Source organism: Stenotrophomonas sp. GSD10, from assembly GCF_056172695.1.
Window position 1 is genome coordinate 2,113,927 of sequence record NZ_JAOCMC010000002.1, and the last position, 57,671, is coordinate 2,171,597.

Here is a 57,671-nt window from a genome sequence, read left to right on the forward strand (position 1 = left end):
GATGTCGCGGATCAGCATCAGGGTGTTGCCCTTCTGCATGAACGCCGGTCGCGACCAGTCGGTATCGCAGCCGTCGGCGCCGGCATACAGCAGGCACGGTGAGGACAGCCGGCCGCTGATGTTCTTGAAATCGTAGTAGCCGACTGCGGCGCGCAGGGCATTGTCTTCATTGAAGCGCCAGTTCACGCCCACCTGCGCGCCCGACAGCCACTTGTTCTCGTTGGGTGTCTTCACCTGGTTGCGGTTCGGCGCATTGTCGGAGGTGTACTCCAGCGGGACCACCGCAAGATTGCCGAACACATCGAGATCACCACCGTCGAAGTCGTACTTCAGGTTGGCGGCCAGGCCATCGAAGTTCAGATCGTTGGAGAACAGCGTGTCGCTGGTCCAGAACGGGTTGCCGAAGCGACCACCGCGCACCGTTACCCAGTCGGCCGGGCTGTAGGCCAGCCAGGCCTGATCCAGCCACACATCCTTCTTGCTCAGTCCGCCGCCCAGCTGTTCAGTGGTCGATACCGGGCCGTTGCTGCTGCCGCTGGCCAGGCGTACGCCGGCGGTGGTGTGCTGGCCGATGGTCGCCTCGATACCCAGGCGGGCGCGGATGCGCCACAGGTTGCGGCGATCCTGGCGGGTGTTGAGCAGCGGCGGCAGCTGCAGGTTGGTGTTGGTGTTGGTATCAAAGCCGCTGCCGGAATTGATCGCCGCCCAGTTGCTCACGATGTCGCTGTTGCGCTCGGAATAGAAGCGCGATTCGCTGCGCACGCGCATGTCACCGGTAACCTTGATCCGCTTGGTCCACTCGGCCACCTCGTTGGGTGCCGCCCAGCCTTCCGACTTCGCCTGCGCCATCACCTCCTGGCGCACTTCATCGCGGATGCCATCGCGCACGCTCTGCGGCACATAGGGCACGCGCACGTCGCCGGCCTCCAGCGCGACGCCGCCGCTGGCGGGGGCTCCGCTGGTGGCTGCTGTGCGTTGTGCCGCAGCGGCTTCAGCCTCGGCCTGCACCAGCAGCGCCTGGCCGTCTTCCGGCTTCAGCGCACCACTGGCAATCAGGCCCTTGATCAGCTTGACCATGGTGGTTTCGGCGGCCATCGCACCGGCCGGGGCAGCCAGGCTGAGCAGCACGGCGCAGCACAGCAGCGCCCGTCGGGCCGGCCGCGGGCGGCGGGAGTCGATTCGTGCGCGGTGGTGGTCGTTCATCACGGTTCTCATCGAAAGAAGGGAAATCACGGAAGTCGGGAATCAGGCGCCGGGACGGCGGCCCTGGATCAGCACGCGTGCGGGGAAATCGAGCGAGGGCGGCGGCGCCTGGTCGACCTTGCCGATGCGACGCAGGGCATCGAGCACGGCCGCGTCGGCCTCCTCGTTGCCACTGCCGCGCACCAGCTCGACCTTCTCCAGTCGGCCATCGCTGGCCAGCCACACATTCACCTGCAGCTGGAATGCCAGCCGCTTGACCTTGTCGTCGCGCGAGATCGCCTGCTGCATGAGGTAACCGAGGTAGCGACCATAGGTGGCATTGCCGGCGCCACCGCGGCCGACGCCGGATGAACCGCCGCCACTGCCGGACTGGATGCCGAAATTGTCACCGCCGGCCTGCGCGTCGGCGTTCATCGTCACCGGGTCGGCGTTGTCCGGCGTCGGCGTGGGCTCTTCAGCCGGCGTCGGCTGATCCAGCGGTTCCGGCTCGGGCATCGTTTCTTCCGGCGGCGTCTCCGGCTCCGGTGGCTTTTCCGGCGGCGGCGGTGGCGGCGGAGGGGTGGCGGCAGCGCCAGCATCGGCGGCTGCACCACTGGCCGGCGGGTGCTGGCCGTGTCCTTGAACAGCAGCCACCACACCGCGATGCCAAGCACCAGCAACGCGACCAGCACCAGCGCGACGGTCACCAGCAGCTGGCGACCGCGCATGCCGGGCTCCGGCCGAGGGGGTTGATGGGCAGTCATGCCTCAGCCCTGTGCCTTGCCGGTGACCAGGCCGACCTGGGCCAGCTCCAGCCGCCGCAGCAGGTCCAGCACCTCGACCACGCGGGCGTACTGCACCTGTGCATCGCCGCGCACGATCACCGGAAAATCCGGCGTGGTCGCGCGCTCGGTGCGCAGGCGGTCCTCCAGCTCGGCCATCGTCACCGGGTACGCATCCAGGAACACCTGGCCGCTGGGGTCGATGGTGATCGCCTTGGTCTTGGGCTTCTCCAGTGCCACGCTGTTGCTGGCCTTCGGCAGGTTCACCTCGATGCCGGGAATGGAGGCGTTGCTGGTCAGGATGAAGATCACCAGCACCACCAGCAGCACATCGACGAAGGGCGTCACGTTGATGCCCTTCTCGCGCTTCTTGATGCCGAACTTCGCCTTCTGGCCCATGGCGCGCCCCTCAGCCCTGGACCGCGGCGGGGCCGCGCCCGTCCTGCTCTTCGGCCAGGCGTGCGGCGAACTCATCGATGAACACGGCCATATCGGCGCCGATCGCCTCAGCGCGTGCGCCCAGATAGTTGTAGCCGAACAGTGCCGGGATCGCGACGCCGAGGCCGGCCGCCGTACACAGCAGCGCCGCGGCCATGCCTGGCGCCACCGAATTGATGTCCACCGCGCCGGCCATCGCCGCCACCACGAACACCAGCATGATGCCGATCACGGTGCCGAACAGGCCCACGTAGGGCGCGCCTTCGATGGTGGTCGACAGCCAGTTCATGCGGCGGGCCATCGCTTCCTGCTCGCGCACCATCACCGCATCCATCGAGGCACGGATCGCGGCGATGGTGGCGCCACTGAGGTAGCCGCTGTTGCCATCGCGCTGGTGGCGTTGCTGCATTTCGTCGATGGCCACCTGGTAGATACGCCACAGTGAGCCATCGTGCATCGCGGTTGGTGCCTTGCCCTGGCGGTCCATGTCGGACAGCGTGCGCAGCGGCACGCCGGACAGCTTGCCGAAGCTCTCGGTGAACACCGCATTGGCCTTGCTGGTGCGGCCGAAGTGGCGGCTCTTGGCGATCATGATCGCCCACGACAGCAGCATCATCAGGCCGAGGATGGCGACCACCACCCAGGCATCGAACGGCATCGCCTTGAGGATGAAGGCGAAGTGGCTCTGGCCGGCTGACTGTTCGTCGGCGCCGTAGCTGATCAGCCGCGAATCGGCGCCCTGCGCGGTGGCATCGGCCAGCAGCAGCGCCGCCGGACGTGCCACCCGCGAGATGCGCAGCTCATCCAGCGCGCCTTCGAAGTTGGCCAGCGGCTGCGCCGCGCCCGGAGCATCGGCGCCCACCACGGGGGCCGTGCCCAGCGCCGGCAGTTCGCCGCTCAGCTGTGCGACCACGCGACCATTGAGGTACAGCTGCAGTGTGCCCTTCTCTGCTGTCAGTGCAACGTGCGCCCACTGCCCTTCCGGAATCGGTTGCGCCGGCGTGCTGCGCTGGCCATTGAGCTGGACGAACGGCACGCGGTTCTCGATGCCCAGTACCAGCTCGGAAGCACCATCACGGCGAGCGTAGATTGCTTGAGCCGCATTATTGCTGCCCGGTTTGATCCAGGCCGAGATTGTCAGCGGCGCACCCGCCTCCTGCGCCAGCGACGCGCTGGCCGGCAGCGGCAGCGGACCCGCGCCGAGCTGCACGCCGCGGCCGATCACCGAGCCTTCCGACGGCGGCACCACGGCACCGGCATTATTGCCATAGGCAGTGGTGTCGCGTGCCGGTGCATTGGCCTCGGCAAAGTGATAGACCAGCGTGTAATCCGGGTCGAACACCTGTTGGCCGTTGCCGCTGGCTGGGGCCTTTTCATTCCCGTAGTACATCCAGATCGTCTGCGGCGCGGCGGCACTGACCGCCGGAACGTCCACCCAGACCAGGGCGAGGCCCAGCGTGGGATCGAACTGTTCAATCTGGTGGGCCAGCACGGTACGGCCATCAGCCGAGACGAAGCGCAGGTCGTTGCCCGCATCCTGGGTGCCGTCGAAGCCGAAGTTGCCGGTATGCAGGCGCAGCAGCAGCGGCGTGCGGCCAGGGTCACCGGCCAGGCCCGCGCCCTGCGGGCCGGCGTCGACGGTGATCGGTTTGCGGTATTTCCATTCGGCCTGCCACCAATTGGCATCGGCCGCAGCAGCAGGCAGCGCAACCAGCGCGGCCAGCAGCAGCAACACTCGGGAAAGCAAACGGTCCATGCGAAGGGTCTCCGGAGAACGCATGTTCAAGGGAAGGGTCAGTAACTGGTGCTGATGTTGAAATGCAGGCGCGGGTCGTCCTTGCGCGTGACCGGGCCATCGGCGTAGGGCCAGGCGTAGTCCAGGCGCAGTTGCAGGTGTTCGCCCAGGCGCAGCTGCGCGCCCAGGCCGACCGAGGCCAGGTTGTACTTGTCACGCTGCTCGGGCAGCGGCTGGCGCAGGCGCAGGTAGGCTGCGTCGGCAAAGCTGTAGACACGCAGGTCGGTGCCGCTCCACAGCGACCACGCCGGGGTGCGCCATTCCAGGCTGGCCAGGCCGCCGTAGTCGCCGATCGCCTCGGCCGACAGGTAGCCACGCACGGTGTACATGCCGCCGGCAGCGAACTGCTCGGCCGATACCAGCGGCGCGTCGGTCACCTGCAACGAGCCGCGCGCGTACCACTGCCAGTCGCTACCGAAGGTGTGGGTGTTGGCCACATCGGCCTTGAACGCCACGAAGCTCGGGTCGGCCCAGTAGCGCTTCTGGCCGAACGCGGTGGCGTCGCTGCCATAGCCGAACAGGCGCCGGGTGCCGGCCACCAGCTGGGTATTGATGCTCAGCTGGTCCTGCTCGCCCTGGCGCACACCGACGAAGCCCAGGGTGACCGGCGCGTACTTCAACGGCGTCTTCAGGCTGTCCTTGCCCATCTGCGTATCTTCTTCGGTGTCCTTGAAATCCACACCGAGGCTGAGCTGGCGCCACCAATGGCTGCTGCCTGCCAGGCGGTAGTTGAGCTTGACGCCGATCGAATGGCCGTTGCCGATCACATTGGTGCCAGTGCCGGTACCGACCTGGCCGCCTGCATTGAGCACGCGGCTGTCGGATTCATAGCCGGACGCTTCCAGGCTCCACGGCGTGCCCTCGAACGGCATCGTGTATGACGCCGAGAACACCTTGGCCTGCTTGGTATCTTCCGGCGCCATGTAGACGCTCACGCTGGCACTGTGCCCGCGCTTCCATAGATTGTCGTAGGCCAGCGACGCGCTCAGCCGCAGCTTCTCGGTGTCGGCGCTGTGGTCGTTGTTGAGCGCCGCACTGGCGCGCCACGGCGACTTCTCCTCCACCTGCAGATCCACGTCCATCGTGCCCGGCACCTGGCCCTCGCGCACCAGCGGCATCACCTGGCGGCGTCCGCCTTCGTTCAGCGCGGTCAGTTCCTTCTGCGCCTGGTCGAAATCCGGCACCTTGCCCTCGGCCAGCGCAGGCACGCGCTCGCGGATGCGGTCGGGGGACTCATGCTTCGTGCCCACCACGCGTAGCTGGCCGATCGGCGTCTGCTGCACTTTCAGCAGTACCACGCCGCCACTGACCTGCTGTTCCGGCAACTCGACATAGACCGACTGGTAGCCGGCCTGCTGGTACAAGGCGTTCACCGCATCGCGCGCCTTCTCGACATCGGCCAGGGTCTTGCCCGCGCCGAGGAACGGCTCCACCGCGCGTTCGATCTGGCGTGGGTCGAGTACCGTGTTGCCACGCACGATGTACTCGTTGATGTTGACGCTGGGCGCCGGCGCCGCGTTCTGCGCAAGCAGTGGCAGCGGCAACGCGGCCAGGGCCAGCACCAGCGGATGCAGGCGCAGCGTGAGGCGGTCGGCTCGGCACGGAACAGGAGTCATCGAAGGCATCGCGTCGTATCGAAGGGAATGGCCAGGGAGCGGCGCGTGGGTCTACCAACAGGACGTGTACGCCGCGTCAAAGCCGCCAACAGTTTTGTGACAGCACTGTCATCTTTTGACAGCGCCGAAACGCCTGCCGGCGGACCCTGCCTTCGCCACACGTCTTCATTGCAGAGCGTCGATTGCTGCGGGAGATTCGAGATGCGTGAATCGTTGATGGCGTGCCTGCGCGCCACCCTTACCCTTGCCCTGCTGCTGTCGCTGCCATCGGTTCGCGCCGACGAGGCGAAGAAGCAGAAAGAGGCCGCGCCCTGCATCGAAGTGCAGGTCAACGGCGAGCGCATCCCGGCGTGGGAGTGCCTGCAACGCAAGCTGGCCCCGCCTGCGAACGCGGCCAAACCGGCAACGCTGCCCGAGGCCGAACGCTTGATGCGGTTACCAGGAAACCAGCGCATGCAGTACAACCTGGAAGGCACGCGGCAGCGCATGGGCGATGCCCTTGGTCGCTCGGTGGTTCCGCAGCGACCTGCGCGCTGAACCCTCGCTCGGCAGGATTCTGTAGCGTCGAGCCATGCTCGACTGTTCTTGCAGGCGCAGCCGAGCGTGGCCCCGGCTTTACCGTGCGGCCGGCACGATGCCATCGGTCGGCAGGATTCTGTAGCGTCGAGCCATGCTCGACTGTTCTTGCAGGCGCAGCCGAGCGTGGCCCCGGCTTTACCGTGCGGCCGGCACGATGCCATCGGTCGGCATCGGGGGCAGCCCGGGGACCGGCAGGCTGCGCGACTGCCCGGCCTGTGTCAGTTCCACGGTACTGGCGCTGACGCTGGCCAGCACGGTAGACGGGCCCAGCCGTTGCCCAGGCGCATAGGCCTCGGCGGGCCGGCCATCCACCGAAAGCAACGCCAGCGGCGCGTGGTCGCCGGCCATCACGCCCAGCACGACAACGTCGGTCTGCACCGCGCCCGGTGAAAGCAGCCGCACCAGCGGCACGCTTGCAGCGGCATCGAAGGCGGGCCGTGCGGGAGGCCCGGCGTGCGCTTCGCTGGCGGCGGCCGCCGCTACCGGCGCGGCCAGGGTCACGCCCCAATAGACCACCACCGCCAGCAGCAGCGTGGCTGCCAACAGGGTCAACATCCGATTGCGATCCCAGCGCTTGCCATCCATGTTCCGCACCATCGACACCTTCGTGTACGCCCACGCTAGCAGCTGCCGCTGACGCTTTTGTTTCATCATGGACGCGTAGGCTGCCAAGCGTCGGCAAGGACAGGAGGCGATGTCGATGCAGCGCATTCCGCGCGGCTTCACGCTGCTGGAACTGATGGTGGTGCTGGTGATCATCGGCATCTGCACGGCCGGTATCGGCCTGGGGCTGGGCAGCCTGCTCGACCCCAGCCGCCAGCTGCGGCAGGAGGCTGAACGGCTGGCGCAGCGCCTGCAGGTGGCGCGCGACGAGGCGCGTATCGATGGCAGGGCCCTGCGCTGGCAGGCCGATGCCTCCGGCTATCGATTCAGCCGCCGCGACGGCGCCCACTGGGTGGACGTGCAGCGCGACGATCTGCTGCGGCCGCAACGCTGGCAGGCGGCGGGCGTCACGGTACAGCCCGCAACCGCCATCGAACTGAGCCCGGAGTGGATCGGGGTTCCCTGGGAACTGGCACTGTCGCTGGACGGCCGCAACGTGCGTCTTCGTGATGATGGCAGCGGACAGTTGCAGGTCATGCAATGAAGCGGAACGCGGGCGGATTCACCTTGATTGAAGTACTGATCGCACTGGCGATCGTGTCGATCGCGTTGGCCGCGGTGATGCGCTCGGTGGCCGTGGCCACCGACGATCAATCGCGCCTGCGTGATCGTCGCCTCGCGCTGCTGTGTGCGCAGGATCGCTGGCAGGAACTGCGCCTTTCCGGGCAGGTGCCGCAGCAGGGGCAGCAGCGCTGCGTGCAGGGCGCGGCAGCTTCCGGGTACTGCAACAGCTGGGGTCGGGCGCAGACGGGCAAGCGCAGCTGGAACTGAGCGTGGTTGCCGAGGATGCGCCGGCGCAGGCGCTGGCACGGCTGCAGCTGCCGTGGACATCGCCGCCATGAGACGCCCTGCCGGGGGTTCACCCTGATCGAGGTGATGATCGCGATCACCATCATGGGCGTACTGGCACTGATCTGCTGGCGCGCGCTGGACAGCGTGGCCAGCAGCGACCAGCGCCTGCGCCAGGCCGATGCCGAGACCACCACCGCGTTGCGGGTACTGCAGCAGTTCCAGCGCGATATCGAAATGCGCGCAGACGACGCGCTGATGAACGGTGCGGTGCGCCCTGCGGACCAGCCGCAGCGGCTGCTGCCACCTTCGCTGGCGAGCGAGCGGCACCCGGATGGCAGCTTCGCGTTGGAGATCACCCGCAGCGTGGGCAGCGACGGGCTGCGCTGGCAGCGGGTGCGCTGGTGGCGGCAGGGCAACACGTTGTGGCGGGCCAGCGGTGCAGCCACCGACCGGTACCCCTGCCGGCACCGGAGCCGTCGAAGGGCATTGCCGTGGCACGCGATGTACAACGGTTCGAACTGCGTGCCTGGCAGCCTGGTGCGGGCTGGTCGGCGTTGCCGGGCCAGGGCGAGGTGATGCCCGCCACCGGGCTGGAACTGCGGCTTGGGCTGCGCGATGGGCGTGGGCCGCTGAGCTACCGGCGGGTGTTGGCGTTGTAGGATTCTTCCCTGGCAACGCATCCACGCATGGCGTGGCTCTACCACCCTCCTGCCGCCGGGCGCACTCCTGCACCCGGCGGCGCCGTGTCGGTGGTCCTCACCGCCGATGGCCGGTCCCTGCCCTCCGTGCCGTCCTGGCTGGGGCCGCTGCCGTTCCGTGGCGGCTGGCCCGATGCTGCGTGTTCCTGCAGGGTGGTCGCATCCACGCAGGGCATGGATCTACCGGCGCTGCGTGCCCTCCTCGGGGTTCGCCTGCGGGAACTGGAAGGCGCTGTTGCTGTCGTAGCCGCTGCTGACCTGGGTGCCGCGCGCCGGCGGAGCGATGCTGCTGGTGCCTCCGCCAAAGCCCAGAATCTGCACACTGATCACCGACGGCTGGTTGCGCCGCGCATCATCCTGGCTCTTGCGCATCACGTCCTGTGCGGCCTGGCTGGCGCTGTTGGCCGCCGCACTGGCCGAGGCCAGCGCGTTGACGTTCACCGTGGCCAGCACCGGCAGGCCCTTGCTTTCGCCCTGTACCTGGATGTTGGCGGCGTTGAGCACCTGCAGCGCGGCAAGGTTGATGTTGCCCGACACACGGATGCCAGCCTCGCCCGCATCGATGGTGCCCAGCGGCGCGATCAGGTCGACGTCGCCCGGCGGCACTTCGGCAATGGGGTTCAACGTTGCGATGCCTGCACCGCTGACCGGGGCCTGCGGCGACAGGATCACGTTGCCCCAGCCGTCATAGACGCGCCGCGGTGGCGTGTACAACAACGTGGTCTGCGAACCACGACCGGCATTGATGTCACCCTGCTCCGACCAGGCCAGGATGTCTCCGCCGAAGGTTGTCATCACCCGCGACAGCCCCAGCAGCACGCTGTCCTGGCTGAACAGCCGGATGTCACCCTGCCCCTGCGTCACCAGCCCGGCACTGGCCGGTGGCACCACACCCTGCACACCGACCACGATCTGCCCGCCCGGCGCCATCAGCTCGATGTTGCCACCGGCTTCAGTACGCACGCCCGAACCGCCGTACATCACGATATCGCCGGTACGGTCGATGGCCGTTCCGGCAGCATCCTTGTCCGGCATCAGCGTGGCGATCGCCTCGCGCCCGCGCAGGTACGAACCGAAACGCGGGCCTTCGGCATCGGTGTACTCGCGCCCACCTTCACGCAGTTCGGCGTAGTAGACCTGGCGCAGGAAGATGCGCTGCTGTTCCTTCGGTAGCCGGTCGAACGCCGCCAGGGCATCGGCGCCGTCGGCAGCCAGTCCGAAGCGCTGCTGCAGCCACTGCTTCAACTCCTCGTCATAGATCTTCACCGCCTTGCCCGGCTGCGAGGCCAGCGATTGCGCCGGATCGGCCAGGTTGGCCGGATCCAGGTAGCGCGTGCGCAGTGCATCGAAATCAATGTGCTGGTTCCCTGCGGTCACCGCAATGCTCGCACCCGGCCGGGTGTCACCCTGCACGATACCGCCAAGACTGACGATGCTTCCCGCCTCTTCCTGGCGCAGCTGGCGGCCGGCGCTGACCTCGACATTGCCCGGGCCGGCCACCGTCAGGTTGCTGCGGATGATGTCCCGGCCGGCTTCGATCCCGCTGATATCGGTACCGCTGGTGTTGAGCGCGGTGACATCCGCGCTGATGACATCGCGACCGGCGCGCAGCTGTACCGCCGAACCCGCCTCAAACCAGTCAAATACGGTACGCCCGCTATTCTGGCCATTGCGCGAGAGCTGCCGCCTGCCGCCGCTGCCCAGCCCGATGATATCGCCGGCCACGGCATAGAACCGGCTGACCGCAGTCGGCGTAGCCGGCAACAGCGCGCCAAGCGCGGTGTTCGGACCGAACGCGAAGTACGGCAGCACGGTACCGGGGCTGGCCGCGTTCCCATCGACGGATACATTGCTGCGCAGGGTTCCGGCGTTTCCGGGACCCTGCGCGATGAAGCCGGGATCGAACGGGCCAGGGATGCGGGCATCACTGCTGGAGCGTGCGATCTGTGTCGCCCGGTTGGCGGCCAGGATCGATCCTCCCGCCAACACCTCCAGCCGTCCCGACGCCGAGGGCGCCAGCAGGATGACGTCCTGGGCATCGGGCACACTGCTGCTGCGCAGATTGGCGAGATTGATGTTGCCGGAGGCTGCAATGGCGGTGAACCGGGAGGGATACAACCAGTAGTTGAGATAGATGTCGCCATTGCTGGCGTTGTTTTCGACCACCTCCCTGGCCTGATTGCTGCCGCTCGCATGCTGCGTGCCCACCAGGCCCGGCGAGAGATTGCCGCCGGCGGAGAACAGGTCCAGCGCGGTGCGCGGCGTCCATAGCGAGAACCAGCTTGTGCCAGACGCGCGGCTGCCATCATCCAGCACGATGGTGTTGAAATTGGCCACGGGAACCCGGCCTGGATCGGCGGCACTACCCAGCACCACGTCACCGCGTGCCTGCAACTGCGCGGTTGCGTCGCCCAGCACCAGCACCGGTCCGGCCATCGCAACCGGGCTGTCGGCCACCAGCGGATCCTTCAGGCCCAGCTGCCCATAGCTGGCCTGGATCGCACTGAGGCCACCGATGCGCGCAGCGTCGATGCGGGTATTGCCACGAACATTGGTCACCACGCCATTCACATCCAGGTCCTGCTGATCCGATGTGCTGCCACGACTGCTGGCACGCAGGCCCGGATTCAGTGCGCCACCGCTGCGCAGGGCCATGTCACCACCGCCGGTGACATGCAACTGGCCATCGACCACGCGCCCGGTTGATCCGACCGCGACCGAAAGCGCACCCGAGTGCGGCGAGATCTCGTATCCCAGCGCGTTGCCCATGCTGTCCAGCATGCCCATATGGCGGCCTGCGTCCAGGCTCAGATTGCCGCCCCCCAACGTCCCGAACCCGGTGAAGCCCACCAGGCGGGGGTTGCATCCAGTTCGGGCCTCACCGTGCTGTACGTTCCGAAGTTGATCCACCAACTGGTCGGCGTCTGCACGACACCGCCGGTGGTGCCCGACCCCTGCCGCCACAACCAGTTGCCCACCGCTGCGCTTGAGTGGCCAGCCTGGTCGCGCTGGACCGTGCCCGATTCCGCGCGGAAGCTCCATGTATCGCCGATGATGTCGCGCCCCGCCTCGATGCGCAGATTGCCCCCTGGTCCGGATACCACGCCTGGTAGCCGGCGAGGGCCGCGTCGTAGGCCCCGGAGGCCTGGGTCGAACCGAGCAGCAAGGTGTTCTCCGGCTTCGGTGCGCGCGCCGCGTTGAAGCGCGGATCGCTGCCATCACCCAGATGGGTGGGCGCACCCGCGGTGTAGACACCGAAGCCGGACTTCATGCGCACGTCCTGCGCGGCCAGCAGTGCCAGATCACCCTTGCCGGTACGCAGCACGCTCCAGGCCGGCGCGCCCAGGCGCTTGCCGTAGGTGGTGACTTCGGTAAGCGTACCGCCGCCGTAGCAGTAGCCGGTGACTGCACATATATCTTCCTCGGACATGCCCATCTCGGCGCCAAGTTCCGATGCAGGTCGGCCGACCCAGGACTCGTCTCCCCACCACATCAGCGAACCCTCCTTGTCCACCAGGCGCGGCGCCGCGCCGCAGAACGGTCCCAGTTCGCAGATGTCACCTTCAGCGACACCCAGCATTTCAGCCGCCTCCCGCGGCGACTTGCCGACCAGACTGTCATCTCCCCACCAGAACAGCGAACCTTCCAGGTTGACGACACGATCGCCTTTCCATTCCGTCGTGGTGGTCACCGTACCGATGGTGCTGTAGTGGCTGTCGGCGAGCACGATGCTGCCGCCACTGCCCCAGCGGCGCGTGCGCGGATCGGCAGACGCCGTATCTGCACCGGCCACCGCGGTCAGGTCCCATGACGTGGTCCCTTCGGGCAGCATCGCGGCCAGCGCCCAATTGCGCCCCTGTCGACCGCTGGCGTCGGCCACCCGCAGCTTCACCGGAGCGTCGCCAGCCAGTTCCACCTTGGTCATCGAGGGGATGACGGCACCGGCATGCAGATCCAGTGCGCCGGAAAGCTTCATTGCAATGGGCAGTGCGACACCGGCCGGCCACACCTGGGCGACCACCGGCGCCGGCGTGCGCAGGCGGAAGCCGGCACCCAGACGTGCGCCTGCCTGCAGGGTGAGCGCCTGGGCCAGCACGGTGCCTGCTGCCAGCACCTGGCCGCCATCGGTGGTCACCGCCGCCCCCAGCACGCTGCCGGCGGGCAGTGTGAGCTCTGCCGACAGTGTCATAGCCGCCGGCAGCACCGTACCGGACGGCAGGGTCAGCGCCTGGAACGGGAGCGCGTAATTCAGTGTCGCACCGGCGCGGAACTCGGTGCCACTCTGGAGCTTGACCCCCTCACCGGGCACGATCAGATCGCCGCCAAATGCGGTGTTCGGCGAGCCTGCGCTGCGCCCCTCCAGCAGCACCCAGCCGTCTTCATCCGGGTTGGCAGGCGGCGGCGCGAATCCGTCGTTGATGCTGCCGTAGACGTTGATATCGCCCTCGGCACGCAGTACCAGCGCTGCCGACTCGCCGAATCCACGGCGTGCAGGATCGAGACGGTTCGACTGCGGTCCGTAGCGGTAGCCGGACAGATCGATATCGCCGGCCACCACCAGGTCGCCACGCGGATTGTCACTGCTGGTCCGCGCCACCAGCTGCACACCGGGGCGCAGTCGGTAGCTGCCCAGCGCGGCGGTGCGCTGCTGCAATCCGGTATTGGCCAGCGCGGCGTTCATCCACAGGCTGTTGTCCGGATCCACCACCGTATCCAGCCATTGCTGGTTGATCACCTGCGGACGATGGCCGTGCACGTCTGGAGCGCTGGCCAGCGGCGCCGAATCATAGCTGCGGAAGGCGTTGACCTGGAGGTCGCCGGCACCGGCAATGCGAATGCCGCTGGCCACCTCGATCGCTGCATCGTTGCTGCCCACGCGGGGCACGTTGAGCTTGACGCTGCCGCGTGCGCGGCCGTCGTTCTGGCCCGGGCCGCTACCGGTGGCCACCGAAGTGCCGGCGCGCAGGTCCATCGAGGCAGCCGCACCCAGCTGCAGGCTGCCGTTGGCCGAGGTCAGTTCGATCATGGCCCGGTTCGGGCTGTCGATGATCTTGCCGTAGCTGTCCACGCGCAGGCCGCTGCCGTGCGCATCCAATGTGCCATCGATACGCAGCACATCGCGGGCCGACAGGCGGATGCTGCCGACCTGTTCGCCACTGGCATCGATGCGGCCCGAGACCTGCAGGCTGCCGCCATCGACGCTGATATCGACATTGCGGGCTTTCACCTCATCGCCGATCAGCAGGTCGCCTTCACGCAACTGGAAGGTCCGGCCACCGGTGATGCCACCGGCGGTAAGCCGAGTGTTCAGGCCGGAGAAGTCCTGCAACTGGCGTGCACGCAGCACCAGCTCGCCACCGTCGTAGGGCACTTCGGTGCCACCCGCGTCGTAGCGGCCGCTGGCGCCGCCCAGCAGGGTCCCGGCCAGATCGACGCGGCCGCCCTGCGGGCCCAGCGCAGCGACGGTCAAGCGGCCACCGCGGTTGTTGCGGGCGGAAAGATCGATACGCGACCCGGCGTCGGCAACGATGTCACCTTCGCGGCTCGTCAGCGCCACGTCGCCGCCCCAGCTGTACTTGTCCACGTCGAACAGGCTGACCTTGCGTCCGGCCATGTCCAGCACCGCGTTGCTGCCAAGCGCCACGTCCTGGCGTGCGTTGGCTTCGAACCGGCCCGACGCCAGCGCCAGCCGGCTGTCGATGCCGATCCGTTCGGCCGTGATCGACAACTCTGCACCCAACGCATCGCTGCCCGTGGTCGCCGCAGCACCGCGCAGCTGCACCGTTCCGCCATTGCGGATGGCCAGCTGCGCACCCGCGTTGCCGGTCAGCAGCGGGGTGACGATATCCAGCGCGCCGCCGCTGAACTGCCAGCCGCCGCCTGCCACGTACTCGCCCTGGCGCTGGAAGACGTCCAGGCTGCCCTTGCCGGAGAACAGCATGCGATCCGACGCCGCCAGCGTAACGCCGGCGAAGCCGAGCACCTGGCGATCTGCGGCCACCGATGAGCTGGGCCGGGTGAAGGGCGCACGCCCCAGCTCCAGCACCCGCGTGTTGATCTCCAACTGCCCTTGGCCAAGCCGGCCCACCATCGCCTCGCCGGCTGGTTGGGTCTGCTCACCGCCGGCCAATGCGGTGCCGGCCAGCGTGCCGTCCCAGACCAGCGTATCGGCGAAGATGCGCGCGCGGTCGGTAGCGGTGCCGTAGCCGTGAATGGCCGGTGCGCCCAGCACCAGGCTGCGCAGACTGCTGCGGCCGGTTGCGCCCTCACGGGTGTCCAGGTCCACGCTACCGAAGACGTTGATGGCATCGCGCGCGGTCAGGCTGAGCGCCTCCAGCGCCGGTGCGCCGGTGGCGGTGTTTCCGCGCAGCAACCGCTGCAGCACCTCCTGGTTCATGGTCATGCCGGGCGGCAGGCCACCGGCCGCCGTTGCCGCCGCAATGGCTTCGGCACTGCCGAGATTGAGGGCCGACATGCCCAGGCCGAGCTGGCGCGTGCCATAGCTCACCGCGTCGCCAATGTTCAAGGCGCCGTCGGTGACCACATTGATGCTGCCCGCCGACAGCAAACGGGTCTGGCCATTGCAGTCCACCACGCATCCGCCGATGTCGATTGCCACCGGACCGGCGGCACTGCCGCCCTGCGCACTGAGCGCCGTCAAGCGCTGGTTGGACACGGCAAGCAGGCCGCCCGACACCAGATAGGGCGCCGTGGGCTGCGCCACGCGCGAGGGATCGGCCGCGGTCAAGGTATCGATCGAAGCGCCCTGCTCGACCCGGATTCCGTTGCCCCCGAACGCGGCCGACAGCAGCACTTCCTGCGCCGTCAGGTTGACGCCGTTGCGCACCACGATGTGCTGCGCGCTGCCCTCCAGCGAATAGGTCGTCGCGTCACGCCGCAGCACGCCGCCGATCAGCATCGTTTCCGGGCGGAACGCATTGAGCGCCGAATCGAAGAGGGTGGCGCCGCTGCCGCTGCCGGCACTAGCGCCCTGGGTGACAATCTCCAGCATCGCCTGATTGGAAGCGAGCAGATTGACCGAAAGCGTGCCGCCCCGTCCGTCATTGCTGCCGGCGTTGAAGCGTGACACGCCCTGGAAGATCGCGGCTGGCACGCTGGAACGTCCGGCGCCATCACCCAGCACCAGGTTGAGGTTGCCGGCGTCCGTTGGCCGCCAGCGCAGCGCTTCACCACGCCGCTCGGCCACGCCCTGTACGAACGCACTGTAGGGGGTCTCGTTGTAGCTGGCATGGCGGCGCACCACATCCGCCGGCGTCAGCACCAGATCGGTGAGCAGCGATGAGACTGCACCGCCCAGGCGCTGCGCCTGGTGTCCACTGACGCGCCAGGAGCCGGTGCCGGTGGCCACGGGCTGCCGGCTGCCGACGGCGCTCTCAGCGCCGACTTCGACGCGGAATGCGCCCTTCTGCAGTGCGTAGCTGGCCGGCAGCAGCGTGTAGGTTCCCGCCGGGAGGCCGGGAACCCCGGCAGGAATGACAATCTGCTGGCCAACGCGCGGATCGGCGCTGCCGTCAGCGATCGCCTGCGGCGCCTGCGTGTCCGAGCGCCCCGGCATGATCGCGTAAACCGCATTGTCACTGCCGCTGAAGCGGTAGCGCGGGTTCGCATCCGCCAGCGCGTGCCGCAGGATGTCCACCGAACCGCCGCGCCCGGCCACGAATGCGGCACCGGACAGCTCGCCGCCGCCAGACACGTCCAGCACGCTGCCCGCCACGCCATTGAAGGCGTTGGCCACGATGTCGATACCGATCGGGATGTTGGTCGAGCCGGGGCCCAGCACATCGAAGTCGGCACCGTTGCGGCGCCAGCCCACACCATCGACGGTGCCGCCAAACGGCAGTTGCAGGCCCGCTCCACTCACCGATGTCACGCTGCCTGCAAGCAGGTCGACGCGGCCGGCCACATTGGCGTTGAACTGCCGGCCACCGAGCTGCACACGGCCCCACGGTGCCTGCACGTTGCCGCCCTGCACCACCGTCTCCGCCACCAGCTCCAGGCTTCCGAACGCAGAGTCCGGTGCCGGTTGCGTGCCGCCTGCAACGCCATGGATGCGCAGCACGGCGTCGGGGTTCTGCCAGAACGGCTCGCCTGAAGGTCCGATGTCGGGGACGCCGGCCACGATGCGTCCCTTGGCCCGGGCCGCCGGGTACAGGCGTGCGGCGCTGATATCGATCGAGCCCGGGCTTGCCAGCGTGGAGACCAGCGAACTGCTGGCGACCGGGGCCAGCATGCGGATGTCACCGCTGCTGCGCAGCGCGACCTGATCGAAGCCCGCCAGCCAGGTCACATCGCGCAGGTCGATCAGATCTGCACCCACCTCCAGGCGATGCTGCCGGCCGGCGTCGAGGGGCGCCTCCAGCGGGCGCAACGTGCCTTCGCCGGCCGGTTGCCACCAGCGGCCCTGCGCAAGGCGGACATACGGCGCGGCCAGTTGCAGGCGGCCGCCCTCGCTGCCACCCGGGACGAAGCCGAGGTAACGCTCATTCAAGCCCTGGATGCGCAGGCTCTGGTCCATGCGCAGATTGACATCCCCTTGCGCACGGATGTCACCGAACAGGGCCAGATGATCGAAACCACCGGCCTCGATCTGCTCCACCGACAGTGCCGCATGGCCGTATTCAAGGCGTGCAGGCAGGTCCGCCGTCTGCGCGGCGTGCTGGGTCAGTGAGATCACCCGCGGTGCCAGCACGTCCTTGCCGTTTGCCGTCCTGCCGTAGGTGCCGCCACCGAAGGCAACCCCCAGGGTGCCGCCGCGCGCGCCGTCGCCGCCGGCCGCTGCGTCCAGTTCACCCTGCAGGTACAACGCATTGCCCGCGCGCAGCACGATGCTGCCACCATCGCTGTCCACGCGGGTGCGCCCGCTGCCATCGATATCGAGCAATCCCGAAGCACCGGAAGCGTCCAGCCGCGCACCGCGCTCCACCACCACGAAGGTATCGGGCGGCAGGTGGCGTACGTTGTCCTGGTCTTCCCAGTCCAGCGCGCCCCCGATCTCGATCGTTCCGCCCTTGCGCACCTGCCCGCGCAACGTCCCGCGCGCGTCGGCCAGCGAAACGGTATCGCCACTCACGTCCAACAGTGCGCCGTCGGCGATCGTCCACTGGCGCTCGCGGCGCGCATCACCACGTACACCGGATGGATCAAATGCCTCATCCAGGCGGATGCGGCCGCCGGCCGCCTTCAGACGGCCGGCCACACTCAGGTTGCCGGCGCTGAACAGTTCGATCGACTGGCCCGGGTCGACCTCGATCCCGGCCCCCTTGCCAACGCGCAGGTCGGCCGTGGACAGCAGATGCCCGGCGCGCAGTGTCAGGCTCGCGCCGCCACGCTGCGACACGCGTCCGCGGGTCGGATCGGCTTCATACAACGATGGCATCCAGGCCTGTACGCCCTGCTCGCGGGTCAGGGCCTGCAGTGCGCCTTCGGCCAGACGCAGCGCAGGTCGCTCCACCTGCAGCTGGGTGCCCTCCTCAACCGTCATTCCGTTGTGTCCGGCGATGTCATAGCCGGCAAAACCACTCCTGAACAGCGCTGCCTGCAGTCGCAGCGAGGCTGCCGATGCATCCGTGCCAGGCGCGCCGATGGTCACCGCACCGCCGGTTGCCAACGTGAAGGTGCCGCTGCCATTACCAAGCGCGCTGAAGCGCGCCCCTCGCCCAAACGCAGCCGGCCGCTGCCGTCGGTGGCGACCTCGGTGCTGGCTGCGAGCAGACTGACGCTGCCGCCCTTGCCGACGCGGCCCTTGCCGTTGGCATCGATCGCACCGCCGGCATCGACCAGAATCGTCGCTCCCTCGCCCACACCGATGTCGTGGCTGCTGTTGAAGCGCACCTGTCCGCCGTCGATCCACGCCTGTGCGGGACCGCCATCCGGCGCGACCAGCGCGTTGCTCCAGCCTCCACCAAGATCGATCCGCGCGCCCGCCGCAACGTCCACCGCGCCGCGCCCGGACCTCAGCAGCGCCGTGGGCCCGCCAAGCGCCGCAAGCAGGTTGCCGGCGTCCACCTGCCCGCCGGCAATCTGCACTGTTCCACCGAAGCTGACGCGGCTTGCGGTGAGTCCCAGCCGGCCGCCCTCCTGCAACCTGAGCGTGCCATCCAGGTCGATACGGCCCGCCGCAGCGAGGTCCACCTGCCCCCAGCGCTGGGCGCTCAGCACCTCACTGTCCAGCCACACCGTATTGCGCTGTGCTTCTGCCACCGGCGCCTGCAGCGTCCACGGCCGGGGGTCGGCCTGGATCTCTCCGATGCGGACATTCGAATCGAACACCGCACTGCGACCGGTGTTGTCGAAGCGCCCGAGCCACAGCTGGGCGTTGCGGGCCGCGGCCGTCTGCGCCTGCGCGTACCCGTCCTGCGCCGGGTCGGGGCGGCGCGTCTGCTGCAGGCCCTGGAAGGCCGCCGTATCCACCTGGCCCTGCAGCACCGCTGTCGGCGCCGAGATCAGCAGGCGGCCGGCATCGCGTCCCACGGTGTACCCATTGTCGAAGCGTTGACCGGGGGCGACCAGCGGGTTGCGGAAGGATTCGGTGACGCCCCAGCGCTCCTGCTTCAGTTCGTAGCCCTGGTACAGACCGTCGTACAGCATCTCCGCCGGTGCATCGTCAAGGCGGTACACCTGGCCATCGCGGCCACGCAGCCAGCTCTGCTGCACCACACCGGACTGCACGTCCAGGCTGCCACCGGCCAGATTGATGCGCGAACCGGCGTGGCTGACCACTTCCTTGCCTGCCAGCTGGACGGTGCCGCCCTGCGCCGCCCATTCGCTGATCGAATGCCCCTGATTGTCCAGGTAGCCGCCCACTTCCAGCAGGCCGCCACCGGCATACCAGCGCGTGCCTTCATAGCCACCGGTACCGGCGGCCACCTCGGTCAACTGGCGGCGATCGATCCACACCTCGCTGCTGATCAGCTTGCCGCTGTCACGATTGTCCGGCGAATCGCGCAGCTCGTTGCCCTGCACCTTCACCTTGACGTTGTTGCTTTCCATCGCCACCTGCACGCCCACCGCACCGGAGACGTCCACGCGCGCGCCATCATCCAGATAGCTGCGGCGGCCGGCGTCGGCGATCACCTGCCCGCCGGTGGCCACTGCCAGCGAGCCGGCCTGGAAGTTCACATCGCCGCCGGAGACGACTTCGATGCGGGATTGCTCGCGGCGGTCCTGCAGGCGCGAGAGATTGTCGAAGGTGCCACTGTTGCTGGAACCGCGAAGCTTGTCCTGCTCGGCCGACTCCTTGATGAGGGCATCGCGCTGGCTGTCCAGCGCCGTGCTCTTGCCATCGTCTTCCAGCAGCACGGCTGTGGTCGAACCGGAAGCCAGGGTCACGCGGCCCGCCGCATCGGACGCCGAATTCAGCAGGTGTACGGTGCCGCGCTGATTCAGCGTGGTGGTCGCAACCGCAACGCCGGCCTGTTCGACCGTGCGGCCGGCCAGCGTGATGTCGCCTTCGCGGGCCTGGATCAGACCGCTGTTGCGAACGCTGCCGGCTGTGCTGTCGGCGACGAAGCGCGGCGCGATCTCGTTGCCACGGGTGGTCGATGCAGTGTTCTGCGCCGTGCCCGCGCCACGGCGGATCACGAAACTGTCGCCGGCGGCAAGCTGGGTCTGGCCCTTCCGCGTCTCGATCTGGCCCGCGTTCTCCACACTGTGACCGGCCAGCAGCACGTAGCCACCGCCCCGCGTTGCCGTGGTGGGTTCGTGCGTGGTGATGCGTGCACCGCGTTCGACCATGACCTTGCCCAGGGCGTCGGTCAGCGCCGAAGTGTTCGCGTCGGCACTGTACAGACCCTGCTCACGGAACTGCGCGTCGCTGATGCGCGCCGCCGCCGCCACCAGGTTGCGGACATTGACCTGGCTGTTGTTGCCGAACACCACGCCATTGCGGTTGGCAACGAACACCGTGCCATTGGCCTTCAGCTGGCCGAGAATCTGGCTGGGCCGTGCGGCAGGATCATTGACCCGGTTCAGCACGGCCCAATCGGCGTTCTGCAGGAAATTCAGCGTGGTGTTGCCACCAATGTTGAAGGTTTCCCAGTTCAGGATCGCCTGGTCGGCGGTCTGCTCGATGTTGACCAGCACCCGCCCGTCGGCCGCCTGCGACTGGATCGCCTCGCGGGCGTTGATCCAGCCACGCGTCAACGGATTCTCGTCAACCTTCAGACCATCCTTGCCCAGGCCATCGGCCACTACGAAGCCCGCCTCGCGGCGCGTCTGCCGTGCCTGCTCCTGCAGGCGCTGCTGCAGAGCGATGGCCTGCGCGGCCGTGCCGAGGTTGTCGATGGACTGCTGCAGCTTCTGCCGCGCCGCATCCTGCTGCTGCGCGGGCAGCTGGAACTGGATCGGCACGCCATTGGGCATGCGCCCGCTCTGTGCCGCCGCGCCCTGCGCAGCACCGCGTTCGGCGAACCAGCCGGGGCTGAACGCCTGCTGGGCCTGGCTGGCCGGGGCCACCACGCTGCCCAGGGCCACGGCGACAGCCCAGGCCATCGGGTGGCTGCGCCACAGGGCAGCAGGGAAGCGGGCGGTGGGCGAATGCGGGTGCGACATCGGGGACCTCGTCAACCTGATGGGCCGCGTCGGCGGCGGCGTATACGGATGGGCCTGCGTCAGGCACGCCCTGCACCTCATAGACGGTGGTGGCGGCGTGAAGGCGACAGGTCATCACTGTCATGCAGCGGACATACGCAGAAGGCGCCGGCATTGCTGCCGGCGCCCTTGTGCATCTCCTGCAACTACAGAAGCAATTGCAGTTACAGCGGACGACCGATGCCCGAGCAGGTGCTCGGATTGTTCACCGCACCGGCATTGCTGGCGGTGGCGAAGCGGGCACGGACGGCATCACGCCAGGCCTTGGTCAGCGGAATGAACTTGTGCGCGCGGATCGCGTCGTCGTTCGGGCCCTTCTCGACGCCGTTGGTGTCCACGACGCTGCCGTAGTGACGGGCCAGGAAGGCACGCACGTTGGCGCCCACAGTGCCGTTCTTGTAGCACTGGCCGAACACGAAGTTGGTGTAACCGGCAATCGGATAGCCCGCGTTCGGGTTGCCGAACACCGGCACCCAGTTCGCCGGGTTCTCGGCAGCGGCACCGGTCGGCGGCGCAGCGGTTTCCAGCGTGGCCTGCACGCTCACTTCATCCGGCGAGAAGCCCTTGACCTTGGCGATCTTGGTGGCATCGGTCAGGCTCGGGATCACGTCCGGACCGACATAGCCGACACGGCCGTCAACGGCATAGACGGCGTTGTACAGCGAGGTGCCACCGGTGGCCGGTGCGGCGATGAAGTTCGACGGCACGGTGGTGAACAGGTTGGCGAAGGTCGACTGTACCGAGAATGCCGGCACGCCGTTGGTCAGCTTCAGGTTGGTGCCCGACACGTCAGCCGGCTGGCAGGCGCTGGTCAGGAAGCGGGTCAGCAGTTCGCTGGTGCCGCTGCTTTCGCCGCGGTAGACGACCTGGATGGCGCCGGTACGGCCCAGGCCGGCCAGCTGGCTCCAGTTGTTGATCTTGCCGGAGAAGATGCCGCAGATCTGGGTGACCGACAGGTCAACCGCCGAACCGGCCTTGTTGAACGGAATGGTGACCGAGGTGGCGACCGACGGGATCTGCACCAGTGCGCCATAGCGGTTGGCATCGCCGGACACGTTGTAGGTGCTGTTGTAGGTGCTCAGCTCGGTGCCGCTCAGCACCGAGTCGCTGCCGGCGAAATGCACGGTGCCGGTGGCCTGGAACAGGCTCGAATTGTTTTCCAGGAAGGCCTTCTTGCCCGTGCCCGAACCGGTCACGGCGTAGCTGAAGTTGGCCGGCAGGATGCTGTCGGCCTGGCCCTTGTACAGGTCGGCCGGCAGCGAAGCGCCGCCGCCGGTGACGGCGGTCTGGGCCGAGGCTGCACCAGCGGTGGCGAGCAGCGCGGTGGCAACCAGCGCGGCCAGGGTCTTGTACTTGTTCATGATCTTCTCCTGAAGGGTTTACTGCGAAGGTGAAACACCAAGGGAGGAACGGTCACTACACGCCTGCTGCCACCGAGGGCCTCCCAGCCCACTCTGCGGCGACGTGGCTATGCTGGTCCGCGCCGATGACAGGCCGCTTAAGAAACCTCTGGAAGACCGGAAAAAGGTGTGGAGCTTTGTGTGGAGAATCGAAAGCGGGGCCACACGCCAACCGCTACTGGGCGGCGTCAACGGCGTAGAGTCGACTGTGTAGAGTCGACTGCTAGTCGACTAGCGCGCGAAGCGCGGGGTGTTCTTGGCATCTGCGAAGAGCAGTCGACTGACAGTCGACTCTACAGGTGATGCGCGTTGCGCATCATTGCACCAGCTGGTTCATTTCCATGATCGGCATCAGCACTGCCAGCACGATGGTCAGCACCACGCCGCCCATCACCAGAATCATGGTCGGCTCCAGCAACGCGGTCAGTGCCATCGCACGGCGTTCGATCTCACGCGAGATGGTCTGCGCGGCGCGATCCAGCAGCGGTGCCAGCGCGCCGGTCTTCTCGCCGCTGGCCACCAGATGCACCAGGATCGGCGGATACACCTTCTGCACCTTCAACGCCGCGCCCAGTGCCGCGCCTTCGCGCACCCGCGCGGACACATCATCGGCACAGCGCGCCAGCAATGCATTGCCAAGTGTCTGTCGCGCCGCCTCCAGCGCACGCAGCAGCGGCACGCCGGCATCCAGTAGGATCGCCAGCGTCGAGGCAAAGCGCGCACTGTTCACGCCCAGCACGAAGCGCCCGATCATCGGCACCCTCAGCAGCAGCGCATCCCAGCGCAGGCGCAGCTCGGGCCGGCGCAGCGCCAGCCGCCACGCCACCACCAACGCAGCAAGGCCCAACCCCACCCACACGCCCCAGCTGCGTACGAATGCGCTGGCCGCCAGCATCATCTGGGTCAGCATTGGCAACGTCTGCCGCGCCTGCACGAACGCGGTCACTACCTGTGGCACCACGTAGCTGAGCAGGAAGATCACGATCGCCACCGAGACCAGGCTGATCGCCGCCGGGTAGATGAAGGCGGTCAGCCCCTTGGCCTGCAGCGCGTTGCGCTCTTCGATGTAGTCGGCCAGGCGCTCCATGACACGCGCGAGGTCGCCGGAGTCTTCGCCCGCACCCACCAGTGCCCGATAGATCGGCGGGAAGTCGCGCGGGCGCGCCGCCAGTGCCACAGTCAGGCGCTGACCAGCACGCACGTCGGCGCGCACTGCGGTGAGCGCCTGGGAAACATGCGGACGTTCGGCCTGTTCGATCACCGCGCTCAACGCCGCTTCCAGGGGCAGGCTCGCCGCCAGCAGGCTGGCCAGCTGGCGCGTGGCCCAGGCCAGTTCGCTGGCCGACAAACGGCGGGTACCCCAGCCGGCACCCGCACCGCGTGCCGCACTCACCTGTACCGGCGTCAGTCCACGCCCGCGCAGCAGCTGGCGAGCGCCGCGCGGGCTGTCGGCATCCAGTTGCCCTTTCTCGATGCGGCCCTGTGCGTTGGCCGCCTGATAGTCGAACAGTGCCATGGCCGCCTCAGCCGTCGCCGGTGACGCGCAGGATTTCTTCCAGCGTGGTCACCCCGCTGTCGACCCAGCGCTGGCCGTCCTCGCGCAGATTGCGCATGCCGGCACGCCGCGCCGCCTCGCGCAGCGCGGGCTCACCCTGCCCTTCATGGATCAGCGCACGCACGCGCTCATCCACCACGAACAGTTCGTGGATACCGGTGCGGCCGCGATAGCCGCTGTTGGCACACGCCGGGCAGCCCACCGCACGCCACACCGTGCGGCCCTCCTCGTCCACCTCGGCACGCCGGCACTGCATGCACAGCCGCCGTACCAGCCGCTGTGCCAGCACGCCGCGCAATGAAGAGGCCAGCAGGAACGGCTCCACCCCCATGTCGGCCAGACGGGTTACCGCCGAGATCGCATCGTTGGTATGCAGCGACGCGAGTACGCCATGGCCGGTCAGCGATGACTGCACTGCAATCTGCGCGGTTTCCAGGTCACGTATCTCGCCGATCATGATGGTGTCCGGGTCCTGGCGCAGGATGGCGCGCAGCGCGGTGCCGAAGCTCATGCCGATACGCGCATTGACCTGGATCTGGCCGATACCGGCGAAGTCGTACTCCACCGGGTCTTCCACGGTGAGGATGTTGCTGGTGCCGCTGTCGAGCTGGCCCAGCGCGGCGTACAGCGAGGTGGTCTTGCCACTGCCGGTTGGCCCGGTGACCAGTACGATGCCATGCGGTTGCCGGATCAAGCCGGTGAATGTGGCCAAGGTGTCGTCGGCCATGCCCAGGCGCTGCAATTGCAGGCGGCCTGCGTCCTTCTCCAGCAGGCGCAGCACGGCGCGCTCGCCGTGTCCGGTCGGCACGGTGGAGACACGGATGTCCAGCGGCCGGCCGCCGACCCGGATCGCGATGCGCCCATCCTGTGGCAGTCGCTTCTCGGCAATGTCCAGGTGGGCCATGATCTTGATGCGCGACACCAACGCTGCATGCAGGGCGCGGCGCGGCTGCACCATGTCGCGCAGCGTGCCGTCGACACGGTAACGCACCACCGAATGGGTCTCGAACGGTTCGATGTGCAGATCGCTGGCGCCGTCGCGCGCAGCCTGTGCCAGCAGCGCATTGATCATGCGGATCACCGGCGCGTCGTCCTGCTCATCCAGCAGATCGGTCACCTCCGGCATGTCCTGCATCAACCGGTCCAGATCCACTTCACTTTCAGCGGCACCGACCACCGCTGCGGCATCGCCGCCGTCACGGTACTGCTCGCCCAACCGTTGCTGCCATGTGGCCGTGTCCAGCGCCTGGAATGGCAGCGGTCCGTGGCGGCGACGCAGCTCGGCCACCGCCCACGCGGCGGTTTCGGCCGTGCCCAGCAGCACGGCCTCTCCCCCGCTTCGGCCAGCATCACGCCATGGCTGCGCACCCAGGCGTACGGCAGTGGCGCGGGCACGCTCACGGCCCGATCACCAGTTCCGGTGTGTAACCCAGTCCGCGCAACTGCTGCAACGCCGGGTCCAACTTCGCCGGATCGCGCGGCAGGCGCACCCGCAGGCGCTGGCCCGTTTCACCCGGGGTAGCCTCGGCATAGGCCTGCAATCCCAGCGCCCGCACCTGCGCCACACCTTGGCTCGCGCGTGCCGGGTCCAGTCCCTGCGCAAACTGCACCAATTGCGCATCGCCTTCGCCGGCCGGATACAGCGCTGCCAGGCTGGTGTTCTGCAGCGGCTGGCCCTGGCCATCGCGCGCGTTGTCCTGGCCGAGCACGGACAGATCCTGCGGCGGCAACTGCGGCGCCGACAATGCCGGCAACGCCCAGCTCTGTACCGGCTGCGCACCCGCCTGTGCGTTGCGCATGTAGTCGTAGCGGTCGCGGGTCAAACGCTGCCCGGCGGCCGGGTCGCGCACCACGTGCGGGCGCAGGAACACCATCAGATTGGTCTTTGCACGCTTGCGGGTGTCACTGCGGAACAGCGCCCCCAGCACCGGGATCTTTCCCAGGCCCGGCACCGCATCGCGGCCATGGCTGACGCTGTCTTCCAGCAGGCCACCGAGCACCATGATCTGGCCATCGTCCAACAGCACGCTGGTGTCCAGTGCGCGCTTGTTGGTGATGATGCCGGCCGTACTGTTCGCGCTCTGCGCATCGATGCTGCTGACTTCCTGGTAGATGTCCAGCTTCACCGTGCCACCTTCGGAGATCTGCGGACGCACGCGCAGCTTCAGGCCCACGTCTTCGCGCACGATGGTCTGGAACGGGTTGTTGCTGCCGCCGCCCCCATCGGTCACATAACGGCCGCTGACGAACGGCACGGTCTGCCCCACCATGATGCTGGCCGCCTCGTTGTCCAGCGTCATCAGGTTGGGAGTGGACAGAATGTTGGCGCCGCCCTTGCTCTGCAGCGCATTGGCCAAGGCCTTCATGTTGAGGATCTGGCCGACCCCGGGCAGGTTGATGGTGCCGTCGATCACGCCGATCTTCAGGCCATCCTTGGGCAGCACGTCCAGGGTGGTGCGCGCGGCGGTGTTCAAGCCGCTGCCACCGGTGGTGCCACCGAAATGGGTGCCGCCGAAGGTACGCCCATTGCCCAGCATCCACTGCACGCCCAGTTCGGCCGCATCGGTCTGGTTGACCTCCACGATCAGGCTTTCCACCAGCACCTGCGCGCGGCGCTGGTCGAGCTGGTCGATCACCCGGCGCAGATTGCGGTACACCGGTTCCGGTGCCGAGATCAGCAGCGTGTTGGTGGCCACATCGGCCTGCACCGAGATGCCATTCTGGCTGAAGCCGGTACTGCCGGCATCGATCGGATCACGCCGGTTGGGGTCCAGCCGCTGTGATTCCAGCGCATTTGCCCCGGCCTTTGCCTGCTGTGGCTGCGTCGACTGCACCGGCGGGGTGCGGCCTGAGTCGCCCGGCTGCGGCGTGACCCCTTCGGTGCTGCCCATCGCCGGAGCATCACTCTGCCCGGCCACCACCCCACGCAGCACGCCAGCCAGCTGGTTGGCCTGGGCGTTGCGCAGATAGACCACGTGCAGGTTGCCCGACTCGTCCTGCGCGCGATCCAGCTTCTCCACCAGCTGCCGGGCCAGGCGGGTGCGGCCAGGACTGCTGGAACGCAGCAGCACGCTGTTGCTGCGCGGATCGGCCATCACCACCACTTTCTGGCTGGTTTCGGCCCCCTGCGCATCCAGCAGCGGCGCGACCATCGCCGCCACATCCACCGCGATGCCCTGCTGCAGCTTGACCACGTCGGTGTCCATGCCGGCCGGGGTATCGACGCTGGCGATCACCCGTGCGATGCGCTCAAGGTTGTCCGCATAGTCGGTGATCACCAGCGTGTTGTTGCCCGGGTTGGCGGTGATCGGATTGTCCGGGCTGATCATCGGCCGCAGCACTGCCACCAGCGCGCCAGCGTTCTCGTAGCGCAGCGCGAAGGTGCGTGTGACGATCTCACCGCCCGCGCCGCCGCTGCCCACGCGGCCGCCCAGCAGCTTGGCGTCGGCCTGTGGCACCACCCGGCTGACGCCGCCGTTCCCGACCACGGCAAAACCACGCATGCGCAGCGCCCCCAGCAGCAGCTGGTACGCCTGGGTACGGCTGACCGGGCCGTCGGAAACAACGGTCATCTTGCCGGTCACGCGTGGATCGACCAGGAACTGGCGGCCAGTGAAGCGGGCCGCCATGCGCAGCACGCCACCGATATCGGTATCGACCAGGTTCAACTGCACCGGCTCATCGTGGGCGTCCTGCGCCCATGCCGACGCCGGCGCGTGGGCCATGCCCACGATCAGCGCCAAGGTGGTGCTCCAGGCTAGGCTGCGCATCGCCCTCATGGATGGCCACCGGTAGCGAGCGTCATCACGATGTTTCCGGAAATCCGTGCCGCCGGCATGTTTGCATCCCCTGTACGTGTCAATTGCAGCTGCTGAAGCTCGATGGCCGGGTCGGCCAGCAGCGGCAGCAGCCAGTTCCACAACGCGTCGGCGGGCACGGCCTGCACCTGCAGGTGCCAGCGCGCTTCGCGCGCTTCGATGTGCAGGCCGTCGGCAAGACCGGCCGCCTTGATGCCATTGCGCAGCCCCGCCAGCGTCGGGCGCTGGCCCTGTGCCTGCTGCTGGCGCTCGCGAGCACGCAGCAACGGGGCCAATGCACGGGCCTGTGCCTGCAAACGCGGCAGCTCGGCCTGCCAGTGGCTGCGCTGCTTCAGCAGCGGCTCCAGCCAGAACGACCAGAGTCCTGCGGCCAGCAGCGCCACCACCATCACCCCCAGCATCTGGCGCTCGCGCGGCGGCAAGCGCTGCCAGCGCTGCGGCAGGCCGGCCAGCGAATCACCGAAGCGCGCAGCACGGGCGGTCACTGCCCGCCTCCGCTCACGCGCAGGCGTCCACTGCTCTCACGCGCCAGCTGCAGGCCCTGCGCCTGCGTCGCCTGTCGCCACTGCTCCAGCCGCTGCGCGTCGTCGGCCACGGCCTGCGCATCGGCATCCAGTTCCAGTTCCAGCTGCCCGGGTTGGTAGTGCAGGCCACGCACCCGCCCGGCCAGTTCCGGGATCGCCTGCAAGGTGCTGGCCACCTGGCGCTGCACCGGCGGCAATGGCGCTGCCGGAAGCGGCACCGCCAACGCCCGCCGCGCCTGCAGCACCGGGTCCACCACCTCGGTGATCTCCGGGAAGTGCGCACTGAGCTGCCGCGCCATGTCCTGCTGCAGCGCCTCGCCTTCGCTGCGCCAGCGCGACACCTGCAACTGCAGGCCAAGCGCTGCCAGCAGCATCGCCGCCAGCGCCAACCCGATCGCCAGCCGCGGCGCCTGCCGAGCGTTGCCAGGCAGAGGCAGAGACCAGCCGGGCAACGGTCCACACGCCTGCTGTGGCTGCCCGACCGCCGTTGCCGGCAGCGTCACCGGCCATGCCGATGGCACGCTGCCGATCCATTGCACCGTATGTGCACCGGTCTGCTGAAGGCGCGCGGCCAGCGCCTGCATCACCGCCGTCGCGTCACGTCCGCCACACCACTGCACGAAGCCGCGCTCGCGCCCACTGCGCACCAGCAGGTGTTCACCACAGGCCTGCAACGTGGCCTGACCCGGCGCCCACGGCAGCAGCAACGGTGTGGGATACAACGCCCGCAGCTGCAATCCGCTGGCGGCCAGCACCTGCTGGGCCTGCATGATCGCCTGCTGGCCAAGCCAGGCCACCGGCACCGTGCCATCGACGGCCTGGCTGCCATGCGCCAGCGCCACGTCCTGCAGGTCATCGAGCAGCATCGCTTCCACTTCGCCGTGCAGCGCCGCTTGCAGCCGGCGCCCGGACAGCGGTGGCAGCGCCAGCTCCAGCAGGATCAGATCGTGCGGATCCAGGCAGGCCAGCACCTCGCCCCGCGGGTGCCGCTGGCCCAGCACCGCCAGGGCGTCACAGCCATGCGCCAGCACCTCGCCTTTGCGCATCAGCGCCCACGCCACCGGACTGTCGGCACGCAGCTGTTCCAGCACCGGCAGGCGCACCCGTAGCTGAGCGTTCATGCACCGATCCTCGTCCACACCCGCTGCACGCGCACCCCGTCATCCCGGTACTCGCGCCAGATCAGCGCGCGGAACTCGACCGCACTGCCATCGGCCTGCACCTGGCCGACCGCAAGAAACCATTCACTATGGATACCCAGGGGAAGCATCGCCATCTGTTCGTTGCTCAGTTGCAGTCGGTTGGCGATGTCGCCACGGTTGAGCAGCCAATGGCCGCCATCGCGGTCGCCCAGCAGGGCCTGCAGCCGCCCGCGCTCGACGCCGGGCGCAACGGCCTGCAGCACGCTGATGTCACTGGTATTGGCGTTGATCAGCGTTTGCGCCGGCAGTACCACCGTGCGCCGCGACAGCGCCTGCACGGCCATCGGGTCGGAACCGGCCAGCGCCTGTTCGATCAGCGACTCACGTGGCAACGGCGCCTGGGCCTGGATATCACCATCACGCAGGCGCGCCTGGATGTAGTCGGCAGCACTGCCGCACGCTCCCTGCCCCAGCCCCTGGCTGCCGCACAGCGCCACGAACGCACGGCGCGCGTCGGCATCGGCCTGGCCGTGCGCGAGCAGATTGCGCAGGTTGAACAGCGACTGCGCGTCGACCAGCTGCAGCTGCACCGGCAACGGCGCCTGCAACTGCAACGGGCGCGCCCACCGGCCACTGCGGACCGTGGTCAGCTGCTCGCGCACATCTTCACGCAGCTGCTGCGCGGCACGCTCCAATGTGGCATCCACCGCCATGCGCACCTGCGCGCGCAGCTGGTCGCCACGCAGCGCGCGCAGCTGGGCGGCCTGGCGGGTCAGCAGGGCGGTGGCGATCACCGCCACCAGCGCCACCACCAGCATCGCCACGATCACCGCCATGCCGCGCTGATGGGCAAACCGAACCGAACGCTTCCGGGGTGACATCGACCCGCCTCACAGCTGCCAGGAGCCGATGTCCGCGTTTCCGGCGTCGCCGCCGGGCTTGCTGTCCGCGCCCAGCGAAAAGACGTCGATATCGCCGTGGCTGCCGGGAACCTGGTACTGGTACGGATGCCCCCAGGGGTCATTCGGCAGCCGGTCAAGGTACGGCGTGGCCGGCACCGCGCCATTGCCCTGCGGTGGTTTCACCAGCGCCTGCAGGCCCTGTTCCGCGCTGGGGTAGCGCCCATTGTCCAGCTTGTACAGCTTCAACGCCTGCATCAGGGCGGCGATGTCCTGACGCGCTGCCACCATTCGCGCCTGATCGGGGCGATCCATCAGGCGCGGCACGATCAACGCGGCCAGAATGCCGATGATCACCACCACCACCATGATCTCGATCAGGCTGAAACCCTGCTGCCGCGCCCTGCGACCACCCAACTGCCTTGCCATTGTTCCGCCCTCGTCATCCTGGAAGAGACCGCTGCACCATGGTCAGCGGTGCATGTGTCAGTACGATAAACATCCGCCGGCAATTCGCTGCGCAGGTGTCTGCGCTGGCGTGCCATGTGCACGCTGGGGGCACACCGCCTCCAGCAGATGCGATGGAACGGCGGCCAGCGCGCTGTCGATGCAGTCGCGCAGCAGTGGCTGTGTGCAGGCGTGCAGCAGGCGCACACACTGCATCGGCGACCAGGCCGTGCCGTGGTCGAGGCCGATGAACTGCCGGTAAGCCTGGTGGTAGCGCAGGTCGTCGTACACGCGCTGCGCGCTGCCCAGGCCCTGAAGCACCACCAGCAGTGCAGCTCGCTGCAGCGTGCGCGGGTTGCCTGCCTCAAGTGGCAGAGCACTCATGGCCGTGTCAGGCCAGGGTGCAGCTGCAGGTCGAGGGCACTGCGCAGTGCCATCAGCGGGTGCGAACTGCTGTCCAGTGTGGCCCAGCGTGCAGCATCGGCCCAGGCGTCACTGGACAGCACCCAGACCCACGGGTGGCCGTAACGCTGCACATTCAAGGGCGTGTGCCGCGCCTGCTCCAGTGACTGGCTCAGGTGGCGATCCAGTTCCAGCATGCTGATCCTGCGACTGTCTGCCATCGGCGTCGCCTGTTCTCCGCGACGCGTGATGCGCCGTACTCTGGAGAAGACGTCAGCAAGGCAGGTGAAGCGACAGCGCAATCGCAGCGGTGTGCGTTCGGTGGCGATTCATCGGTACTGTCACCGCAGCGTCATCCGCTTGCAGGCTTCGCGTTGCAGCCGCGGCGCATCGCCACCGCAGCGGCGCGCCAGCACCGCTACATCACTGCGGGCGGCGAACGCGGCCAGCGCATCGGTCATGCCTGCGTCGTCGCAGCATGCCGCCATCGCAACGCGCAGCGCCGGCAGCTGCCAACGGTCCATCACGCCACGGGAGCCGGCCACGAACCAGTGCCACAGCCGATGGTGCAGCACCTGCTCGTGCAGCTGCGCCAGCGTGTCGACGCCGTGCATGCCTGCAAGCAGCAGGGCACGGGCAAGCGCTGCGGGCGGCAGCACACCGCCTTCAGCCAGCGGCAGGGCCTGTTGCTGAAGGCGCAGCAGCATTCCCAACGGATGCGACTGGGGATCGAAGTCCAGCAGTACCGCCTGTTGCTGCCACTGCGCGTCGGACACCACGCACACCCATGGCGAGCCGTAGCGATGCACCATCAATGGCCGTCGTTGCGTGGTTTCCAGCAACGCCGACAGATTGCGGCGTAGATCCAGCACACCGATGGTCTCGTTGCGCATCCTTGGCCTCCCTTGCTTGCAACAACCGTCCGCGGCGCGCACGGCCAGCGTCTTCACCTAACCAAGGACGGCAATGCCACCCGGAAAGCGACGCAGATCCAGCGACATCGTCAGCCGCAGCTGCTCCAGCGCCGCATCCGGATCATCAATGCGGAAGCGGCCGCTGACCGGGGCACGCGCCAGTGCCGACCCGCCCAGCAGCACCTTGCCGCGGCGGTAGCGGTTGATCTCGTCGACCACCTCGCGCAACGGTGCGCGGCGGAACACCAGCATGCCTTCGGTCCAGGCACTGGCTTCGGACGCCACCGCTTCAGCCACAACCCCGCTGAGCCGCTCGTCATACCGGGTCTGCTGACCGGCCTGCAGTTGCAGGCGGCCCTGCGGATGTTCGATGCGGACCGTACCCTGCAGGCAGGTCACCCGCACCTGGGCGTTGGTGTTGCGCACGTCCAGCCGCACCGGGCCGTCATCGACAATCACGCACCCCGGCCCGGCGAACACGGCCAGGTGCAGGCCACCCCGGGTTTCAATCGCGGCCTGTCCCTGCACCAGTTCGAAGCCTTCACCCTGTGCGTCAGCGCGACGGCGCAGGCTGCTCTGCGTATCCAGGTCGATCTTCAGCTGCGGCGAGGGCGCGATCTGCAGCCGCTCACCGGTGCCGGTGTGGAAATCGGCGGTCATCGCCGTCACCGACGGCCACAGTCCCAACGGTGGGCGGATCGCCGCCACCACCACCAGGCTGGCCGGTGCGGCGATGGCCGCACCGAGGAACGCGCGGCGGCTCCAACGCTGCACCTGGGTGGGAGCCACCGGCTGGCGCGCGGTCGCGGGCAGCTGCTCCCCGGCTAGTCGCACCTGATCCCATTGGCGGCGCGCGCGGCCGAACGCCTCGCGATGACGCGGGTCGGCCTCGCACCACGCGCGGAACCTGCGTCCATCGGCAGCGGTCGCTTCACCGGAGGTCAACCGCACCACCCACGCGTGGGCCTGACACTCGACGGCATCCAGCGGGCGTTGCGGGCGATCGTCAGCGTCCATGGGGGCTCATGCCGGACCCGCACGCTGCGGGGTTCTGCTCGGCGTCAAAGTGTAGACGGATGCCGTCGCTCAGAACCGCACCTGGCGCCCCTGCCCATTGCGCTCGGCCAGGTAATCCTGGGCCGCCTTCAGCTCGCGCTGCACCAGCCGCAGCGACACGCCCAGGTGGTCGGCCACATCGCGCTGCTGCAGGCCATCGACGCGGATCGCCAGCAGGATGCGGCGGCGGCGCTCGGGCATGCGCTGCAGCAGGCCGACCATGTCTTCCAGCGCGAAGTCCAGCTCGGCCGCCTGCGCCGGGCCCGGCGCCGGGTCGGCCATGTCCATCAGCGTATCCACCTCTTCCAGGCTCAGCAGGCGGTGGTCGGCGCGTTGGCGGTCGATCACGGTGTTCATCGCCATGCGCAGCAGGTATGCCGCCGGGTTCTGTACCGCGTCCAGACGATCACGGCGCGCACTCAGGCGCATCCAGGTGTCCTGCAGCGCGTCGCCGGCCAACTCCTCCGAACCCAGCTTGCGCACCAGCCGGCGCTTCAGCTCGTCGTAGGCCCCCAGAAGGTGATCCATCAGGTCAACTGCCCCAGCCGTACCGTTGCTCATGTTCGAATCCTTGAAATCATGGAAGGGGCAAGCGCCGGCCACAGTCGTGGTCGGTGCCGGAAGGACGGATCTGCAGCGTCACCGGCTGCGGCAGCGCGGCAGCATCGGCCGCCACCACCAGGCCCTGCAGCACCTGGAGCAGCCGCGCGTCACGGCGGGCACTGCCACTGCCGGACACCAGTTCGGGCGCCTGCACCCGGCCTTCGCTGTCGACACCGAAGCGCAGCGTCGCGGCATAGTGGCCAGGGGAGATTCCGGGGTCATCACAGAACGCTTCACGCAGGCGCTGCTGCAGGCCGCCGTAACGGCGCCGGCGCTCGGCCTCGGCAAGCCCGCCGTCGAAAACTGCGTCGGCCATCGGCTGCGAACCCCGCCGCAGCACCACACGCTGCTCGCCGATCACCTCGGCCTCGATGCCCGAATCCTGCAGCAGGGCCAGCAGCGCGGGCAGCGGCGCCAGGCTGGCGCGCAGCGCATGGCTGCTGCGGCCTGCGGCAAGATCGCCCGGGTACATCACCGACCACCCGCTGATGACGCTGAAGCGCTCGATGGCCTGTTCCAGCGGCTGCGCGGGCATGTCGTAGGCGTGAACCGCGTCCTGCGCGACCGCAGCGGCAGAGGCCAGCAGCAGCCATCCGGCGATGGCCAGCCTCCACGTTCTGATCGCACGGTGTCCATTCAGCCCCCTGACGTAGAACACATGACCCTCGGCAGCGACAGCAGCTGCAAGCGGGACACACCGTACCGGGGGCACATGTCATTGCGATGACCGCCGCCGGCGGCCAGCCCCTGGCAGGGGTCGGTTCAGAGCGGCAGCTGGGTGGTCTGCTTGATCCGCTGCATCGGGATCTCGGTCTTGGTGTTCTGCACCCCGGCGATCCGGTTCAGGTGCTGCATCTGGAACTGGCGGTAGGCGTCGAGGTCGGCCACCGCCACCCGCAACAGGAAGTCGCAATCGCCGGCCATCAGATGACATTCAAGCACTTCGGGGAAAGACTTGATGCTGTTGATGAAGTGGTTGGTGGTGTCCTCATCCTGTCCGCGCAACCACACCCGCACGAACACGGTGAAGCCACGGCCCACCTTGGCCTCGTTCAGCAACGCCACGTAACGGTCGATGTAACCGCCCTCCTCCAGCAGCCGCACCCGGCGCAGGCAAGCCGAGGGCGAGAGCCCCACCTGGCGGGCCAGTTCCAGGTTCTGCAGGCGGCCGTCGCGCTGCAGGGCATCGAGGATGCGGCGATCCAGATTGTCGAGCTGGTAGTGCATGGCATTTCACTCATGGCCGGAAGGGCCGCACGGAATGCCAATATTCCGCAATGGAATGGCAGCAACGCAACCCGATTTCGCGATCGGACCGCTAGCATGGGCTACCCCCACTTCGTTGCTGCTCCATGGACGCCCGTACCACCCTCCCCCTGCCGGATGCCGCCTGCGATACCGCCCCGCGCGCCGAGTTCCTGCGCGGTCTGCGCGCCGCCGTGCCGGTGATGATCGGCTTCATCCCGTTTGCCCTGGTGCTCGGTGCCCAGGCCGCACAGAAGGGCCTGACCGCGCTGGAAGTGCCGCTGATGACCGGCCTCAACTTCGCCGGTGGCTCGGAATTCGCCGCCGTCGAACTGTGGACCTCGCCGCCGCACATCGCACTGATCGTGGCGATCACCGCGCTGGTCAACAGCCGCCACCTGTTGATGGGTGCCAGTCTGGCCCCGTTGCTGCAACACCTGCCGCGCCGCCGCGTGCTGCCGGCACTGTTCTTCATGTGCGACGAGAGCTGGGCGCTGGGCGTGGCCGACGCGCGCCGCCGTGCCCTCGGTTTCAGCCTGGCCTACTACCTGGGCGTCTCGGCCGGCCTGTACACGGTCTGGGTGGCCTGCACCGCGCTGGGCGCGATCATCGGCCCGCTGCTGGGTGACATCCACGCCTATGGTTTCGACATGGCCTTCCCTGCCGTGTTTTTGGTACTGCTGCGCGGGATGTGGCAGGGCATGAAGGCGGCGCGGCCGTGGCTGGTCAGCCTGCTGGTGGCCGCCGCCACCTATCTACTGGTGCCCGGCGCGTGGTACGTGGCCAGCGGCGCACTGGCGGGTCTGGCCGCCGCCTGGCTGCTGGCGGAGGACGCGGCATGATCTTCAACGGATTGATCCACTGGACCTCGGTGCTGACCATCGTACTGATGGCCGCCGCCACCTACCTCACCCGCATCATCGGCTTCCTCGCACTGCGCAATCGCACGCTGAGCAAGCGTGCGGTGACGGTGATGGAAGCCGCGCCAGGTTGCGTGCTGATCTCGGTGATCGCACCGGACTTCGTCGCCGACAAGCCGGCCGACCTGGCCGCGCTGGCGATCACCCTGCTGGCCGCCACCCGCCTGTCGATGCTGCCGACCGTGCTGATCGGCGTGGTTTCGGCAGGTGTGCTGCGCTACCTGATGGGCTGAAGCGCTCACCCCACCTGTAGAGCCGAGCCCATGCTCGGCTTGTGCGAAAGGGAGCCGAGCATGGGCTCGGCGCTACAGGTCGAATCTGCGCCTGCGACACCGCGTCGCAGCCCATAGCGCCAGCCGCTTGACCAATGTCAAACCGCCCGCCTCCGCGCGGGCGTATTTCTATGCAGGAACCGAACACGCCGGCGTTACCGGCCTCCACAAGGACCCTGCGATGCACTACACCCCCGACAACGCCCAGCTGCTGAATGCCCTGCAGAACGTCATGGTGATATCCACCACCGACCTGCAAGGCAACATCACCTATGCCAATGACCTGTTCTGCACGCTCACCGGCTTCGCCCGCGAGGAGCTGATTGGCCAGCCGCACAGCATCGTGCGCCACCCGGATGTGCCCAAGGCGGTCTACAAGGACATGTGGGACACCATCAAGGCCGGCAAGACCTGGACCGGCATCGTGCCCAACCTCGGCAAGGGTGGCGTGCTCTACGTGGTCGATACCACCGTGCAGCCCCTGTTCGATGCCGAGGGCAACATCACCTCGTACATCAGCATCCGCCGCGTGGTGAACGACCTGATGCAGAATTACGACCTGGTCGAGTTCAGCAAGGAAAAGTTCGACGACTTCTACGAGGCGGCGTGAACGCCCTGCCGGCACACTCGCCCATCAGCCGCCTGCTGGTGGGTTTCGCCTCCGAGTCGGGCAATGCCCGCGCCCTGGCCCAACGCCTGGGCGCGGGCCTGCAAACCCATCAGCCGCAGGTGCTTGCGTTCAACGACATCGATGTGGCCAGCCTCGGCCACGGCGACGTACTGCTGGCGATCTCCAGCTCGTTCGGTGACGGCGAGCCGCCGGCCAATGGCGAGCAGTTCTTCGAAACCCTGCGACAGACACCGACCCTGAGCGGCCTGCGCTACGCGGTGTTCGGTCTCGGTGATACCGGCTACCCAAGCTTCTGCGGCTTCACCAAGGCGCTGGACAACGCACTGAGCGAGCGCCAGGCGCAACCACTGCTGCACCGCGTGGACGCCGATCTCGGTTACGAGCAGTTCTTCCAGCAATGGCAGCCGGTGCTGGGCCAGGTGCTGCAGGGAGACCTGGGCGCGGGTCGTGATCTGCGCCTGCAGGTCACCGCCTATGCTGAAGACAACGCCTTTGCCGCGCGCGTGCTTGAACGCCGCCGCTTGAACAGCAGTGATCCTGCCGCCTGGCATCTGCAACTGGATGTCGCCGGCAGCGGCATCGCCTACCGCGCAGGTGACACCCTGCATGTGGTGCCCGAGAACGACCCGGCGCTGTTGCAGGCGCTGGCCGACTGGTATGGCGACGCGACCGCCGTGGCCGCGTTGCACGACCGCGAACTGCGCCTGCTGGGCAAGGGTGTGCTGCGCGAAGTGGCCAAGCTCGGTGGCAGCGAGGTGCTGAAGGGCCTGTTGAAGGTCAGCCAGAAGCGCGACCTGGAGGCCTACCTGCACGGCCTGGACCTGCTGGATGTGCTGCACGACCACGCCACCCCGGACAGCCTGCCGCTGGCACGCCTGCGCGAGCTGCTGTCGCCGTGCCTGCCACGTGCCTATTCGATCGCCTCGCACCCGCGCGACGGCCAGCTCAGCCTGTGCGTGCGTGAAGTGCGCTACACCCTGCGCGGTCGCGAACGCTGCGGCACCGCCACCGGCAGCCTGCTGCATGGCGGCACGCATGCCCGCGTGTACTGCCGTTCCAACCCTGGCTTCCATCTTCCCGATGCGGATGAAGCGCCGTTGTTGCTGGTCGGCACCGGCACCGGCATTGCACCGCTGATGGGCCTGATACAGGAAGTGCAGGCCAGTACCGGCCAACACGAGGTGCATCTGGTGTTCGGCGAGAAGCACAGCCAGCACGACTACCTGTACCGCGAACAGCTTGAGGATTGGCATGGCCGTGGCGCCTTGGCCGGCCTGCACACGGCGTTCTCTCGTGATGGCGCAGAGAAGGTCTATGTGCAGCATGTGCTGCAACAGCGCGCCAGAGAGGTACGCGACGTGCTCGCCCGCGGCGGGCACCTGTACCTGTGCGGCAACAAGCGCCATCTGGAAGGCGCGGTACGCGAGGCCATCGATGCCATCGGTGGTGAGGGGCAGTGGGACACGCTGCGCGGTGAAGGGCGCATTCACTGCGAGCTGTATTGACCCATTGACCCTGTAGAGCCGAGCCCACGCTCGGCTGCTCTGCGCGACACCGCCAACGGCAGCCGAGCATGGGCTCGGCTCTACAGACGGAAGTCAATCGCCGACGATGCGGCCGTCCACCACCCGCGCCACCTGCTGGCCGAACATCGCCACGTCCTGCGGGTCGTGGCTGATCAGCAGCAACGGAATGCCCGTCTCGTCCAGCACTGCGGCCAGTTCCTGGCGCAGGTGGTCGCGCAGGTCATGGTCCAGCGCAGCGAACGGCTCGTCCAGCAGCAGCGCCTGCGGCTGTGTCACCAGCGCCCGTGCCAAGGCCGTGCGCTGGCGCTGGCCGCCAGATACCTGCGAGGGCAACAGATCGCCCACACCGTCGATGCGGAACGCCTGCAACCATTGCTCTGCGGCATCGAACCGCCGCCCGGGTCGCGGATTAAACACGCCCTTCCGCAGCCCGAACGCCACGTTCTGGCGCACGCTCAGATGCGGGAACAGCGCGTAGTCCTGGAACACATAGCCCAGCCGCCGGCGCTGCGGCGGCAGATCGACACCACTGGCCGCATCAAACAGGGCCTGACCCTGCAGGTGTACCTGCCCCTGGTCGGGCCGCAGCAATCCGGCCACCGCCTTCAGGGTCAGGCTCTTGCCGGCACCAGAGGGGCCGCACAGAACCACCTGCCGCTGCGTGCACTGCAAGGCCACATCCAGTACGAACTCCTGGCCCGCCGCACGCAGTCGACGCTGCACCCGCAGGTCAAGCCACATCGCGCAGCTCCCGGCGGCGTCCGCCCACCAGCCTCGCAGCCAGCAGCAGGATCACGATGCAGACCACCGAGGTCAGGATCACCAGCGCGTTGGCCCGGCCATCCTGACCGGCCTGCACCGCCTCATAGATCGCAATCGACAGCGTCTGCGTGCGGCCGGGAATACTGCCGGCCACCATCAGCGTGGCGCCGAACTCGCCCATCGCACGTGCGAATGCCAGCAGCAATCCAGCAAGGATGCCGCGCCAGGCCAGCGGCAAGGTAATGCGGAAGAACACCGCCGCCTCGGAAACCCCCAGCGTGCGCGCCGCCTGCTCCAGTTGCCCGTCCACTTCTTCGAAGGCCGCCCGCGCCGGCTTGAATACCAGAGGCAATGACGCGACGGCGGCGGCGATCACCGCCGCCTGCCAGGTAAATACCAGATTGATGCCGAACCACGACTGCAGCCAGGCACCGATCGGGCCGTTGCGCCCGATCAGCACCAGCAGGTAGTAGCCCAGCACCGTCGGTGGCAACACCATCGGCAGGGTCAGCAGTGAATCCAGCAGCTCGCGCCCGGGGAAGCGACGGCGCGCCAGCAACGCGCCCAGCGCCACACCCAGCACCAGATTGATCGCGGTGGCCCAGCCGGCCACCTTCAGCGACAACCCCAGTGCACTCCAGTCCAGATCCATGCTTCAGGGCTTGCCGAACCCGTGCTTGGCCAGGATCGCCTGGCCCTGTGCCGAGCGCACGAAGGCGGCGAAGCGCTTCGCCTCCGCCGGCTGCGCGCTGGCCTTGATCACTGCCAGCGGATAGGCGATACGCCCGGCCACCGGCACCGCGAAGGCGCGGCGCACGCGGTCGGGCATCGCCTGCGCATCGGTGGCGTAGACGAAGCCGGCGTCGACCTCACCACGTGCCACATAGTCCAGCGACTGGCGCACGTTCTGCGTGGTGATGGCCTTGCCCTGCACTGCCGGCCACAGCCCAGCCGCTTCCAGTGCACCCTTGGCATAGCGCCCGACCGGCACGCTGTCCGGGTTGCCCAGTGCGATGCGCTGTACTCCGGCACCGGCCAGATCCTTCAACGTGCGCGGCGCCGCTTTGGCCTGTGGCGGCACCACCACCCAAAGTGCATTCACCGCAAACACCTCGCGGGTGCCGGCGGCCAGCAGGTCCTGCTGCTGCGCCTGGTCCAGGGTGGTCTCATCGGCCGAGGCGAACACATCCACCGGCGCACCGCGGCTGATCTGCTGCAGCAGCACCCCGGAGGCGGCGAAGTTGAAATCCACCTTGGTGCCCGGGTGCGCCTTCTCATAGGCCGCGCCCAGCTCACGGAAGCTCTCGGTCAGGCTCGATGCCGCCGACACCGTCAGCTCGGCCGCCCACGCCGGCATCGCAGCCAGCATTCCCAGCAACAACAGTCCCGCTCGCTTCATGATCGGCCCCTTGGCTATCTCGTCAATCCGGATCGGATTCCCTGGCCGCGGCCAATGCCGCCAGCCGTTCGGGTTGCAGCAACAGCATCTCACGTTGGTTGACGGCAATCACACCTTCATCGCTCAGCCGGCGCAACACCCGGCTCACGGTTTCCGGCGCCATCCGAAGGTAGTTGGCAATCTCGGTCCGGGCCATGCTCAGGTTGAAGCGGGTGGCCGAGAAGCCACGCCGCGCATAGCGCTGGGAAAGATCCAGCAGGAACGCCGCCATGCGTTCCTCGGTGCGGTGGTTGGCGGCCAGCGTGGCGGCCTTGCCGATTTCGGCACTGAGCAGGCTGAACAGCCGTGCCTGCAACCCCGGCATGCGCGTGGCGAGCAGGCTCAGCCTGGGAAACGAGATCCGGCACAGATACACCGTATCCAGCGCCACCGCGTTGCAGGGGAAACGCGCGCCATGGATGGCATTGAGCCCGATCACCTCGCCGGGCAGGCTGAAACCCAGCACCTGCTCGTTGCCCTGGCTGTCGTCGACGAAGGTCTTGACCATGCCCGCACGCACTGCCGCGATCGAGTCGAACGGATCGCCGGCACGGAACAGGTAGTCACCGGCCTGGAACGGCCCCACGTGGTCCACCAGCACATGCAGCTCACCCAGCGCAGTCTTGTCGTAGCCCTGCGACATGCAGGCATCGGAAAACGCGCAGGTGCTGCAGAAACGCAGTGCGTCGCCATCATCGGCCGCCGCCGGGTTCGGCGTGGCCGCTCGGGACAAGGAAGGAGCAGGTGGCTTGAGGGGCATTGCAGCAACGCAGGAACGAAGGCCACCATCATACGACAGCGCCGCACCGCCCCCGGTGCAGCGCGCACCTACTCCGGCGTGGGCTCTGGTCGCCGATGCGGACCACGCTGGCGCACGCTGTCGCGCACGTCCACGTCGAACTGCAGCTGCAGCAGGCTGTCGTCATCCAGCGCGATGCTGAAGCCCAGGCCGTCGCGGCAGGGCAGTCGCTGCGCCAACGCCTCGACCCCTGCACGCGGCAGCACCAGCCGGCAGAACGTGCCGCCGTCGAGCAGCACCGCCTGCTCCCCGGCATGCAGCGACAGCGCCACACCCCAGCCGCCACTGCCGCCGAAGCGGGTCAGGTTCTCCAGCGACTCGCCGGCCAGCAATCGTGCCAGTTCCTGTTCATCCACGCGCAGGCGCATCGATTGCTGTTGCAGCTGGACTTTCATGGTGCGATGGACTCCCACTCCGACGGGGTATTGCAGTTGAGCAGCAGCGCGCGATCTTCCGCCGCAAGGGGCAGCCGGGTCACGCCCAGGCGTTCCTGCAGCGCGCGCAGTGAACGGCGCGCCGTGGGATCTTGAATCAGTTCCTGCAGCACGCGTCGGCAATGATCATCGATCTGCAACCGCATCGGCAACGGTTCATCGGCAAACACCGTGCAAGCCGTGTCACTGATCCCGTGCAAGCGCTGCAACAGCGCTGGCGTCATCCGTGGCGTATCCACCGGCACCACCCAGGCGGGCCCATCCGGCATCTGCATCGCCACGCTGAAGAGCCCGCCGAGAGGTCCGCAACGCGCGACCCGGTCCGGTACGCCGCCGAAAGCCGGGTAGTCGCCACTGATCCAGACCCGTCGTGCGCCGGCCTGCAGCAGCAGGGTCTGCATGTGTTCCAGCAGGGCGCGCCCCTGCCATTGCAGCAGCGCCTTGTCGCGCCCCATGCGGGTGGACAGGCCACCGGCCAGCACGATGCCGTCGATGGTCCCGCTCACGGTAGGGCCCCATCCACGCATGCCGTGGATCGACCGGCGTCAGGAGCTGTGGCTATGCACATGCGTCGGCCCATCGTCCACGTGGCACAGGCTGCAACCCTCGCTCCACGCGCTGTCGCCGTCCACGTAATGCTCCTGCTTCCAGATCGGGCACTGGTGCTTCACCGCTTCGATCAGCTGCCGGCAGGCGCGGAACGCCTCGTCGCGGTGTGGGCTGCCTGCGGCCACCACCACCGCCACATCACCGATGCCAAGCCGGCCCCGGGCATGGGCCACATACAACTTCAACTTCGGGCCGAAGATGGCCTCCACCTCGGCGGCCAGGCGCTTGAACTCATTCAGCACCAACGGCTCGAACAGATCGTAGGTAATGCCGGTCACCGCGCGCCCAACGTTGACGTCGCGCACCTTGCCGATGAACACATCGATGCCACCGAAGCCCGGATCGGACACCGCAGCAATGCCCTCGGCCGGATCGATCGCCGCCTGCGCGCGGTCCACCACCCTGGCGATGATGCTTTCGCTCATCGCTCAACCCCACTGACTGGCGGCAGGATCGCCACCCGGCCATCGTCGGGCAGCGCGTCGTGGTCGCGCAGCACGCGCTGCTGGTCGGCAAACGCCGAATAGTCCAGCAGGCCCGCGCGGAATCCCGGCCAGCGCACCGGCAGCAGCTCGCGCAGCGCCTGGCGCAGGTCGGCCACGGTGCCACCGGCCACCTCCACCGCGATCTCGCGGCGGGCGTCCAGATCGGAAAACGCACCGAACAACTGCAACGTCACCTGTTTCATCACGTTTCCTGGTTCACCAATTGCACCGGTTCGTGGTGGCCCCAGCCCTGCACCCGCACATAGGTACCCGCGCTGGCCAGGTCACCCTCGGCCTCCAGCACCACCCAGGCGTTGGCCTGCAGCATGGACATCAAACGGAACGATTCCTGCCCGGACAGCACGCGCGCACTCAACCGCCCCTGTGCATCCACCTCCACCCGGGCCCGCGCGTGGAAGCGCAGGCCCGGCGGCTTGCGCACGTCGGCCTGCAGCGGCATCTGCAACACCGTTTCCGGGGCCAGCCCCAACAGGCGGCGCAGCACCGGCTCGACGAAGAAGCGTTGGCCCACGGCCGCCGACACCGGGTTGCCCGGCAGGCCGAAGTACAGCGCGCCATTGGGCAGCACCGCAAACAGCAGCGGCTTGCCCGGACGGATCGCCACCTTGTGGAACACGATGCGTGCACCGCGCCCACGCAGCGCATCGGGAATGAAGTCGTAGCGACCGGCCGAAACCGCGCCGGTACTGATCAGCAGCTGCGCGCCAGCGGCCAGCGCCTCATCCAGCACCGTATTGAAGGCGGCCTCGTCGTCACCCACCGTGCCCTGCCAGACCACCTCGGCACCGGCCGCCTGCAGGCGGCCGACCAGGTACGGACGATTGCTGTCACGAATCTGGCCCGATTCCAGCGCCTGCGCCGCTTCGGTCACCAGCTCCTTGCCGGTGGCGATCACCGCCACCTGCGGCCGCGCCACCACCATCACCTCGCCCACGCCGAGCGCGTGCAGCAGGGTGCGGGCATTGATATCCAGCGTCTGCCCCGCCTGCAGCACGCGATCACCTGCGCTCACATCCTGGCCGCGCAGGCGCACGTTCTGGCCCGGCTTCACTGCGGAGGTCAGCGCGATGCGGGTCGGCCGGCCCGCTTCGCTGGCAAGGATCTGCACATTCTCGACCGGCACCACCGTATCCAGCCCGGTCGGCATGCGGGCACCGGTCATGATTTCCCAGGCACCCTCGCCGCCTTCGGCGCCAGCATCACCTGCGGCCTGCCAGCCCTGCACCGCAAATTCGGTACCCGGCTCGAACACCCGGCCTTCGGCGCGCAGCGCAAAGCCATCCATCGCCGAGTTGTCGAACGGCGGCAGCGACTGCGCACTGTGGATGTCACTGGCCAGGATGCGGCCCGCCGCCTCATGCAACGGCAAGTGCTCGGCCGGCAGCGGCGAGGCCGCGTCCAGCAGGTGCTGCAACGCTTCGCTGTAGGCAATCATGCCGCGCTCCCATCGGCGTGGCCACCGCCCTCGACCATCGCCAGTGCGTGGCCGAGCACCGGCGCCAGGATGTCCAAGCACTGTGCCGCCGCCTTCGGGCTGCCCGGCAGCGCGAACACCAGCATGCCGCCCAGCTGTACCACTTCGGCGCGGCTCAGCCAGGCCATCGGCGTGTGCTGCGCACTCAGCGCGCGCACCATCTGCGCCAGGCCATGCACCGGCCGCGCGTTCAACGAACGCAGCGCTTCCGGGGTCAGGTCACGTGGGCCCAGGCCGGTGCCGCCGGTGCACAGGCACAGGCGCACGCCCTCGCCCGCCAGCGCCTGCAACCGGCTGGCCAACGGCTCGATGCCATCGGGCAGTACTTCAGCCGCCACCACTTCTCCGCCCATCTTCTGCAGGCCGGTCACCAGCGTCGGGCCGGACACATCTTCATAGGTGCCATCGCTGGCGCGGTCGCTCAGGGTGATCACCGCACACCTGGCGCCCTCAAGGCCCTTCGGCGAACGCGGTTTGAAACGCGCACGCTCCGCGTCGTCCATGCCCTCGGGGTGCAGCCAGACGCCGCGCTTGCCGCCCTCCTTGAACAGCAGGCGGATGCCTTCGATGCGCAGCGCCGGTTCCACCGGCTTGCTCAGGTCATACAGCGTCAGCAGCGCCGCGTTGACCCCGGCCAGTGCTTCCATCTCCACGCCGGTGCGCGCTTCGCTGGCGCACTCGCACCACACGCGGATCGCCTGCCGCTCCGGCACCGGCGCGCAGAACACCTGCACCAGTTCCAGCGGCAACGGGTGGCACAGCGGCATCAGCATCGAGGCCATCTTGGCGCCCTGCAGGCCGGCAATCTCGGCCATCACCAGCGCATCGCCTTTGGGCAGCCGGCGCTCGACAATCAGCGGATACGCCACCGGGCCGGCATGCAGTTCGCCCACCGCCACCGCACGCCGTCGGGTGATGCGCTTGTTGCGCACATCGGCCATGTGAAACGCCGCATTCCATTCCCCACTCATCGTGTTGCTCATCCTCCGATGGAGGCCAGATGCGGGGTCAGCCCGGTCTGGCCCTGGTGCAGACCATGCCCGGCCGCTTTCAGGCCAAGCTGGGTGGTGATGCGCGCCAGCAGCGCGTCATGGTCGTCGTCGTGCTGCAGCAGCGGCCGCAGCGGCACGCCGAACTCGCCGAACAGGCACAGCCGCAGGTCGCCCTTGGCGGTCACCCGCAGGCGATTGCAGCCCTTGCAGAAGTCACGCGAATACGGGGCGATGATGCCGATGCGGCCGCGATGGTCGGGGTGGCCGAACTCGCGCGCCGGGCCGGCGTCGGCCGCGCGCGGGTGCTCATGCCAGCCGGCGGCCAGCAGCTGCTCGATCATCACGTCGGCGCGCAGGTGATGGCGCTGGAAATAAGCTTCGTTGTCGCCGGTGCGCATCAGCTCGATGAAGCGTACGCTGAAAGGCCGCTCGCGCAGATAGTCCATCCACTGCGGCAGCTCGTCATCGTTCAGGCCGCGCAACAGCACCGCGTTGAGCTTGATGGACGGCAGCCCCAGCGCCTGCGCCAGGGCCAGGCCCTGCTCGATCTCCGGCAACCGGTCGTGACCGGTAATGGCCGCGAAGCGTTCGCGCTGCAGGCTGTCCATGCTCACATTCAGTGCGGTCAGGCCGGCGCGGTGCCAGCCCGGCAGGCGCCTGGGCAGCAGCGTGCCATTGGTGGTGATGGCCACCTTGGCGATGCCCGGCACCGCCGCCACGGTGGCGATGATCTCGTCCAGGTCTTTGCGCAGGCTGGGCTCGCCGCCGGTCAGGCGGATCTTGCTCATGCCCAGCGCAGCGAACGCGCGCACCAGGCGTGCGATCTCGTCCACCTGCAGGAAGCGCGGGCGGCCGTCGGCCTGGTAACCGTCGGGCAGGCAGTAGCTGCAACGGAAGTTGCAGGCTTCGGTGAGCGACAAGCGCAGGTACGGAAAGCTGCGTCCGAAGCTGTCGGTGAGTTGGCTCATGGCTGTTCCACCTCCTGGCACCACCCTGCAGCCTGCCCCCTGAACGGGTTGTCGACCCCAGCGCCCAGAGTGCGCTGGGGCGGTGAAAGCGTCAACCCGGAGAGCACCCGGCTGAATTGGGATGCTTTGTCGCTATCGACTCGGTTGGGCCGCCGCACCGTCCGCCACGATCACGACACCTGTCGCAGATACCCGAGCACACGGGGATGCCTGCGCCAGCCAGGGCTGTCAGCACTCAACAGCGTGGAACAATGCCAAACGCGTCTTCAATCAGAACCATTTTGCAACTCTCCTGATGGGCATGGCACCGCATCGGGGGTTCAGATGGCACGCCACCGAAAACGGGTGGCCGGGTTTCGAATCCCGTGTTGGCTTTGAGTGATTGCGCCTGCCAGCCGGTGCCGCCTTGCGTGGCGCCGGCTGGCAATCCGTCTGCCGGCCATGGCGGGCGGTGCGTTGGGGGCGTTCGCGCCCACCGGCTTGAAGCCAACCCGGATTCGAACCACGTACCGCCCGCCACCTTCCGGGTGGCGGCTACCGATTGCCTTGCACGGAGCCTTGCCATGAACGAACCGGACCTGCCCTATCCGCGCGCCAGCCACCACCCGGCCGACGCGGACCCATCAGCCGTACCCGCAACGCCCGCTGACAGCAATACCTTCCTTGGCCATCTGAACCGCATCCGCTTCGGTGCGGCCGCCGACGGCCAACCGTGGCCGGAACGCTACCTGCTGCCCGGGCGCCGGCTGGCGCTGGCCGACGCCGACTGCGCATTGGCTGGCCTGCGCGTGGTGCACGAACTGCTGTTGGCCGCCGAGCGGACCCGGCAGAACGGCGCGCCCGACCAGTACGTGGGCGACCGCGTGATGGAAGGACTGAAGATGGCCTGCCTGGCACTGGGTGCGCAGGCGGGCGTGCGGCTGCAGGGGGATGCGCAACCGTAGCGCGGTGGCCCCGGGCGACGGGGCGGAGACTTCGTTCTGCCCCGTTGCCCACCTGCCCTGCCTTCCCACGCGCGCCAGTGTGCGTCCGGGTCAGGGCTGCTTGGTCAGCCACGCCCAGACACGCGTCCAGATTTCCGGCGCAATGGAAACGCGCTTGCCCGGATTCGCCGGATCAGGCACCCGATAGCCGTGGTCGGCCTCCGGATACACCCAATAGTCCAGATTGCTGCGGCCATGGGACAGGAAGGCCACCATCGCCAAGTCGGTGTTGATGATCGGTGCCTTGTCGTCGTCGCCGCCCTGCACCAGCAGCAACGGGATATCCAGCGCCAGCATGTCGTCCACCACCGCATGCGGGCCAAACCCGGACCAGCGCCGGTTGGTCTCCCCATGAAGGTCTGTTGCAGACCGAGCGGGTCGGCGTTGATCGCCTTGATGGCCGCGAAGATCTCCTCGACCGACGCCTGCGCCTGGGCGCGGGTGATCTCGCCCCGTTCGGCGCGCAGCCGTTGCTCGATGATGAAGTCGTGATACTGCGGCAGTGCCAGCCCGCCCCAGCCCACGGCCTTGTCGGCGTGGGCGAGCGCGGCCACCGCAAAGACGTACTGCGCGCCTTCGGAGCCACCGATGATCACCACCTGCGAGACCCGGTCCCCCAGGCTGCGGCGGGCCGCAGCGATGGCCAGCACCGTGCGCGCAATCAGGTTCTCGCGTGAGAGGCCGGCACGATAGATCGGCCCATCCAGCGGGAGCGGTCGCCCCTTGGCCTGGTCAAGGCGCAGCTCCGCCGAAAACGGGATGCCGGGCTTGTCCACCAGCAGGAAATGCGCACGGTCACGGAAGGCGAACAGGTCGCGCGGAAAACTCGTCCCCCGGCTGCCATCGCTGAAGCGCTGGAAATGCGGGAACGCGCCCGAGCCGGGCAGCCAGACCACCAGCGGCCCCACCGCCTGCGCGTTGACATTGTCGAGGTGCCAGCCGACCTCTCCCAGCGCCGGGTCCTGCACCACATGGCTGTCGAACTGCGCCGGCGTTGCCGCCTCCAGTGCCATCGCCGGGCTCGCCAACGCCGCCAGCATCATCGCCAGAATCACCCGCATCGCCGTCCTTCAGAGCTGTTGCCGCACGGGTTCCCACGTTGCACATCGCCTCAGCGCGCGACAAGTGCGCAACGTGCCCATGCAGATGCACACACCGGTCCAACAGGATGACTTCCAGCACAGGTTACTGGTGTTATACCTCACTACATTACCAGCACGACCTGTCGCGAGGTCGGCGGGCTGCGGTATGGCGCTGCAGACCCGACCCATCACACGGGCTGGCACGCGTCACGCCCAGAGGAGTGGCAATGAAGAGCAGCCGAGTGACGTTGTGGGTGCTGGCTGCGGTGCTGGCGGCCGCAGGCAGTGTCCATGCCAGGGAAATCCAGGTGAACCGTGGCGCCTACACGCTGCAGGCCGAAGAGTCTGGCGCGGGCCCGGTGACGGTGGTCTTTGAATCCGGGTTCGGACAGGGCGCGGGCGCCTGGAAGAGCGTGATTGCAGGCCTGGGCGAGGGTTACCACAGCATCGCCTATTCCCGTTCCGGTCTCGGCCGATCCGGCAGCGACGGCCAGCCCAAGCGCATCGATGCGCATCTGGCCGACCTCACCGCCGTCATCGATACCCTGGCGCCCGGCCGCCGCATCGTGCTGGTCGGCCACTCCTACGGCGGACTGCTGGCCACCGAGTTCGCCCGCCATCATCCCGAGCGGCTGCAGGGCCTGGTGCTGGTGGACCCGGCCACCCTGGGCCAGCGCCACGCCTTCATGGCAGCCGACAGCGCGCGCGTGCAGGCCGACGATGCCCAACTGCGGGCGATGCTGCCGCCGGCGCTGGCCGCCGACTACACCCTCCTGATCGAGCAGCTCGATGCGCCCGGTGCGGACACCCCGCGCACGATGCCGGACGTGCCGGTGGCACTGCTCACTGCAACGCAGCTGGCGGCCGAGCCCTGTTCTTCGAGGAAACCGCCGCAGGCAAGGCCCTCTGGAAGCATCAGCACGCCCTGCTCTTCTCGGCCTTCACGCGTGGCTCGCACCGCTATCTGCCGACCGGGCACAACCTCCAGCGCGAGGATCCTGCGGCGGTAGTGGCGGCCATCAGCGCTGTCGCGGGCCAGGCCGAAGCCATTGAATGATGCGTTCACCTGCCCCGCTCTATAGTCTCCGCGCCCGCCGCCTGCTGCGGCGGTTACCGGAGGTAGCGATGAACACCACACGATGGCTTGCCATTGCATTGGCCGCCGCCGCGACATGCGCCAGTGCACCGGCCTTCGCCGACCCGCCGCACCACGCGCGTGGCAATGGCCCCCGCCGCATGCGGGCGGGCCGAACAACCGCGAGGCGCCGCCGCCGGGCTGGCAGAAAAAGGCCTGGCGACGCGGTGAACGCCTGCCCTGGGCCGAGGTGGACCGCCGCTACTGGGTGGACGACTACGCACGCTACCATCTGCGCGCGCCGGGCCGCGACCAGCGCTGGGTACGGCAGTCCGATACCGAGTACCTGCTGGTGGAGATTGCCAGCGGGTTGATCATCGACGCACTGCGCCGCTGACCTGTCCACGCGTGTAGAGTGCTACGGCCCCGGCCAGCAGGCGCCGGCACAGGTCGCTACCCGCCCCCAAGGAGATCCATGGCGCGTTCGTTGACGATTCCCCTGATCGCTCTTCTGCTCACCAGCCTGCCTGCCCACGCCGCGCAGAACGCGCCTGCCGACGTCAAGGCCATCGAACAGGTGGTCGAGTCCTTCCGCACCTCGCTGATCAACAAGGACAAGCCGACCTACATGGGCCTGTTCTTCTCGGACAAGCCGGAAGACATCGGCTGGCAGTTCGTGTCCGAGGATGTGCGCCTGCAGGACATCCGCAAGGCCAAGCCCGACGCGATCAAGGCACGGAAGATTCCCGCCAACAATTTCATCGCGCTGATCGACGGCGCCGTCGCCTCGCCGAAGCCGAGGGAGGAGAAATTCTTCAATACCAGGATCGAAACCGATGGCGACGTGGCCTCGGTATCCTTCGACTACAGCTTCCACGACGACGGCGAGAAGACCAACTGGGGCAAGGAGTTGTGGCAGCTGATCCGCACCGAACAGGGCTGGAAGATCTTCTCGGTGGTGTACTCGATCCGCGATTCGCGCAGCCCGGCCGGGTAAACGGCCTGCGGCCATCCGACGATTTCCCGACGCACGCCTGTCCATGCTGGCGCGAGGTCATTCATCGCAGGGCCGGCATGCAGCCACCTCATCCCAGGGACAGCGGCAAGTACCCGCATGGCAGGACCGGGCTTGCCCGCATCCTGCACACGCTGATCCACTCACGCGACGGCTTCATCGCCACCTTCCGTGGCGAAGCCGCGTTCCGCCAGCTGTTGCTGCTGCACGCACTGTTGATGGTCGCCGCCTTCGTGCTCGACATCAGCACCGTCGAACGCGCGGTGGTGCTGGCCGTGTGCTTCATCAGCCTGCTGGTGGAGCTGCTCAACTCAGCCATCGAAGCGGTGGTCGACCGCATCTCGCTCGATCATCACCCGCTTTCCAAGAACGCCAAGGACATGGGCAGCGCCGCGCAGACCACCGCACTGCTGATGGTCGGCGCGGTGTGGGGCGTGATCCTGCTGGGCTAGACCACACCCGTACACGCCGGGCATGGCCCGGCGCTACCGATGCGGCAATGGCTTACTGCGCGGCCAGGGCGAAATCCAGGCCTGCGCACACCGCCGCCACCTGGGCGTCGTTGCATTCCTGCGGGTTGGTGCGCGGGCTGTCCGGGTAGACCTCGGTGGTGGTGGCAAAGCGCGCGTCGGTGAAGCCGGCGCAGGCGCCGATCGAACGCGATTCGCCCCAGACCACGCCCGGCGACTGCAACGGCAGGCCGACCAGGTTGCCCTCGGCATCGGCCGGGGCGATGTGGGTGACCGGCGCGACCGCCGCGATCAGCGCCTTCTGGAACTCGGCCTGCGGGTCTTCACTGTTGCCGATCACGTAGAAGCCATCCGGGATGGTGTCGCGCTCGAACGGCTTGCCGTCGCGGGCACAGCGTGCCGGGTCGAACTCGTGCAGGTCGCTGTCGGTGGTCTCGTGCAGGTCCAGGTGCACCAGCAGGTTCGGCTTGCGCTCGGCCACCCAGCGCATCAGCGCGGCGGCTTCCTCGATCAGGCCACCGTCACGGAAGCTGCGGTTCGGATCGATCGCATCCGGGTTCCAGCGCTGGATGCGCTCGTAGCCCCACGGGCTGACGCAGGGCGCCACGATCAGGTTCAGCCGGCCCAGGTAGCGCTCGGCCTGCTGTTCCAGGAACTGCAGGGCGCCATGCACGCCGCTGGTCTCGTAGCCGTGCACGCCACCGGTGATCAGCGCGGTCGGCAGCGCCGGGTTCCAGTCGTGGTTGACGACGGCAAACAGCGGGTAGTGGTCCGGGGCATAGTCGAGCTGGCCGTACTGGATCACGTCGAAGACGCTGTCGTCCAGGCGCTCAAGGGCCGCCACCACGTCGTCGTGGTAGCTGCGCTGGCGCTGCTGGCGGGCCCGCCACTGTGCGCGTTCCGCGTCGCCCCAGGGCTGTCCGGGGGTGCCGATCGGATAGAACTGCGCAACAGTCATGGGGTACTCCAAGGGTCGAACGGGTGGGTGCAGCCGGTCATTCTAAGCCTTGTCGCGCCTGCGGGTCCTGCCTTGCCGCCGCGCCTTCATCCAGCCGGGGTCATCTGGTTGTAAAATCAACGGTTTTTGGCCCCTCACCCCTTGATGGCGAACGCAGCGCAGCCGGTCCTGGGTGGACCGGAGTTCCTCCGCCTGCTCGCCCGTCTCAGCGACGGCGCGATGCCGGCCAGCAGTCCCGCCCTGACCGATCGCCTCGGCCAGTGGGTGGACTGGAGCCGCGCCGTGGCCCTGTCCGGGGCCCTCGCCGGACGCCTGCCCGAGCCCGGCGAGGCCGCCGAAGCGGCCGAGGACGTGCTGGCCGACTGCGCCCAGGCCCGTGCCAGCCTGCGCGCCTCGATCAGCGAGGATGCCGAGGCCGAGCGCCTGCTCGACCTGGCCGAGGCCGCCGCCGCGCCCAACTTCGCCTCGCTGCGGCAGCGCTACCGGGTGCTGCAGCAGGCCATCCAGACCGCCACCGGGCGCCTGCGCGGGCGCCTGCGTGACCAGCTGGTACAGGCGTCGCCGGAACTGGCGCGGCTGGCCGAGGTCGACGCGGTGATGGAGCAGACCCTCACCCCGCGCGAGCACAGCCTGCTGGCCACCGCGCCAGCGGTGCTCGGCGCCCGTTTCGAGCGCGTGCACGGCCAGCCCGGCTGGCGCGCGGCCTTCCGCCACGACATGCGCACGCTGCTGCTCGCCGAGCTGCAGCTGCGCTTCCACCCGATCGAAGGGCTGCAAGACGCCCTGCGCTCCCACTGACCGGAACACCATGTCCAGAACTGCTTTCCATGTCGTTGTCTTCCTTGTCGGCCTGCTGGCCGTGTGCTGGATCGGCATTGGCTATGTGTCGGTGCATCCCCTGGGGGCGGCGGTGGCGGCGATCATCGCGGCCTGCTACATCGCCGGTGGCGTGGAGCTGTACCGCTATCGCCAGGCCAGCAACGGCCTGCGCAGTGCACTGAGTGATCTTTCCGCTGCGCGGGAAAGCCTGGCCCCCTGGCTGGAGCGCGTACCGGTGGGCCTACGCAACGCCGTGCGCCTGCGCGTGGAAGGCGAGCGCACCGCCCTGCCCGCACCGGTTCTGACCCCGTACCTGGTCGGCCTGCTGGTGCTGCTGGGCATGCTCGGCACCCTGCTGGGCATGATGGATACCCTGCGCGGCACCGGTCTTGCGCTGCAGAGCGCGACCGACATGGCCGCCATCCGCGGCTCGCTGGCCTCGCCGGTGCAGGGCCTGGCGGTGGCGTTCGGCACCTCGATTGCCGGTGTCGCCAGCTCGGCCATGCTCGGCCTGCTGGCCGCCCTGCTGCGCCGCGACCGCCTGCAGGCCGTGCAGCAGCTGGACCGCGCCATTGCCGGTGACCTGCATCCCTACTCGCAGGCCTGGCAGCGCGCCGAGTCGCTGCGCCTGCTGCAGGCACAGTCGGCTGCCCTGCCGGCGCTGGTCGACCGCCTGCAGGCGATGACACAGACCTTTGAACAGCACAGCACGGCCGCCAATGAACGCCTGTTGGCCGGCCAGGCCGAGTTCCTGACCCAGAGCCAGGCGCTGCAGGAGCGTTTGGCGGTGTCGTTGCAGCAGTCGCTGCGCGAAGGCGCCGAAGCCAGCGCCGCCGCCATCGGTGGTGCGCTTCAGCCGATGGCCGAAACCACGCTGGCCGGCCTGGCTCACCATGGCGAAGCGCTGCACGCCCGTGTCGAGCAGGCCGTGCAGGCACAGCTGGCCGGGCTGGCCGATGGCTTCGAGCGCAGCCGCGTGGCCACCGAGGCCAGCTGGGCCAAGGTCGTGGGCGAACAGACCCAGGCGCAGCAGACGCTGGTGAGCGATCTGCGCCAGCACCTGCAGGGCTTCAGCGAGGGCCAACGCACGCAGGCCGACGCATTGGTCGCGCGCATCGGCGAGCGACTGCAGGCCGATGCCAGCGGCAACACCGAGGCATGGCGCGCCGCCGCCGAGCAGCAGCAGGCGCTGAACACCGCGTTGGTCGAGCGCCAGCAACAGGCCCTACTGGCCGCCAGCGAGCAGCTGGACGAGCGTGCGCGGGCATTGCTGCAGGCGCTGGATGAACGCCATGCCGCCAGCCAGTCGCTGCTGCAGGACCACGAGCAGCAGCGCTCGCAGGACTGGCAGGCCGCGCAGACTGCCGCCGCGAACGCGCACGCCGAACTGCAGGCCAACCTGGACCGCCGCGAACAGCAGCGCCAGGCGCGCTGGGACGCGGTCAGCGCCGAACTGCAGCAGGCGCACGCCACGCTGCATTCGCAGTTGCAGGCCGGAGATGAGCAGCGCCTGCAACACTGGAGCGACGCATTGCAGGCCATCTCCCGCGATCTGGCCGCGCAGCAACAGCAGGTCTGCGACACGCTGGCGACGACCGCACAACAGATCGGCGACAACGGCCGCGCGCAGGCCAGCGCCACCCTCGCCGAAGTCTCCACCCTGCTGCAGACCGCCGCCGCTGCGCCGAAGGCGGCCGCCGACGTCATCAATGAACTGCGCAGCACGCTCTCTGAAAGCCTGGTGCGCGACAACGCGATGCTGGAAGAGCGCGGCCGCTTGCTGGCCACCGTGCAGACCCTGCTCGATGCGATCAACCACGCCTCGCACGAACAGCGCACGGCGGTGGACGCACTGGTCGGTGGCTCGGCCGAGCTGCTGGAACGCGTCGGCAACCGCTTCACCGACCATATCGCCGCCGAGACCGGCAAGCTCGATGGCATCGCCGCAGCGCTCAGTGGCAGCGCCGGCGACGTGGGCCAGCTGGCTGGCGCCTTCGGTGAAGCGGTCGCGCAGTTCGGCAGCGCCTCCACCGAACTTTCCGGCCGCCTGGAAGTGATCGGCGGCGCGCTGGACGCCTCGCTGGCGCGCAGCGACGAACAGCTGGCCTACTACGTGGCACAGGCACGTGAGGTGGTTGATCTCAGCCTGCTGTCGCAGAAGCAGGTGATGGAGGAACTGCAGCAACTGGCCACGCGCCGCGGCAAGGCGGGTAGCGCATGAGCGACGAGCTGGAGGTTGATGGTGGCTCGCACGCGCCGATCTGGGCCGCCTTCGGCGACCTGATGTCGGTGCTGCTGGGCGCATTCGTGCTGATCCTGGTCGGCGTGGTGGCCGTGCAGCTGGAGCTGTCGCAGCGGCTGGACCAGGAAGTGAAACAGCGCCAGGCCGAGGCCAAGCGCCTGCAGACCCTGGAACAGGCACTGGCCGGCCCGCTCGCCGCCGGCCGTGTGACCCTGGTCGATGGCCGCATCGGCATCAGCGGCAGCGTGCTGTTCGCATTGAACTCGGATCAGTTGCAGCCGGAAGGCCAGGAGCTGCTGCGCAGCCTGGCCGCACCGCTGGCCGCTTACCTGGGCAGCCGCGAAGAGATCCTGATGGTCAGCGGCTTCACCGACGACGCGCCGGTGCGCGAAGGCAACCGCCGCTTCGCCGACAACTGGGAGCTGTCCGCGCAGCGCTCGCTGACCGTGACCCGCACCCTGATTGCCGACGGTGTTCCTGCCGATGCCGTGTTCGCCGCCGCGTTCGGCAGCGAGCAGCCGGTCAGTTCCAACGCCAGCGAAGACGGCCGCGCGCGCAACCGCCGCGTCGAGATCGCGCCGATTCCCAAGCCCAAGGCCCCGGATGGCAAGTAAGCCGCCCGCACTGGAAGGCCTGCGCGCCCTGGTACGCGATCTCGATGCGGGATCGCGCGCGTTGGCGCATTACCCGCAGGTGCCGATGCTGGCGCAGGCACAGCGCGAGTGGACCGAGCTGCGCAGCGAACTGCAGGTGCGCCGCTCGCTGCGCGCCGAAGCCCCGGCCGACGGCGGCCCGCTGAACTCGGCGGTACTGGTACAACGCATGCTCGACACGATGCAGACGACCAGCCCTGGCTACCTGCGCCACTTCATCGATTACGTCGACACCCTGTCGTGGTTGCAGGCGCTGCAGGATGGCACCAACAGCGGCGCCGATACCGCAAAGCCCAAGCGCACGCGCAAACCGCGCCAGACGCCGAAGGGGTAATGCCGTCGCGTGCCGTTGTAGAGCCGAGCCATGCTCGGCTCCGGCCAAGAAACAGCCGAGCATGGGCTCGGCTCTACAGGTCAGCCCCGCGCAACGGATGAACGTGTCACCAGACAGTCATCTGTCTAGCGCACCATTTTCACGTTGACCCACGGCGCCTGCAGCGCTGCTGGTCGCATCGGCTGTCTCCCCTTTTGAACTCCATGAGCTCCGCGCCCACGCGGTGGCTCGTGCCTGCCTGAGTGTCCGTAACATGACCAAGACTTTGTTGGCCGCTGCGCTTTCCATTGCGCTTGCCCCGCGGTCTGGGCGCAGGATGCCGCCCCGACCTCCACTGGCACGTCCGCCACCGACCTCGATGCGGTCTCGGTGATCGGCAGCGGCGAAGCGCGCCAGGTGCAGCGCATCACCCGCGAGAACCTCGACATCCTGCCGCCAGGCACCAGCCTGCAGAAGACCCTGAACCTGCTGCCGGGCGTCAACGCGCAGTCGGCCGATGCGCTGGGCACCAATGAGCAGTCGATGACCCTCAGCCTGCGCGGCTTCAACTCCACCCGCCTGGGTTACACCCTGGACGGCGTGCCACTGGGCGATGGCGCATACAACAACTACAACGGCCTGACGATCAACCGTGCGCTGATCAGCGAGAACATGGCCGGCGCCGAACTGGCGGTGGGTATCGGCAGCCTCGGCACGCCGTCCACCAGCAATCTCGGCGGCACCATTTCCTATACCTCCGACCGCCCGGCGCAGGAACTCGGTGGCCGCGTGGTGCAGACCTTCGGCAGCGACGCCAACCGTCGCACCTTCGTGCGCGTGGACAGCGGCGAGTACAACGGTTTCTCCGGCTACGTGTCGGGCATGAACGCGGTCTCGGACCTGTGGAACGACCAGACCGCCTACAACCAATCCATCACCAAGCAGTTCAATGCCAAGGGCGTGTGGAACTTCGGTCGCGGCCAGATCACCGGTTTCGTCGATACGTCGCGCACCACCCAGGCCGACTACTTCTATTTGTCCAAGGACGAGATGTCGCGCGGACTGGGCTGGGACTGGGGCGGCTACGCGCCGGACTGGAACAAGGCCGTGGCCAAGGCCTACTGCAACACCGCCAGCTTCAATGCGAAGAAGTGCGACAACAGCGGCCCGGACAAGGATGCCGACGGGGCGTTCACCGCCGGACAGATCCTGCGCGATGACAACCTGTACTACCTGGCCGGTGACTTCTTCCTGGCCGATGGTTTCAGCCTGCGGGCGCTGGCCTACCACCACGACGACCGCGGCGAAGGCCACAACTGGAACAGCGGCGCGTGGTCGAACAAGGGCACCGCGCAGGAAATCCCGATCATCTTCCGCAACACCATCTATACCATCGACCGCGATGGCGGCACGCTGTCGTTCGATTGGGAACTGGGCGCGCACCGCATCGAGGGCGGCGTCTGGTACGAGCGCAACACCAGCAGCGCCGAGCGCTACCAGACCGCCGTGGATGGCCCGCGCGATCTCAGCGGCATGAACACCCTGCCCTCCGACGTCGGCGTGTTCGCCCA

General features: G+C 68.1%; 45 protein-coding genes and 9 pseudogenes (2 of these 54 only partly in view). 18 read left to right on the plus strand and 36 right to left on the minus strand.

The features are described from left to right. From N4G47_RS10055 to N4G47_RS10075, 5 genes and pseudogenes are all read right to left on the minus strand, one after another. Positions 1–1,203: the 5' portion of a putative porin gene (locus N4G47_RS10055; RefSeq protein ID WP_475286857.1), read on the minus strand. The gene continues 543 nt to the left of window position 1, outside the view; 1,203 of the gene's 1,746 nt are visible here — the first part of the coding sequence; it begins with the start codon at positions 1,201–1,203; its stop codon lies off the left edge, out of view. A gap of 42 nt (positions 1,204–1,245) precedes the next feature. Beyond that, a pseudogene (tolA, locus tag N4G47_RS10060) lies at positions 1,246–1,910 on the minus strand (cell envelope integrity protein TolA). Between the two features lie 39 nt (positions 1,911–1,949). Beyond that, a complete protein-coding gene (locus tag N4G47_RS10065) occupies positions 1,950–2,363 on the minus strand; it encodes an ExbD/TolR family protein (protein ID WP_005409874.1) in 414 nt (137 codons plus the stop codon). Between the two features lie 10 nt (positions 2,364–2,373). After that, a complete protein-coding gene (locus tag N4G47_RS10070; protein ID WP_475286859.1) occupies positions 2,374–4,158 on the minus strand; it encodes a DUF2341 domain-containing protein in 1,785 nt (594 codons plus the stop codon). Between the two features lie 38 nt (positions 4,159–4,196). Further along, positions 4,197–5,813, minus strand: a complete 1,617-nt coding sequence (locus N4G47_RS10075; protein WP_475286860.1) for a ShlB/FhaC/HecB family hemolysin secretion/activation protein — start codon at positions 5,811–5,813, stop codon at positions 4,197–4,199. A gap of 201 nt (positions 5,814–6,014) precedes the next feature. Between N4G47_RS10075 and N4G47_RS10080 the strand changes: the two genes are divergently transcribed. Next, positions 6,015–6,350, plus strand: coding sequence for a hypothetical protein (locus tag N4G47_RS10080; protein ID WP_475286861.1), 336 nt, complete (start codon positions 6,015–6,017; stop codon positions 6,348–6,350). Positions 6,351–6,527: 177 nt separating this feature from the next. Here N4G47_RS10080 and N4G47_RS10085 read toward each other — a convergent pair whose 3' ends face one another. Beyond that, positions 6,528–6,989: a hypothetical protein gene (locus N4G47_RS10085; RefSeq protein ID WP_475286862.1), complete on the minus strand. Its 462-nt coding sequence runs from the start codon at positions 6,987–6,989 to the stop codon at positions 6,528–6,530. A 103-nt stretch (positions 6,990–7,092) separates the two neighbouring features. Between N4G47_RS10085 and gspH the strand changes: the two genes are divergently transcribed. The 3 genes and pseudogenes from gspH to N4G47_RS10100 all read left to right on the plus strand — a co-directional run bounded on the left by gspH (position 7,093) and on the right by N4G47_RS10100 (position 8,506). Then, positions 7,093–7,539: a type II secretion system minor pseudopilin GspH gene (gspH, locus tag N4G47_RS10090; protein WP_279923403.1), complete on the plus strand. Its 447-nt coding sequence runs from the start codon at positions 7,093–7,095 to the stop codon at positions 7,537–7,539. Next, positions 7,536–7,897 (plus strand): annotated as a pseudogene (gene gspI, locus N4G47_RS10095) (type II secretion system minor pseudopilin GspI). Before gspH ends, gspI begins: the two are co-directional and overlap by 4 nt. A gap of 34 nt (positions 7,898–7,931) precedes the next feature. Next, positions 7,932–8,506 (plus strand): annotated as a pseudogene (locus N4G47_RS10100) (prepilin-type N-terminal cleavage/methylation domain-containing protein). A 219-nt stretch (positions 8,507–8,725) separates the two neighbouring features. On the opposite strand, the gene N4G47_RS10105 reads toward N4G47_RS10100, so the two are convergent. From N4G47_RS10105 to N4G47_RS10185, 17 genes and pseudogenes are all read right to left on the minus strand, one after another. Continuing rightward, positions 8,726–11,371 carry a filamentous hemagglutinin family protein gene (locus tag N4G47_RS10105; RefSeq protein WP_475286865.1) on the minus strand — a complete coding sequence of 882 codons (2,646 nt, stop codon included), beginning with the start codon at positions 11,369–11,371 and terminating at the stop codon, positions 8,726–8,728. 52 nt (positions 11,372–11,423) lie between these two features. Next, positions 11,424–18,047 (minus strand): hypothetical protein, encoded by a 6,624-nt coding sequence (locus N4G47_RS10110; protein WP_475286866.1) that lies wholly within the window; start codon positions 18,045–18,047, stop codon positions 11,424–11,426. Positions 18,048–18,151: 104 nt separating this feature from the next. Beyond that, on the minus strand, positions 18,152–21,115 hold the full coding sequence (locus N4G47_RS10115; RefSeq protein WP_475286868.1) for a two-partner secretion domain-containing protein: 2,964 nt from the start codon (positions 21,113–21,115) through the stop codon (positions 18,152–18,154). 203 nt (positions 21,116–21,318) lie between these two features. Beyond that, the gene (locus N4G47_RS10120; RefSeq protein ID WP_475286870.1) at positions 21,319–22,515 is read right to left on the minus strand and encodes a substrate-binding domain-containing protein; all 1,197 of its coding nucleotides are present in this window, start codon (positions 22,513–22,515) and stop codon (positions 21,319–21,321) included. A gap of 355 nt (positions 22,516–22,870) precedes the next feature. Next, positions 22,871–24,070 carry a type II secretion system inner membrane protein GspF gene (gene gspF / locus N4G47_RS10125; RefSeq protein ID WP_475286872.1) on the minus strand — a complete coding sequence of 400 codons (1,200 nt, stop codon included), beginning with the start codon at positions 24,068–24,070 and terminating at the stop codon, positions 22,871–22,873. A 7-nt stretch (positions 24,071–24,077) separates the two neighbouring features. Further along, a pseudogene (gspE, locus tag N4G47_RS10130) lies at positions 24,078–25,510 on the minus strand (type II secretion system ATPase GspE). Continuing rightward, a complete protein-coding gene (gene gspD / locus N4G47_RS10135) occupies positions 25,507–27,888 on the minus strand; it encodes a type II secretion system secretin GspD (RefSeq protein WP_475286874.1) in 2,382 nt (793 codons plus the stop codon). Before gspD ends, gspE begins: the two are co-directional and overlap by 4 nt. Continuing rightward, positions 27,885–28,412: a type II secretion system protein GspM gene (gene gspM, locus N4G47_RS10140; protein ID WP_475286876.1), complete on the minus strand. Its 528-nt coding sequence runs from the start codon at positions 28,410–28,412 to the stop codon at positions 27,885–27,887. The genes gspD and gspM overlap by 4 nt, the downstream gene beginning before the upstream one ends. Then, entirely contained in the window at positions 28,409–29,572 is a 1,164-nt protein-coding gene (gspL, locus tag N4G47_RS10145; RefSeq protein ID WP_475286878.1) for a type II secretion system protein GspL, read from the minus strand. The genes gspM and gspL overlap by 4 nt, the downstream gene beginning before the upstream one ends. Continuing rightward, positions 29,569–30,474 (minus strand): type II secretion system minor pseudopilin GspK, encoded by a 906-nt coding sequence (gspK, locus tag N4G47_RS10150; RefSeq protein ID WP_475286880.1) that lies wholly within the window; start codon positions 30,472–30,474, stop codon positions 29,569–29,571. The genes gspL and gspK overlap by 4 nt, the downstream gene beginning before the upstream one ends. A gap of 9 nt (positions 30,475–30,483) precedes the next feature. Next, complete coding sequence (gspG, locus tag N4G47_RS10155; protein ID WP_409460086.1) at positions 30,484–30,921, minus strand: type II secretion system major pseudopilin GspG; 438 nt, start codon at positions 30,919–30,921, stop codon at positions 30,484–30,486. 57 nt (positions 30,922–30,978) lie between these two features. Further along, a pseudogene (locus N4G47_RS10160) lies at positions 30,979–31,562 on the minus strand (hypothetical protein). Positions 31,563–31,682: 120 nt separating this feature from the next. Continuing rightward, a complete protein-coding gene (locus tag N4G47_RS10165) occupies positions 31,683–32,234 on the minus strand; it encodes a hypothetical protein (protein WP_475286882.1) in 552 nt (183 codons plus the stop codon). Between the two features lie 57 nt (positions 32,235–32,291). After that, positions 32,292–33,272 (minus strand): FecR family protein, encoded by a 981-nt coding sequence (locus tag N4G47_RS10170; RefSeq protein ID WP_475286884.1) that lies wholly within the window; start codon positions 33,270–33,272, stop codon positions 32,292–32,294. Between the two features lie 69 nt (positions 33,273–33,341). Then, complete coding sequence (locus N4G47_RS10175) at positions 33,342–33,872, minus strand: RNA polymerase sigma factor (protein WP_107230733.1); 531 nt, start codon at positions 33,870–33,872, stop codon at positions 33,342–33,344. A 16-nt stretch (positions 33,873–33,888) separates the two neighbouring features. Further along, on the minus strand, positions 33,889–34,572 hold the full coding sequence (locus tag N4G47_RS10180) for a TonB-dependent receptor (protein ID WP_475286886.1): 684 nt from the start codon (positions 34,570–34,572) through the stop codon (positions 33,889–33,891). 104 nt (positions 34,573–34,676) lie between these two features. Further along, positions 34,677–35,141 (minus strand): Lrp/AsnC family transcriptional regulator, encoded by a 465-nt coding sequence (locus tag N4G47_RS10185; RefSeq protein ID WP_107230735.1) that lies wholly within the window; start codon positions 35,139–35,141, stop codon positions 34,677–34,679. A 125-nt stretch (positions 35,142–35,266) separates the two neighbouring features. Here N4G47_RS10185 and N4G47_RS10190 point away from each other — a divergent pair, with 125 nt between their 5' ends. The 4 genes from N4G47_RS10190 to N4G47_RS10205 all read left to right on the plus strand — a co-directional run bounded on the left by N4G47_RS10190 (position 35,267) and on the right by N4G47_RS10205 (position 38,487). After that, positions 35,267–36,001, plus strand: a complete 735-nt coding sequence (locus N4G47_RS10190; RefSeq protein WP_107230736.1) for an AzlC family ABC transporter permease — start codon at positions 35,267–35,269, stop codon at positions 35,999–36,001. Then, positions 35,998–36,312: an AzlD family protein gene (locus N4G47_RS10195; RefSeq protein ID WP_032128129.1), complete on the plus strand. Its 315-nt coding sequence runs from the start codon at positions 35,998–36,000 to the stop codon at positions 36,310–36,312. Before N4G47_RS10190 ends, N4G47_RS10195 begins: the two co-directional genes overlap by 4 nt. Before the next feature lie 220 nt (positions 36,313–36,532). After that, a complete protein-coding gene (locus N4G47_RS10200; RefSeq protein ID WP_107230737.1) occupies positions 36,533–36,961 on the plus strand; it encodes a PAS domain-containing protein in 429 nt (142 codons plus the stop codon). Beyond that, positions 36,958–38,487, plus strand: coding sequence for a flavodoxin domain-containing protein (locus N4G47_RS10205; protein WP_475286889.1), 1,530 nt, complete (start codon positions 36,958–36,960; stop codon positions 38,485–38,487). The genes N4G47_RS10200 and N4G47_RS10205 overlap by 4 nt, the downstream gene beginning before the upstream one ends. A 93-nt stretch (positions 38,488–38,580) precedes the next feature. On the opposite strand, the gene N4G47_RS10210 is transcribed toward N4G47_RS10205, so the two are convergent. From N4G47_RS10210 to moaA, 11 genes are all read right to left on the minus strand, one after another. Continuing rightward, positions 38,581–39,249, minus strand: a complete 669-nt coding sequence (locus N4G47_RS10210; protein ID WP_475286891.1) for a sulfate/molybdate ABC transporter ATP-binding protein — start codon at positions 39,247–39,249, stop codon at positions 38,581–38,583. Further along, a complete protein-coding gene (gene modB, locus N4G47_RS10215) occupies positions 39,239–39,922 on the minus strand; it encodes a molybdate ABC transporter permease subunit (RefSeq protein WP_049455117.1) in 684 nt (227 codons plus the stop codon). Before modB ends, N4G47_RS10210 begins: the two co-directional genes overlap by 11 nt. A gap of 3 nt (positions 39,923–39,925) precedes the next feature. Continuing rightward, positions 39,926–40,669, minus strand: a complete 744-nt coding sequence (modA, locus tag N4G47_RS10220; RefSeq protein ID WP_409460094.1) for a molybdate ABC transporter substrate-binding protein — start codon at positions 40,667–40,669, stop codon at positions 39,926–39,928. A gap of 22 nt (positions 40,670–40,691) precedes the next feature. Beyond that, the gene (locus N4G47_RS10225) at positions 40,692–41,468 is read right to left on the minus strand and encodes a helix-turn-helix domain-containing protein (RefSeq protein ID WP_475286894.1); all 777 of its coding nucleotides are present in this window, start codon (positions 41,466–41,468) and stop codon (positions 40,692–40,694) included. A 68-nt stretch (positions 41,469–41,536) separates the two neighbouring features. Then, complete coding sequence (locus N4G47_RS10230) at positions 41,537–41,902, minus strand: hypothetical protein (protein ID WP_475286896.1); 366 nt, start codon at positions 41,900–41,902, stop codon at positions 41,537–41,539. Continuing rightward, the gene (gene mobA, locus N4G47_RS10235) at positions 41,899–42,447 is read right to left on the minus strand and encodes a molybdenum cofactor guanylyltransferase (protein ID WP_409460097.1); all 549 of its coding nucleotides are present in this window, start codon (positions 42,445–42,447) and stop codon (positions 41,899–41,901) included. The genes N4G47_RS10230 and mobA overlap by 4 nt, the downstream gene beginning before the upstream one ends. Positions 42,448–42,486: 39 nt before the next feature. Then, complete coding sequence (locus tag N4G47_RS10240; RefSeq protein ID WP_475286898.1) at positions 42,487–42,975, minus strand: molybdenum cofactor biosynthesis protein MoaE; 489 nt, start codon at positions 42,973–42,975, stop codon at positions 42,487–42,489. After that, positions 42,972–43,238, minus strand: coding sequence for a MoaD/ThiS family protein (locus tag N4G47_RS10245; protein ID WP_475286900.1), 267 nt, complete (start codon positions 43,236–43,238; stop codon positions 42,972–42,974). Before N4G47_RS10245 ends, N4G47_RS10240 begins: the two co-directional genes overlap by 4 nt. Continuing rightward, complete coding sequence (locus N4G47_RS10250) at positions 43,238–44,491, minus strand: molybdopterin molybdotransferase MoeA (protein ID WP_475286902.1); 1,254 nt, start codon at positions 44,489–44,491, stop codon at positions 43,238–43,240. Before N4G47_RS10250 ends, N4G47_RS10245 begins: the two co-directional genes overlap by 1 nt. Beyond that, a complete protein-coding gene (gene moaCB, locus N4G47_RS10255; RefSeq protein ID WP_475289924.1) occupies positions 44,488–45,501 on the minus strand; it encodes a bifunctional molybdenum cofactor biosynthesis protein MoaC/MoaB in 1,014 nt (337 codons plus the stop codon). The genes N4G47_RS10250 and moaCB overlap by 4 nt, the downstream gene beginning before the upstream one ends. A gap of 8 nt (positions 45,502–45,509) precedes the next feature. Next, on the minus strand, positions 45,510–46,490 hold the full coding sequence (moaA, locus tag N4G47_RS10260; RefSeq protein WP_107230748.1) for a GTP 3',8-cyclase MoaA: 981 nt from the start codon (positions 46,488–46,490) through the stop codon (positions 45,510–45,512). Between the two features lie 563 nt (positions 46,491–47,053). Here moaA and N4G47_RS10265 point away from each other — a divergent pair. Continuing rightward, the gene (locus N4G47_RS10265) at positions 47,054–47,434 is read left to right on the plus strand and encodes a hypothetical protein (protein WP_475286904.1); all 381 of its coding nucleotides are present in this window, start codon (positions 47,054–47,056) and stop codon (positions 47,432–47,434) included. Between the two features lie 104 nt (positions 47,435–47,538). Here the strand turns inward: N4G47_RS10265 and N4G47_RS10270 are convergent, their stop codons facing one another. Further along, the gene (locus tag N4G47_RS10270; protein ID WP_475286906.1) at positions 47,539–48,534 is read right to left on the minus strand and encodes a hypothetical protein; all 996 of its coding nucleotides are present in this window, start codon (positions 48,532–48,534) and stop codon (positions 47,539–47,541) included. Positions 48,535–48,782: 248 nt separating this feature from the next. On the opposite strand from N4G47_RS10270, the pseudogene N4G47_RS10275 reads away from it, so the two are divergent. The 4 genes and pseudogenes from N4G47_RS10275 (at position 48,783) to N4G47_RS10290 (ending at position 51,097) form a co-directional block, all read left to right on the plus strand. Beyond that, positions 48,783–49,612: pseudogene (locus tag N4G47_RS10275) on the plus strand (alpha/beta fold hydrolase). Between the two features lie 68 nt (positions 49,613–49,680). Beyond that, positions 49,681–50,027: pseudogene (locus tag N4G47_RS10280) on the plus strand (RcnB family protein). 78 nt (positions 50,028–50,105) lie between these two features. Next, positions 50,106–50,627: a nuclear transport factor 2 family protein gene (locus N4G47_RS10285; RefSeq protein WP_475286908.1), complete on the plus strand. Its 522-nt coding sequence runs from the start codon at positions 50,106–50,108 to the stop codon at positions 50,625–50,627. A gap of 77 nt (positions 50,628–50,704) precedes the next feature. Continuing rightward, positions 50,705–51,097 carry a diacylglycerol kinase gene (locus N4G47_RS10290; protein WP_475286910.1) on the plus strand — a complete coding sequence of 131 codons (393 nt, stop codon included), beginning with the start codon at positions 50,705–50,707 and terminating at the stop codon, positions 51,095–51,097. Positions 51,098–51,149: 52 nt separating this feature from the next. Here the strand turns inward: N4G47_RS10290 and N4G47_RS10295 are convergent, their stop codons facing one another. Then, positions 51,150–52,073 (minus strand): M14 family metallopeptidase, encoded by a 924-nt coding sequence (locus N4G47_RS10295; RefSeq protein ID WP_475286912.1) that lies wholly within the window; start codon positions 52,071–52,073, stop codon positions 51,150–51,152. 144 nt (positions 52,074–52,217) lie between these two features. Between N4G47_RS10295 and N4G47_RS10300 the strand changes: the two genes are divergently transcribed. The 5 genes and pseudogenes from N4G47_RS10300 to N4G47_RS10320 form a co-directional block, all read left to right on the plus strand. Then, on the plus strand, positions 52,218–52,871 hold the full coding sequence (locus N4G47_RS10300) for a DUF3348 family protein (RefSeq protein ID WP_475286914.1): 654 nt from the start codon (positions 52,218–52,220) through the stop codon (positions 52,869–52,871). A gap of 10 nt (positions 52,872–52,881) precedes the next feature. Then, on the plus strand, positions 52,882–55,113 hold the full coding sequence (locus N4G47_RS10305) for a DUF802 domain-containing protein (protein ID WP_475286916.1): 2,232 nt from the start codon (positions 52,882–52,884) through the stop codon (positions 55,111–55,113). Continuing rightward, on the plus strand, positions 55,110–55,748 hold the full coding sequence (locus N4G47_RS10310) for an OmpA family protein (protein ID WP_049457422.1): 639 nt from the start codon (positions 55,110–55,112) through the stop codon (positions 55,746–55,748). The genes N4G47_RS10305 and N4G47_RS10310 overlap by 4 nt, the downstream gene beginning before the upstream one ends. Continuing rightward, a pseudogene (locus N4G47_RS10315) lies at positions 55,723–56,121 on the plus strand (DUF2894 domain-containing protein); the annotation flags it as partial. The gene N4G47_RS10310 and the pseudogene N4G47_RS10315, both read left to right, overlap by 26 nt. A 253-nt stretch (positions 56,122–56,374) precedes the next feature. Then, positions 56,375–57,671, plus strand: a pseudogene (locus N4G47_RS10320) (TonB-dependent receptor); it runs 1,021 nt beyond the window's last position.

Bases quoted from the DNA above. Each gene is read 5' to 3' on its own strand.
- N4G47_RS10070 (WP_475286859.1), bottom strand. From the start codon at position 4,158: ATGGACCGTTTGCTTTCCCGAGTGTTGCTGCTGCTGGCCGCGCTGGTT.
- N4G47_RS10270 (WP_475286906.1), bottom strand. From the start codon at position 48,534: ATGCGGGTGATTCTGGCGATGATGCTGGCGGCGTTGGCGAGCCCGGCG.
- gspK (WP_475286880.1), bottom strand. From the start codon at position 30,474: ATGTCACCCCGGAAGCGTTCGGTTCGGTTTGCCCATCAGCGCGGCATG.
- N4G47_RS10290 (WP_475286910.1), top strand. From the start codon at position 50,705: ATGCAGCCACCTCATCCCAGGGACAGCGGCAAGTACCCGCATGGCAGG.
- N4G47_RS10210 (WP_475286891.1), bottom strand. From the start codon at position 39,249: ATGTGGCTTGACCTGCGGGTGCAGCGTCGACTGCGTGCGGCGGGCCAG.
- modA (WP_409460094.1), bottom strand. From the start codon at position 40,669: ATGAAGCGAGCGGGACTGTTGTTGCTGGGAATGCTGGCTGCGATGCCG.
- N4G47_RS10165 (WP_475286882.1), bottom strand. From the start codon at position 32,234: ATGCGCAACGAGACCATCGGTGTGCTGGATCTACGCCGCAATCTGTCG.
- N4G47_RS10185 (WP_107230735.1), bottom strand. From the start codon at position 35,141: ATGCACTACCAGCTCGACAATCTGGATCGCCGCATCCTCGATGCCCTG.
- moaA (WP_107230748.1), bottom strand. From the start codon at position 46,490: ATGAGCCAACTCACCGACAGCTTCGGACGCAGCTTTCCGTACCTGCGC.
- N4G47_RS10085 (WP_475286862.1), bottom strand. From the start codon at position 6,989: ATGGTGCGGAACATGGATGGCAAGCGCTGGGATCGCAATCGGATGTTG.
- N4G47_RS10115 (WP_475286868.1), bottom strand. From the start codon at position 21,115: ATGTCGCACCCGCATTCGCCCACCGCCCGCTTCCCTGCTGCCCTGTGG.
- N4G47_RS10065 (WP_005409874.1), bottom strand. From the start codon at position 2,363: ATGGGCCAGAAGGCGAAGTTCGGCATCAAGAAGCGCGAGAAGGGCATC.
- N4G47_RS10310 (WP_049457422.1), top strand. From the start codon at position 55,110: ATGAGCGACGAGCTGGAGGTTGATGGTGGCTCGCACGCGCCGATCTGG.
- gspG (WP_409460086.1), bottom strand. From the start codon at position 30,921: ATGGCAAGGCAGTTGGGTGGTCGCAGGGCGCGGCAGCAGGGTTTCAGC.
- N4G47_RS10110 (WP_475286866.1), bottom strand. From the start codon at position 18,047: ATGACGGTTGAGGAGGGCACCCAGCTGCAGGTGGAGCGACCTGCGCTG.
- N4G47_RS10265 (WP_475286904.1), top strand. From the start codon at position 47,054: ATGAACGAACCGGACCTGCCCTATCCGCGCGCCAGCCACCACCCGGCC.
- N4G47_RS10240 (WP_475286898.1), bottom strand. From the start codon at position 42,975: ATGAGCGAAAGCATCATCGCCAGGGTGGTGGACCGCGCGCAGGCGGCG.
- N4G47_RS10250 (WP_475286902.1), bottom strand. From the start codon at position 44,491: ATGATTGCCTACAGCGAAGCGTTGCAGCACCTGCTGGACGCGGCCTCG.
- modB (WP_049455117.1), bottom strand. From the start codon at position 39,922: ATGGATCTGGACTGGAGTGCACTGGGGTTGTCGCTGAAGGTGGCCGGC.
- N4G47_RS10295 (WP_475286912.1), bottom strand. From the start codon at position 52,073: ATGACTGTTGCGCAGTTCTATCCGATCGGCACCCCCGGACAGCCCTGG.
- N4G47_RS10230 (WP_475286896.1), bottom strand. From the start codon at position 41,902: ATGAAAGTCCAGCTGCAACAGCAATCGATGCGCCTGCGCGTGGATGAA.
- N4G47_RS10195 (WP_032128129.1), top strand. From the start codon at position 35,998: ATGATCTTCAACGGATTGATCCACTGGACCTCGGTGCTGACCATCGTA.
- gspD (WP_475286874.1), bottom strand. From the start codon at position 27,888: ATGAGGGCGATGCGCAGCCTAGCCTGGAGCACCACCTTGGCGCTGATC.
- N4G47_RS10285 (WP_475286908.1), top strand. From the start codon at position 50,106: ATGGCGCGTTCGTTGACGATTCCCCTGATCGCTCTTCTGCTCACCAGC.
- N4G47_RS10245 (WP_475286900.1), bottom strand. From the start codon at position 43,238: ATGAAACAGGTGACGTTGCAGTTGTTCGGTGCGTTTTCCGATCTGGAC.
- N4G47_RS10190 (WP_107230736.1), top strand. From the start codon at position 35,267: ATGGACGCCCGTACCACCCTCCCCCTGCCGGATGCCGCCTGCGATACC.
- moaCB (WP_475289924.1), bottom strand. From the start codon at position 45,501: ATGAGTGGGGAATGGAATGCGGCGTTTCACATGGCCGATGTGCGCAAC.
- N4G47_RS10170 (WP_475286884.1), bottom strand. From the start codon at position 33,272: ATGGACGCTGACGATCGCCCGCAACGCCCGCTGGATGCCGTCGAGTGT.
- N4G47_RS10300 (WP_475286914.1), top strand. From the start codon at position 52,218: ATGGCGAACGCAGCGCAGCCGGTCCTGGGTGGACCGGAGTTCCTCCGC.
- N4G47_RS10200 (WP_107230737.1), top strand. From the start codon at position 36,533: ATGCACTACACCCCCGACAACGCCCAGCTGCTGAATGCCCTGCAGAAC.
- N4G47_RS10120 (WP_475286870.1), bottom strand. From the start codon at position 22,515: ATGAACAAGTACAAGACCCTGGCCGCGCTGGTTGCCACCGCGCTGCTC.
- gspH (WP_279923403.1), top strand. From the start codon at position 7,093: ATGCAGCGCATTCCGCGCGGCTTCACGCTGCTGGAACTGATGGTGGTG.
- N4G47_RS10175 (WP_107230733.1), bottom strand. From the start codon at position 33,872: ATGAGCAACGGTACGGCTGGGGCAGTTGACCTGATGGATCACCTTCTG.
- gspL (WP_475286878.1), bottom strand. From the start codon at position 29,572: ATGAACGCTCAGCTACGGGTGCGCCTGCCGGTGCTGGAACAGCTGCGT.
- N4G47_RS10225 (WP_475286894.1), bottom strand. From the start codon at position 41,468: ATGCCCCTCAAGCCACCTGCTCCTTCCTTGTCCCGAGCGGCCACGCCG.
- N4G47_RS10075 (WP_475286860.1), bottom strand. From the start codon at position 5,813: ATGACTCCTGTTCCGTGCCGAGCCGACCGCCTCACGCTGCGCCTGCAT.
- gspF (WP_475286872.1), bottom strand. From the start codon at position 24,070: ATGGCACTGTTCGACTATCAGGCGGCCAACGCACAGGGCCGCATCGAG.
- N4G47_RS10080 (WP_475286861.1), top strand. From the start codon at position 6,015: ATGCGTGAATCGTTGATGGCGTGCCTGCGCGCCACCCTTACCCTTGCC.
- N4G47_RS10305 (WP_475286916.1), top strand. From the start codon at position 52,882: ATGTCCAGAACTGCTTTCCATGTCGTTGTCTTCCTTGTCGGCCTGCTG.